The organism is Treponema saccharophilum DSM 2985 (assembly GCF_000255555.1).
Classification (GTDB): Bacteria; Spirochaetota; Spirochaetia; order Treponematales; family Treponemataceae; genus Treponema_D; species Treponema_D saccharophilum.
Map to the genome: position 1 here is coordinate 1 of NZ_AGRW01000038.1, position 56,590 is coordinate 56,590.

Genomic DNA, 56,590 nt, shown 5'->3' on the forward strand with positions numbered 1-56,590 from the left:
CATCGGGGAGCTGCGTCCGCACGCTCCGGGAAATAACGATAAACGCGGGTAAATTAATGCGTTCCGATTTTTCCCACCAAGGCGCACACCCCGCCACATCGTGGAGCTGCGACCGCCCGCTCCAAAAACAACGATAGACGCGAGTTATTTAATGCGTTCCGATTTTTCCCACCAAGGCGCACTCCCCGCACATCGGGGAGCTGCGTCCGCACGCTCCCAAAAATAATGATAAACGCGGGTAAATTAATGCGTGCGGCTAATGCGTGCGGCAATTGTGTCAAATACTCCTGCGAGGAATTCCGAATCGACTTCCTCGACTTTTCCCTCATCGACGGCGCGGGAAATGTCCGGGTCGATGGGAATTCGTGCGAGAAGCGGAATTCCGTAGTCGAGGGCGATTTTTTCGATTGTGCTTTTTCCGTAAAGGTGAATTTCCTTTCCGCAGTCGGGGCAACGGACAAAGCTCATGTTCTCGACGAGTCCGAGAATCGGAATCTTCATCAGTTCTGCCATCTTCACCGCTTTCTCCACGATTACGCTGACGAGCTGCTGCGGGCTTGAGACGATTACGATTCCGTCGATTGGAAGCGACTGGAAAACGGTAAGCGGGACATCGCCCGTTCCCGGCGGCATGTCGACGAACATGAAATCGACGTCCTTCCACGCGACGTTCGACCAGAACTGCTTCACCGTTCCCGCGATGACAGGGCCTCTCCACAAAACGGGATCGCTTCCGTCCTTCAGCAGCAGGTTCATGCTCATTATCTGTATTCCCGATTTCGTCTCGACGGGAAGCATAAGCCCGGTCTCGTCCCCCATAACGCGCTCTCCGGAAATGCCGAAGCTCGTCGGGATGCTCGGACCCGTGATGTCCGCGTCGAGAATTGCGGTGCGCTTTCCTTCCTTGTTCATCCGCGCGGCAAGAAGCGACGTTACGAGCGATTTTCCGACGCCGCCTTTTCCGCTGACGACCGCGATGACTTTCCTGACGCAGCTTCCTTCGTGAAGCGATTCCCGCAAATCTTTTTTTGCGCACGACGAACCGCATGTCGAGCAGTTGTGCGTGCATCCGCTGTTTTCATTTTCTGCCATTGTTGCACCTCGCCGCCATAATATCACGAATGCCTTTTCTTGTGCGCGCGCAGGGCGTTCCTGCCTGCCCTGGTGCCGATAATGATTTCATGGGAATTTTTGCAAGGAAAAAATATACCGCCGCTGTTGTCGGTCTTGGACGGATTGGTTTTTCGCTCGGAATGGACGCAAAAAGGGAGCAGCCCGCAAGCCATACGATGGCGCTCATGGCGAACAGGAGCATCGAGATAATTGCCGGCGCCGATTGCGATGTCCACCGCGCCGACGAGTGGAAATCGTTTATGGAGTCGAAGCGTCGCGCGCCGGCAGTTTTCTATTCTACGAAGGAGCTGTACGGTTCCGTGCATCCCGACATCGTCGTCGTCGCCGTGAACGAGGCTTCCCACCTCGGCGAGTGCCTTGATGCGATTCAGTCCCGGCCGTCGCTCGTCATCCTCGAAAAACCCGTCGCGCTCGACACTGCCGAGGCGATGAAAATCCGCGCTGCCGCGTCGGAATTCTCCGTTCCCGTGATGGTGAACCACGAGCGTCGATTCTCCGCCGATTATATCGCCGCCCGCGATTTCCTTCCGCGCATCGGCGAAATCCAGCGCGTCCGTGCCGAGCTTGATTCGGGGCTCCGCGTTTATGCGCCGCAGTTCGAGAAGGACGGCTCGTACTCGCTCATCCACGACGGGACGCATCTTGTCGATATCGTGCGCTTTCTTTTGGGCGTCGAGCTTTCGTCTCCGCGCGTCACGGGAATTTTCCGCGACAAAGACGGAATCGTCCGCAATTTCACCGCGCACTATGCGACTTCCCGAATTCCCGATATCGAGATTTCGATGAGCGGGAGAAGCAAATTCTTCTCGTTCGGAATCGACATTCTCGGGACGCTCGGGCGCATCTGCATCGGAAACGGATACGCGAAATTCTACGAGCGGCGTGAGTCCAGGCTGTACACGGGTTTCTACTCGCTTTCGAACGCAAAAATCCGCGTCCCGAAAAAGACGGGATATTTTTCCAATATGGTGCAGAACGCCGTCGATTTTCTTTCTGCCCGCGCGCCTCTTGTTTCCCCGCTCGACGAGGCGATTGCCGACCTGCGCGTTCTTGAGGAAATCAAGGCGCAGCTGAAATAAGCGTGTATGCCACTTTTTTCGGTATTGTTCGATATTTGGTCATTATCTGTCATTTTTTTGTAAGGATGTTCATTAACATATAAAAAAACGCTCTGTCTGAAAAAACGGTTGATTTAGATTTTGTCATGATGAACCAAGATTTCACGTATTGGCGTATGTGGATTCTGAATAATGAACTTCTGTGAAATCCGTTCGGAATGATGCTGAAGCCGGAAAGCCGGACAGAACCGTAAAAACTTATGTTTAGGAGTTGAATTATGACGCTCGCAAGACGTTCCGTGACGCTGTTGGGGATTCCTACCGCGATTATTTTTCTTCTGACGACGATTTTTATCGCGAGAAACACGCGGATAAATTATGAGAGGCAGATGCGGGAGATGATGCACGCGCAGACAAAGAATTGCGTCCTCGACATTGAGAATGCGCTCACTGCTCCGCTGAAAATGACGGAAGCCTTGGGGTTCATGTTCAGGAATGGTTTTTACGATGACGACGGGATGACGAACGACGCTTTTGAGAATCTTTCCTGCGCGTATCCTGATTTCTCCGGATTTTACGGATGCCGTGCAGACAAGACTATGTTCAAGAGCTCGCGTCTGACCCTTCCCGCTAATTATGACCCGACGAGCCGCGGCTGGTATTCGTCTGCGGTGGAACATAACGGCCGCATCGCGTATTCCGACGTGTACATCGACGCGTTCACGGACGAGCTTGTGCTGACGTTCTCTCAGGCGGTATACAAAAACGGCGCGCTCGACGGCGTAATCTCGTTCGATTATCCGCTCGACGGGATAAAGAAAATCCTCGGGAACCAGAACAACGGAAGCGGCACGATGTCGTTCATACTTTCGTCGAAGGGAAATTTCTTCGTTCACGATACATACAAGCCGACGGAGAACATCAGAAGCGTGAAGGACGGATTGTACCGCGATATCGGCGACAAAATACTTGCCGGAGAGGGCGTCGTCCGCGGTTCGATTGACGGGACAAAATACGTTTTCCAGGTCATGAAAATCCCGATGACGGGATGGGTGTACGTTTTCGGGATTTCCGACGACATTTTGTACCATGACCCGCGTTTTGCGAGGAACGTCCTCGCGCTGTCGCTGTTCATCATGTTCGTGATTATCATGCTCATCACGTTCGTCATGATGAAGCAGGTGACGCGTCCGCTTTCCCAGACGGCTGCGTCCCTTACGAAAATCGCGAGCGGGGATGCCGACCTGAGACAGCGCATAAAACTCACGCCGATTTCAAACGAGGTCAAGCAGATTGTGCGCGGCTTCAACGAATTCGTCGAGAAGCTTCACGGCATCATCTCCGTGATGAAGGATTCGAAGGAATCCCTCGCGCGCGCGGGGCTGAATCTGGGAGAAGGAACGCAGGAAACGTCCGCCGCGATAACGCAGATTCTCGGCAGCATCGAATCGTTCGGTGGGAAACTCGGCAGGCAGAGCAACTGCGTTGAGGAAACGGCGGGCGCCGTCAACCAGATAATGGGGAATATCGGCTCGCTTGAGTCTCTCGTCGGCACGCAGGGAAAATTCGTGCAGGAGGCGTCGGGCGCTGTTGAGGAGATGATTGGCAACATAAGCGAGGTCAACCGCTCCGTGGACAAGATGGCGTCATCGTTCGAGGTTCTTGCGCGCAATGCGGAGAACGGCGCGCGGACGCAGGGCGAGCTGCAGCAGCAAATCGGCGAAATTGACGCGCAGTCGAAGCTTCTTTCCGACGCGAATACTGTCATCGCGTCAATCGCGTCCCAGACGAACATGCTCGCGATGAATGCTGCAATCGAGGCGGCTCACGCGGGCGATGCGGGAAAAGGATTCGCCGTCGTCGCGGATGAAATCAGGAAGCTTTCCGAGACGTCATCAATGCAGTCGCGCACCATCGGCGACCAGCTCAAGAGAATCCAGAAGACGATAGAAATCGTCGTCGATGCGACAAAACGCGGTGTCGACGATTACGCGATGCTCGCATCTGAAATCCGCGAGACCGATTCCGTCGTCCAGCAGATTCGCGCGGCGATGGACGAGCAGCATTCCGGCTCGACGCAGATTACGGGCGCGCTCCATAACATGAACGACAGCACCGCGCGCGTCCAGATTGCGTCCCGCGAGATGGCTGAGGGCGGCCGCGCCATTATCGGCGAGATGAAGGCGCTTCAGGACGAGACTTCGAGCATGATGCAGGGAATGGAGGAAATGTCGCAGAGCGCGCGGAAAATCAGCGAGACGGGAAAAGCCCTTTCCGAAATATCCGCCCTCATGGACGACTCTATATCGGGAATCGGAGCGCAAGTAGATAAATTCCGGGTCTAGCGCCTGCGCTTGCGGGGATTTTGTCGTTCTCAGATTGGCTTGGTTGGAGCAAGCGTTCGCCGGCACGCGCGCCTGCGTGGATTTTGTCGTTCTTAGATTGGCTTGAGTTGTAGCAGGCGTTCACCGGCACGCGCGGGCGCGCGTGCCTACCGTGCCCGAGGGGGCGCTTGCGGGGATTTTTCCGTTCTCAGATTGGCTTGGTTGGAGCAAGCGTGCGCCGGTGCGCATTTGCGCACCTTCCTTGCCCGAGGGGCGCCTGCGGGGATTTTTCCGTTCTCAGATTGGATTTGTCGGAGCAAGCATTCTCCAGCACGCGCGGGTGCGCGTGCCTACCGTGATGGGGTTAGTGGGTGATTCCGTTCCACTTTATGAGTTCGGGGTGGTATTCGAAATGCATGGTGTCCCAGACGGTCCATTTTCCGCCCCAAATGAAGCCTTCGCTTTCGAATATGTCGCGGACTATTTTGGGGGGCATCCACCGTTCCGAAAGGGGCGTTTTCATCCAGTTGTCCCCGTACCACGCTTTTGCCCATTGCCAGTACGTCTGCTTTCCGTACAGCCGCTTGGGAAGAATGTCGATTGCGATTCCGTAGCTGTGGAACGATTTCCGCGTCGTGTTCGCAATCTGCCGCCAAAAATACGCGTCCGCAGACGTCAGCGTGTCGATGAACGATTTTACGTCTGCGTCTCCTTTTTTCGCGAGGATGCGCTCCTCGACGCGCTTCAGGTGGGGGGCAATCCGTTCGTGGATTTTCGTTTTTTTTCCGAGGAACGTCGTTTTTATGATATGGCGCTCGATTGTCTTCTGCGAATACGCATCGTAAAGGAAATCGAAGAAAAACATCGGGCTTCCCGCCGTGTTCATTTGGCTTTCCTTCGTCCCGTACACGCGGAGTTCGGCGACTTCCTCTTCCGTGTACGTCTCCGGGTCGCGGAGCTCCTTGTCGTAATTGTAGAGGAGCGACCACCAGATTTGCTTTTCCTTCATTTCCTCCTTGGGGAGCATCCGCCCGTCTGCCCAATAGAAGACCGCCGATTTCGATTTGTTGCTTTTTTCCGATTCACGAGCCGTCACGACAAGCTTCCAGTCGTGCATCTCCGTGTCGTACGATTTGTCGAAAATGACGTCGGGATAGCAGCTTTCGAAAAGCTTGAGGTCTGCCGGCGGAAAATAATGCGTGCGGATGGTTTGGAAAGAAACTGCCGCCTCCGCGCCCGTTATGAGAAGAAACGCGGAGACAACGACGAGAACCGTTTTTTTACTGAAAAGCGAGAGTCTCAAATTTCAGACCCCGCTTCCGTCGTATTCCGTGAATGCGTAGGCGTTGTGGTTGTGTATGCTCTCGAAATTCGTGCATTCGACGGAAAAATACGAGAACGGCTTTCCGCTTTTGAAATTTTTGAGCGAAAGATACACTTCGCGGACGACATCCTCGACAAAACGCGGGTTGTCGTAGGCGTGTTCCGTGACCCATTTCTCGTCGGGGCGTTTGAGCGCGCTGAAAAGCCCGCACGAAGCCGAATCCTCGACGGCCTTTATTACGTCCTCAATCCAGAACATCCCGGAATTCTTGAGCCGCACGTTGACGATTCCGCGCTGGTTGTGCGCACCGTATTCCGAAATCGCCTTCGAGCACGGGCAGACAGTCGTGACGGGAATCGATATCGAGACGAAAAAATCCGACGCGTTTTCGGAGACGACGCCCTCGTACTTGCATTCGTAGCGCATTATTCCTGGCGCTCCTGTCACCGGCGCGTTTTTCTCCACGAAGAACGGGAACGTCATCGTGCCGAACGATTTTTCCGCGTCGAGCGTTTTCCGAATTTCCCCGAGCATTTCAAGAAATTTGCTCATCCCGAGATTTTCGTGGTGCTTGTGGAAAATCTCGATAAAGCGGCTCATGTGCGTCCCTTTATAATTGTGCGGAAGGTTCACGAAGAGGTCGATTTTTGCCGTCGTCGATTGCGTTCCGTTTTTCTTGTCGAGAACCGTCACAGGATATTCGAGATCCTTGATTCCGACTTTCTGAAGCGGAACTTCGCGCGTGTCTGGTGTGTTCTGTATGTCTATCATTTTCTTTTCCGGGTTTTGCCGGCAATCCCCAAAAACACAATCCCCGCTGAATAGCCCCGCCCGGAACTCATTCCGAGCAGTTTCAAAAAATCGTTTCGAGCGTGCCTTGTAAATTGAGTTTTTGGAGATTCCCCTAAAAACCCCGCCGATTCTATATCAAATCCCGCCAATTCTCAACGGAGCAAAAACCAAGAAAAACTTTCGAACTGGAAACAGGTAATTCAAGAATCCACCAAGGCGCCCTCCCCGCATAGTCGTGGTGCTGCGTCCGCACGCTCCAAAAAATAACGATAAACGCGCGTCAATCAATGCGTGCGGCGAATCAAAGAAAAAACCGCGAGTCGAAAAACAACAATCCGAAATCCACCAAGGCGCACTCCCCGCCGCGCGGGGAGTTGCGTCCGCACGCTCCAAGAAACAACGATAAACGCGAGTCAATCAATGCGTGTGGCGTGTGCGGCAAAATCACGGAAAAAACCGCGAGTCGAAAAACAACAATCCTAAATCCACCAAGGCGCCCACCACGCATAGTCGTGGTGCTGCGCCCGCATGCTCCAAAACACAACGATAAACGCGCGTCGTCAATGCGTGCGGCGAATCAAAGAAAAAACCGCGAGTCGAAAAACAACAATTCGAAATCCACCAAGGCGCGCACCCTGACGTGCAGGGTGCTGCGTCCGCACGCTCCAAAACGCAACGATAAACGCGCGTAAACAATGCGTGCGGCGCGTGCATAAAAGCAACGGAAAAACCGCGAGTTGCCAAAACGAAAATCCGCGAATCCACCAAGGCGCACTCCCCGCCGCGCGGGGAGTTGCGACCGCACGCTCCAAAAAACAACGATAAACGCGCGTTGTCAATGCGTGCGGCGAATCAAAGAAAAAACCGCGAGTCGAAAAACAACAATCCGAAATCCACCAAGGCGCACTCCCCGCCGCGCGGGGAGTTGCGTCCGCACGCTCCAAAAAACAACGATAAACGCGCGTTAAACAATGCGTGCGGCAGATTCCAACGTATTGTACATCAGCATTGCGATTGTCATCGGGCCGACTCCGCCGGGAACCGGAGTTATGTAGCTTGCTGTCTCCTTTATGTCGTCAAAATCGGCGTCGCCTACGAGGCGGAACCCGCTTTTCTTTGTCGCGTCCGGAATCCTGTTCACTCCGACATCGATGACGACCGCGCCCGGCTTCACCATATCTTTCGTCAGCGTGTGCGGATGCCCGGACGCTACGATTACGATGTCGGCGTTGCGCGTGAACGAGCCGATATCCGGCGTTCCCGTGTGGCAAATCGTCACGGTGCAGTTCACGTCTTTTCGCGCGAGGAGAAGCGCGACGGGCTTTCCGACGATGTTGCTTCTTCCGATGACGACAGCGTGCTTTCCTGACGTTTCGATTCCCATATGCTTGAGCAGGACTATTATTCCGTGCGGCGTGCAGGGGAGGAATCCGTCGCGCCCGATGACCATATTCCCGACATTTACGGGATGGAAGCCGTCAACGTCTTTTTCGGGCGCGATTCTCATAATCACTTTGTCCTCGTCTATGTGCTTCGGAAGCGGAAGCTGCACGAGGATTCCGTGGACAGCCGGGTCTTTGTTGAGCGAGTCGATTATCGAAAGAAGCTCCTCCTCGCTTGTCGACTCGGGAAGGTCGACGCTTTTGTCGAGCATTCCCGCTTCCGCCAACGCCTTCCGTTTTCCGGTGACATAGGAAACCGACGCTGGATTCGCGCCTACGAGGATGACTGCGAGACACGGGTTGATTCCCCTCTCCTTCAACGCCCTCACTTTCTCTGCCACGCCGGACCGCACTTCCTGCGCGATTGCCTTTCCGTCGATAATTGTTGCGCTCATTCTGTAACCTCTGTTTTAATTGTATTTTTCACTATAAAAAGTTATATTTTGATTTCCTGTAATCAAGACTAGCTGATTTTTTACAAAAATACTATTCAATAATCCAATCAAACGAGGAATTCCCAAAATGGTTGACGGAAAAAAAATGAGGAAAATCATCGCGCTGTTCTGTGCTTTTGCCGTGTCGTGCGCATCTTTGTTCGCGCAGTCCGATGACGAAAGCGAGCCGCAGGGCGACGAGTATTTTGAGGAGCAGTTCTCTGAGATGAACGTTCCCGGAGACCAGTTCATAAAATTCGGTCTCATGGCGACTTTTCCCTGCAATTTCGGAGGTACGTTCCCGACGTTCCGCACGGGGCAGCTTTCGCTTGGCGGCGCGGGTGAAATCGGCTACCACAGGTTCGTGACGAACAACATCGCGTGGGGAATCGACATTTCGTTCGGGTACAACCCGACAATCGGCGAGAATATGTACACGTATGTTCCCGTTCTGTTCGACGTGATGTTCCAGCCGACGTTCAAGAAATTCGAATTCCCGATTGCGCTTGGGGTCGGCGGCGCGATGGAATCATACCTGAGCAAAACATATTTCCCGGCATTCGTCGCAAAAGGCGAGGCGGGCGTGTTCTATCGTGTTGCCCCGCAGTGGTCGTTCGGTCTGAACGGTCAGTGCATGTACATGCCGCAGTGGTACAGCGATTCAAAGTACAACGATTACGGCATTTTCGCGTCTTTCGAAATCGTCGCGCGCTATCATTTCTAAAAAGTCGTGTCCTGTTTTGTTGAGGTGTTTCTGATGAAAAAAAATCGCACAGCTTTCCGCATCGCCGCAGTTGTCGCCGGTGCGCTTGTCTCCCTTCTTGCTTCTTCATGCCATGACGTCATATTCGACGACATAAGAAAGGAAGTGAAGCTTGAGGACGCGCAGGTTTCCGGTTCCATAAATTCGATTGTCCGCTACCTCGTGAAAAACGTTCCCGTCGAGACGACAAATGACGACGGTACCGTTACCGAGTCTTTCGAGAATATCGACTATCTTTTCACGCAGACCGGAAGAATATGGAAGAAAGACGCGTCATATGAAAAGCCGCACGGATGGAGCGAGGTCAAAAAGCCTGAGTCCGACGCCGATTACAAATATGTGAACAAGCTCGCCGCCGATTCCGATTACCTTTACGCGCAGCTGACTCTTATAAACGAGGATACCGACGACGAGGAGCTTGAGTCTTCCGGATGCCAGCTTTTCTATTCTGCCGATGGCGGCGAGTCGTGGAATCCCGTGTCGGTTTCGCTCGACGGTACCGACACCGACACGTTCGCGAGCGGAAGTGCCGTCCTTTTCTGCACGAACGCCATTAAGAACGAGCACCGGAAAGCGTTCGTCAAAATCTCGTACACGTCGTCCTCGACTTCGAACACAAAGACGCGCCTTTTCGAGCTGAACGGCGGAACTGCCTCTGACGTGACCGAAACGTATGCGTCGACTGACCTTTCCTCGGGAACGGATGACGACGACGAAAAATCGACCGGCGCAAAGTCGTGCGCGTATTTCAACGGGAACTATTATTTCTCTTCGAGCCTGGCGATGGTGACCGACGAGAGCGCCGATGCTGATGCGACGTACATCTACTATTCTTCCGGCGACATAATCTACTATTCCGCCGACGGAACGATTTCCGACGGGAAATTCGCGGACTATGTCGATGTCGGATGCAGCACGATTTATTCGATGTCGCTTACGAAAGATTACCTGTATCTCGGAACAGCCGACGGAATCGAGCACGTCGCATTCGAGAAAGACGAAAACGATGAGCCGACGCGCGTTCCAACATCGTCGACGTCCGACTTCAGCACGAACGCGGCTTCGGCGCTGTCGTCTTATTACGAGGTTAACTGCGTCCTCGCTGTTGACCCGACAAGAAGCGAGAGCGCGAACGCGATATACGGAACGTCCGTTTTCTCCGGCTCGCCGAGCAGCACGGGCGCGTCGCAGAGCAATGTCGGCTTGTGGGCGTATTTCTCGTCACGCGGAAGCTGGAATCTGGAATAGCATCATTTTTTGAGGGAACGAACGCCGGCATTTTGTCGGCGTTTTTTTGTTTTGCGCTGTCCGCGATTCCCGTTGATATAGTCGATTGACGCGAAAAGTGCCATTCTGAACGGATGCCGAATCGCATTCGGCATGACAAAACAAAATAAACGGTTTTTCCGGATAGAGCCGAAAAAAATCATCATGCCGAACGGTTTTCGCACGAAAATTCGTTTCAGCATCGCTCTTATTTCAGTTTTCAGTTTCAGGAACATGATTTCGGAGGAAACTATGGATTTGTTCGACACTAAACCGCTGCGCGAGCCGCTCGCATCGAGAATGAGGCCGCGCAACCTCGACGAATACGTCGGGCAGGCGCACATAATCGGGAAGGGCAGGCTGCTCCGGCGCGCGATTCAGGCGGACCAGCTTACGAGCGTGATTTTCTACGGGCCGCCCGGAACAGGAAAGACGACGCTCGCGCGCGTGATTGCGAACCACACGAAATCGAATTTCGTGACGCTGAACGCCGTTCTTACCGGAGTTGCAGATATCCGCGAGGCGATAAAGAATGCCGACGACTGGAAAAAGCATTACGACAAGCGGACAATCCTTTTTGTCGACGAGGTCCACCGGTGGAACAAAAGCCAGCAGGATGCGCTTCTTCCCTGGGTCGAGAACGGAACGTTCATCCTTATCGGGGCCACGACGGAAAATCCCTTTTTCGAGGTGAACCGCGCGCTTGTGAGCCGTTCCCGCGTCTTCCAGCTCAAGCCGCTTTCCGACGACGATTTGATGAAAGCTGCCCGGCAGGCGATAAGAGATTCGGCTCGCGGATACGGAAGATGGCGCGTCGAATTCGAGGACGGCGCGCTCGAGCATTTGGTGCGGACTGCAAACGGGGATGCGCGCTCGCTCCTGAATGCGCTTGAGCTTGCGGTTGAGACGACCCCTGAAAAATGGCCGCCCGCCGACGGCTCGATAATTTACATATCGAAGGAAACGGCCGAGGAATCGATTCAGAAAAAAGTCGTCCTCTACGACAAGGACGGCGACTACCATTACGACATAATAAGCGCGTTCATAAAGTCGCTCCGCGGGCGGGATCCCGACGCCGCGATGTATTGGCTTGCGCGGATGGTTCGGGCGGGGGAGGACGCGTCGTTCATTTTCAGGAGGATGCTCATCAGCGCGTGCGAGGACACGGGGCTTGCCGACCCGAACGCGATAACGGTCGTGCAGAGCTGCGCCTCGGCGTTCGACCGCGTGGGGATGCCGGAAGGTCGGTATTTCCTCGCCCATGCCGCGCTGTATCTTGCCACCGCGCCGAAATCGAATTCGAGCATGGCGTTTTTTGATGCGCTTTCGTCGGTCGAGAAGGAGGACGCGGACGTTCCGAACCATCTCCGCGACTCAAGCCGTGATGCGGAGCAATTCGGGCACGGCGACGGGTACCTTTATCCGCATGCCTACCGCGACCATTGGGTTGCCCAGCAGTATCTTCCGTCCGCGCTTGTCGGCCGCGTGTTCTACACGCCGACGGAACAAGGATACGAGGCAAAAATCCGGGAAGATGTGCTCCGCCGCCGCGAGATTCAGATTTCCGCGATTCTAGAGAAGACGGTGCGGAAACCGGATTCCGGCGCTTCTTGCGGAATGCACCCGCTTCCGAAATTCGCCGCCGACTTCGCAAATCCGTTCGGGGAATGGTGGACTGGAAGCGTGTTCGGGATAAATTCCGTTCAGAAAGAGGAGAACCTGACCTATTCGCCCGAGGACGAAAAAAAAGAGGACGCGCTTTCCCGCGCCGACAAATCGTGGAGATGCCGTATCGAATCGAACCGCGCGGAAGTTCTCTCGCAGCTCCGCGACGCGATGATTTCGATTGCCGAGCTGAAACGCCATTCGCGCTCGCTCGTCATGGGGGCGGACGACGGCCTTCTCATTTGGGAAGTGGCGCGGAAAACGCCGGAAGGAATCACGTGCGGAACGTGCCGCAGCGATGACGGAATGAAAATCCTCGAGCAGTATTCCCGCACGCTCGACGATTTGGACAGACCAGTCCTCGTTCTGGGAACCGATTTGCCGTCCGCGCTTCTCCATTTCCGCGGCAAAGAAATCGAATTCGACCGGATTTTCGTCAGAGAGCCGTTCCGGACGGCCGATTCTATTTCCGATTTCGCCGGTTCGCTCCGAGCCGCCTCCGACGGTTCCGGCTTTCATGGGCGGATTGTCGTCTCCCAGCGCGTGCCGAAAAACGGGCAGCGGCTTTCCGCCCTCGTCTCAAAAATCGCCCCGCCGTCCTCCGACATTCTTTCCCTTTCCGAGTCGATGCGGAAAGCCGAGGACGAATTGTTCGCGGATTCCGCGCTCGGCGGGATGTTCTCGTGGGATGGAAGCGACGTGTCGCGCGTTTTGAAAGAGCGCGGATTTTCCGTCGTCCTCGCGTCGAAGCGGATTGAGGAGAAGCGGCGCGTGAGCGACGGCGAAATCGATGCGTGGTTCGATTCCGCGCGCTCGCAATACGGAAAGGCGGTCGTCCCGGCTCTCGGCGGCGGCGCGGAAAGGGTGCGGAACCATCTCAAATCGTTCTGCCGCTCGTCCCTTGTCTCGTGGCAGAGCGAGATTCTTTTCCTTTCAATCGATGTCGTTCGTTGAAAGCGGGAACGCCTTTTGCTATAATCATTCAATTTTATCCAAATCAAAACGGTCTTTGACCAGACACAATTTCTACAAAATGGAGAGAAACATGGCGTTTTATTTTTCAGAACCGTCACACACTTTCGGTGAGTATCTTTTGGTTCCCGGCTATTCGAGCGAGAACTGCATCCCCAGCAACGTTTCGCTCAGGACGCCGCTCGTGCGCTTCAACAAGAAGGGAGGCGAGGAACCTGCGATTTCGATGAACATCCCGATGGTTTCGGCGGTCATGCAGGCGGTTTCTGATGACAAGCTCGCCATCGCCCTCGCAAAGGAAGGCGGAATCTCATTCATTTACGGAAGCCAGTCGATTGAGGACCAGGCGGCCATGGTCGCCCGCGTGAAAAGCTACAAGGCCGGATACGTTACCTCCGATTCCAACGTCCGCCCCGACCAGACGCTTGAGGAAGTCATCGCGCTTTCTGAGAAGACCGGCCACTCGACATGCGCAGTCACCGAGGACGGAAGCGCGCACGGAAAACTCGTCGGAATCATAACATCGAAGGATTTCCGGATTTCGCACTGCAAATCGGGCGCGAAAGTCAGCGAGTACATGACGCCGCTTTCCGACATGGCTGTCGGGCATGAGGGAATAACGCTCAGCGAGGCGAACGAAATCATCTGGGACAAAAAGGTCAACCAGCTTCCCGTAATAGACAAGGACGGAAAACTCGTCTCCCTTATTTTCAGAAAGGATTATTCGACGCACGAGACGTATCCCAACGAGCTTCTCGACTCGAACCACCGCTATATCGTCGGTGCCGGAATCAACACCCGCGACTACATGGAGCGCGTTCCTGCCCTTATCGAGGCTGGCGCGGATGTCTTCGTCCTCGACTCGAGCGAAGGATATTCGTACTGGCAGGCGAAGGCGCTCAAGGATATCCACGAGAAATTCGGAAAGGATGTGAAAGTCGGTGCCGGAAACGTTGTCGATGCCGAGGGATTCCGCTTCCTCGCCGAGGCTGGGGCTGATTTCGTCAAAATCGGAATCGGTGGCGGCTCAATCTGCATCACTCGCGAGCAGAAGGGAATCGGGCGCGGACAGGCGACGGCGACAATCGAAGTTGCAAAAGCCCGCGACGAATATTTCAAGGAGACGGGAATCTACGTTCCTGTCTGCTCCGACGGCGGCATCGTCCACGACTATCACGTGACGCTTGCGCTCGCCATGGGCGCTGATTTCGTGATGCTCGGCCGCTATTTCGCGCGCTTTGAGGAATCTCCCTCGAACAAGCTCGTCGTCAACGGTCAGTACGTCAAGGAATATTGGGGAGAAGGCTCGAACCGCGCGCGCAACTGGCAGAGATACGACCTCGGCGGAAAGAAGGGAATGGCATTCGAGGAAGGCGTCGATTCCTACGTTCCGTATGCGGGACATTTGCATGACGGCGTTGGGATGACGCTCAAAAAGGTCGCGCACACGATGTGCAACTGCGGCGCCCTCACGATTCCCGAACTTCAGGAAAAAGCGAAGCTCACGCTCGTCTCAAGCGTCTCCATCACCGAAGGCGGCGCCCACGACGTAATCGTAAAGAACACCTCGCTCCAGAGCTGATGAAAAATCGCAGCGGATGCTTATAACGGCTGACTGCTGAGAAAAAAAGGACTTGTTCACTCGGGCAAGTCCTTTTTTTACGAGTGCTTTCGACTGCGCTCGACTACCTTATTTCGATGCTGAACCGCAAGATGCCTGAAACTCGACATTCGGGCTATTTAAACTGGAAATAGAAAAGTGTTCCCTACCAGTATAAAAAAATCGCTCCTTTGCTCTTTCCCATTCCACAACTACAGAATAAACAACACCAAAGTATAAAAGTTTTTCAGATTGTCTGTCTGACGGTCCGGTTTTATGTGAGCTTTTCCGATTTCAGTGACTATAAATGCAATTATCCGGAATATGTTGTTTCAATTGACGATTTCGATTTTTCACAAATTCGAGGAAAGAAAAAGAGGAGCCGTGAAAAAACACGCCTCCCCATCTTATATCCGGGATGAAAAGCGGAAAAACACTTTTCCGTGCGGTCTATCTCTCTTTCGAGAAGAAAAATCCCAGAAGCGCGAGAATCCATCCGACGAAAATCAGGATGAGCCCGAATCCCGGAGTTGCACCAGTCGCTTTTGCCGCGAATTTTGCGATTCCCTTTACCGCCTGGCTCTGGTTCAGGAAGCTGAACGCCATATAAAGCCCGCCCAAAACAGAAACGACGAGCGCGACAAGCTTGAGCATTTTCCCGTTCCTGATTTTTATGAACGCCAATGCGATTCCCGCCGCCGCCCCGATGAACGCGAGCAGCGCGCTTATCCGTGTCACGCCGCTTCCGTCCGTTATCATGCCGAATGCCGTGGGGCCGTTGCCGATTTTTGTCGAGACGAGCGGAAGAAAACACCCGACGACAACGAGCGCCATGCCGACCGCGTAAAGGCAGCCCTTCACGTCGAATCCCTTTTTTGCCATTTTGTTCTCCTTATCTGAAAAATCGCATTGCGATTTCGTTTCTGATAATGATATATGTTTTTCGCCTGTCCGTCAGTGGCGCACTGACAGCAAAAAATCAGAAATCGTATCTTCGGAGCGCGCAGTTTTCCATGCGGAACGAGATGAATTCCTCCGTCGTCAAATCCGCGTTGAAGTACGATTCCACGCTGCGCGCGATGCCGTTGTGCCCAACGAGAAGCCGCGTTTTTCCCGAACCGTCGCGCGTGATTTTGTCGAGGAAGTTGTAGATTCTCTGCGTCACGCGCAGCATCGACTCTCCGTTCCCGTAGCTGTTGCAGATTTGCTTCTGCGCCGCGCGGAATTCCTCCGCCGTGTTGAGCGTTCCCTCGTATTTTCCGCAGTTGCGCTCGACAAGCGACTTTTCCTCGATTGCGGGAATCTGAAGCATTTTCGAGACGATGAACGCCGTCTCCTTTGCGCGGCTGAGCGGCGAAAAGAGAATCTCGTCGATTTTCGTCCTGTCCTCAAGAAGTTTCCGCCCGAGGTTTTCAGCGTCCCGCCTTCCCTGTTCCGAAAGCGATATGTCCGTCAGCCCGCATATTTTGTGCTCGACGTTCCAGAACGTCTCCCCGTGGCGCGTGAAATAAAGTGTTCCCATTTTTGCCCCCTTTTCGATTAGACTTGCCCGGAAGCTCCTTTTTCGGACGGATTTATCCTCTTCCGCACTGTCCTATTATAGTATGGCCTATTCCAAAAACCAACAAATCGCCAAGGCGCATTTCTTTTGTCGGTTAATTTTTGACGCGTCCGTTTTTTGCCCTATAATCATCTTGAATCGACAAGGAGGCTGTATGGCTAAAATCGAATTTGAAATCGACGATGAGATTGCCGGAAAACTCGGCGAATTCACTTCTTCCACGGGGATTCCTGTGGAGACGCTTTGCTCGCTGTTCGTTAGGAAGGTCGCTTCCGAGCAGCGCATTCCGTTCGAGGTTTCCGTAAAAAGAAAGTCTTTTTTGGGAGAAAGTTTCCGGAATACCGACCCCGCGGTTCTTTCCCGCGTCCTCCAGTCGTCGGGCGACAGCGTTTGCGCGTCCGTCCTTTCTTCGCTTGATTCCGGGAAGGCCGCGATACTCATGGAATCGTTCCCCGTGGAGCGGCAGGCGAACATCTTTTCGATTATGTCGATGGGCGGCGGTTTTTCAAAAAGCGTCATGGAAGCGATTGAGAAGAGCGTCCTGAGCGAAGTCGTTGACGAGCAGAACAAGGAAAGCTCGTCCCTGTTCGACATCGAAACTTCCGCGCGTATTTTTTCGGCGATGAACTATAACTCGTGCGAAAAAGTCCTTCCGCTTATTCAAAAATTGTCGCCCGAAACATTCAGCGAACTGGACAAGCGCATTTTCAGATTCGAGGATATCGTGCTGCTCGACGACCGCTCTATTCAGAAAATGCTCCGCGAGTTGGATTCGGTTGAGCTTGCAAAAGCGTTGAAAGGTGCCGACAGCGAGGTGTGCGACAAAATCTACAGGAACATGTCGAAGCGCGCCGCCACCATGCTCGAAGAGGAAATCGAGTACCTGGGGCACATCGGCATAGGAAAAATCAACGAGGCGAAGCAGAAAATAGTCTCCGTGATACGCCGGCTTGAAGAGTCCGGAGAGGTTGTCATAGTCCGTCCTGGCGAGTACGAAGATTTTATCTAAAAGTCACCACTCTGCTTTTCAAAAATGATTTTTTATGGAGGAAAAAAATGAAATTCACAGAAGAAGAGATGGAAATCGCGCGTGCGATAGTCAAGGAGTTTTTCTCGTTGAGCGAAACAGCCCGCCGCGAAGGGCTTCTCGCCCTTGATTGGGTTTTGGGTGAAGGCATCGTTTCGTCTAGCATCGGCGGAAAATACGGAGAGTTCGCGCAAATCCTTCTGAAGAATGTCGTCGACGGCATTGATTTGAGCGCTGTTCAGCAGATTGGAAAGACTCTCGCCGCTTCTTCGGAACTTTCCGATGGCGACAACGCGCTTTTCGAGATGATAATCTGCGGTGTCGAAAGCATACAAGTCGGCGACAACCCCCGCATTCTCGCGCAAAAACTCGCCGCTTTCACCGGCATCGAAAACTACAACAGCTTCCTCACCGATTTGGGCGCGAATGACTACTGATTTTTCTGAGCCGCCTGGGGATTCAGCCTTGGGCGGCTGTTTTTTTCGTGCATGGGGCGCTGTCATAGCGGAGACGATATTTTTTGCGAAATCAGCCGGTCAATGTCGGTGAATGCGTTTTCTATCGCCTCGGAGTGGTACATTTCGTACATGCCGATTATGAAATCGGTTAGGCCAAACTCATCCAGCGTCTTCAGGATTTTGTCGGCGGTTGTGTTTTTGTGGGCGGCATATTGCTCCAACAGAAAAGTGAAGAACTCCATTTCTTTAGGCATTTTTTTCAGTCTCTCCTCAGGTATAGGGAATTCTGTGGGCTTCCGGTCACCTGCTCCGCTTCCCACATGTCAAAAATACCCAGCGGACTGAATTCCCACATCTCAAGAGCGGGATTGCATAGCATCCTGTATGTCTCTGAGTACAAGAACTTTCGGAGCGAGTCGAGAAAACTGTATCCGTATTTGTTGCTGATTTCGAGAGCGATGCTCTTGTCGTAAAAATCGAGGATATATGGAAGTTCCTTTTTCATCTTGCCTCCAGAAATTTCAATGCCGTCAACGATTTTTCGGTTTTGAATGCATATTGGTCATGCAGTTTTTGTGGAAGCAGCCGGCGAATTGTCTCTTCGATATCGTAAATGCCGCTGAAAAAAAGGCTGATTACCGGCATCGTCCTGTCGTTCGCGACTGGACCTGAAACAATATCATAATTGTCATTGTCGATTTTTTCGTTTTTTCTATTGGCAGTCACATATTCGAGCCATTCTCTCTCTGCTTTTTCGAACCTTAGGATTGAAAGTTCTCCTGCAATCGACTCGTCGAACAAGAATACGGAAACAGTCTCTTTTCCGCATCCCCTTCGCTGCGTCGTAAGTTGCGCCCATCGGGACGCCTGCTCGAAACTTGATGTGAGGTAGAATCCCGTACCGAAATCCAGTCGCCTGTCAGTCTGGAGAATTTGGGGATTTCGAACAACTGCATTGCTTCCATGATACAACTGCATGTCTTCATATTAGCATGTTTCTGGGAATCGTGCATTTTGCGCAATCGAAAAGGATTTATTTCAAGAATTCCAGGCCCTTTTTCTTGACAAAAACAATAAATGCAATAAAAAACGTTTATTCGTCTTCAAAATAATCCTTGAACTCCGGCAAATACAATTCTCTGATTTTCTGAATTGCATCAATAAGCAAAATTTTGTTTGTGTCTTCAAAGTTTCCCGGGTTTTTCAAAATCCTTTTTGCGAACAAATCAGCCGCAAAGAGACTAATGAGTTTTTGTATTCTACATTTAGATTTGTCGCGTGTCTTGAATGTTTTTTGCGTTAGATAATTTGCTCCAGCACAGTGAGGACAAATTGGATAAATATAGCAACTGTCAAAACATTCGTCGTCTATAAAGTCGTCAACTTTTGAAAAGTCGTGATTGCAGATTTCAGAGAGTGTTTTTTCATCAAATGTCATTGGCGTGCAGAATGTGCAAGGGAGTTTTCTTCCATCAACATCAAAGAAAACTGCCCCATTCCCGATGCCGCACCAACGTTGCTTTTTTCTGCTGTCAAAATTTCCGCAAATTTCAATATGGCGATTGAGCATCTGGTTGACTTCCAAGTCGTCATGCTCAACATAGTAGTCAACGAGAGTTTTGAGTTCAGGGATAAGTTTTTGAATCCATTTTTCATCACTCCAGTCAAAATTCCCTTCAAAAAGATTTACGCCGCCGATTTTTTCAAAGCCTAATTCATGGCAGTAGATGATGTTTTCGGCTAAATGGTCCAATGAAAATTCTGAAAGAGTCATTTTGACCCCCTGCCAAGGCCAATTTTTCAGAAAAAAGTTCAAATCAATCTTGTCAAAGGAGTTGCTGCGATTGTAATCCTGCGTTTCCTTTTTGCCATCGAGGCTAAGCCCAAGAACGCAACAACCTCTTCTCTTTGTGAACCATTCTTTCATTTCATCGTTCAGAAGGGTTCCATTTGTCGTGGCAAAGAAAATGACATTTTCATTCGGATAAGTTTTCTTTACGTATTCAAAAATCTGCTTGATTAGATTGAACTCGACAAGCGGCTCTCCGCCGATAAAATCCAGCTCGACGCCTTCGTTCTTGTCTGGAATGTTATTGAAAATCCAGTCGATGCACTTTTTTGCTGTCTCAAATGACATTCTGTTGTGAGAATCATGCTTCTGATAGCAGTAAACGCAATTGAGATTGCAATAGTGAGTGAGACAGAGTGTCGGCGCAAAGCGTTGCTTGCTGTTTTTTGTATTTTTCATATGCCCATTCAATCCTAATTTTTAGATAACGCTCAATTTATCCATATTTTCAGCCGCAGTTAGCATTGCAGAAGTAGTTACACGTATATGCACATTCATGATGACAAGAAGACAAACAGTCATCCATACATTGAAAGTCGCAGTTACTGGAACAACCACCTTTGCAGCTTGCTTGGCATCCGCCTTTGCAACTGTTTCCGCATTCGCCCATGCAATAGTAAGAACAGCTGCCAGTGCAACTTCTGCTGCACTGGGAAGTACAGGTGGTGCAGGAAGCTTCATATGGAATTATGATTTTCGGGTCTACGATTGAGAATTTCGGTTTAAGCTGCATGAGCGATACCATTTCTGATTTTCGAAGTATCAGCATTGTTTTTCTCCTTCGTTAAAATAACAATAAGACAAATCATGCTTGCCGATGCAAAACGCTGCTTATTGTTTGCGGTGTTTTTTAATGACAACTCATGCTACAGCCGCCATTGCACATGTAATCGCAATTATGAGAACATCTGTCTGTACAAAATCCCTCACAATCATCCGTACACCAAGCTTCGCAAGTTCTTGAGCAACTGCCTCTGCAGCTTGTGCCACAGTCGCCCATGCAATAGTAAGAGCAGCTGCCAGTGCAACTTCTGCTACACTGGGAGGTGCAGGTAGTGCAGGAAGCTTCATACGGAACTATGACTTTTGGGTCTACGATTGTAAAATTTGGTTTCAGCTGCATGAGCGACGTCATTTCTTGTTTTCGAAGTATCAGCATTGTTTTTTCCTCTAGAAAATTTCAATAAGACAGGCTTTTAGAGTAGACAGAACGGCTTCTCGCTTAAAATCTTTTCAACAAGCTTATCGATCGCCTCGTGATACCAATTAACGAGTTCGTTGCTTGCTCTTTTGTTTATCTTGACTAGAGGTATTTCAATTATTTCTTCAATAGAGAAAAGTTCTTCTAGCTTATCATCAAGATAGTTACGCTTTTTATCGCCTTTATTGCGGGCTGCAAGTATAAGCGTCAGATTGCTCGAATTTTTATGATGCTCGCAAAATTCGATGAGCATATTAATGATTCTGCATAAATCTGATGCAGTACAAAGAATGACATAATTCTCATCGTTTTTCATACGAACAATAAAATCATCATTATTTAAATCTTTTGGAGGATAGCAAATTCGATATTTATTGGCGATTAATATTTTTTTAATGTTCCTACATGTAGGTGATTTGCCTGCCCCTTCATTTCCTGCTATGTATAGGATGTTCACATGTGGCTTAGTGTTCATAATGCCCTCCTTTCTCGTTCTATGCAAAAAAATACAACAGAAGTGTGTAATTTCATATAAATACTATTTGTAATTACCTTATAAATCAAGTTGAAATTTCACACAAATTATAAAATTCAGAATCTATGGAAGAATCTGAGCAGACATTCAGTCAGCGGCTGACGGAAGAGATTGAATATAATGGAATGAAAAAGTCAGAATTCGCACGGAAAGTAGGGCTGAGTCTTGGAACGCTTAATATGTATCTGTACCGCGATACAATCCCCGCTGCAGATGTCGCTGTAAAGATGGCGGCTGCTCTCAATACAACAACTGAATATCTTGTAACTGGAAAAATGCCGAAAAAACGTTCTGATTGGCAGAAGGCTGAAATCTTAAGTATCGTCGATAATCTTGGTCAGAACCAGCTAAAATGTTTTCTAGAAATAGCACGTTCGTATCAGTGCGCTATCGGTAATTGAGCAAAACTCCCTCTCCTCCCGCTACAGCTGACCTCTTTGTTCCATGAGAAATGAGAAATTGTCCTAAATCAACCTTGTTTCTGAAGTTCAAGCACTTCATCAAGTGGAAGGCCGGAAATCTGAGCCGCCTGCTCGCTGGAAAGTCACAATGCAAGCGCGTTCCGAGCGGAAGCTAGGGCCGACTGCTGGATTCCTTGCTTTTTGACATCCATGTCGTGGAGGTTCCATGTCATGTACTCGTTGAAGAATGTCTGCTCGAATTTTTTTTGCCTGTACCATATTCGCTATCATCCTTGTAAAGTCGGAATCTGCCTTGCTGATTCTCACGAAAGAAAGTTTTTTATCTCCGGATTGTCCTCTTTGTCATAGGCGTCGGCGTTGAATACGATGTGGTGCGTCTTGCCGTTCAATCTACATCGGCTTTTTCTGGTCAATAGTTTTGAATTAACGCTTTATGCTTTCGCTTATATCGCAATTTATCATCACAAAATAGAAAAATCCAAAAATTGTGTGGTTGCATTTCCTTCTCGTACAATTCCCCCGATTCGTGGTAGAATCGAGCCATGCTGAAAGGTAGAAATCTTATTAAACCGAATGATTTGACGGTCTCAGAAATCGACGAGATTTGCGCACTGGCGGAGCAAATCATTGTTGATCCGAATTCTTTCAATGAAGTGTGTCGCGGGAAAATTCTTGCGACACTTTTTTTTGAGCCGAGCACAAGAACGAGGCTTTCTTTTGAGGCGGCTATGCTCCATCTCGGCGGCAGCGTGGAGGGATTTTCCGACGCGGCCAATTCTTCGACCGCGAAGGGCGAGAGCCTTGCCGACACGATTCGCACGGTCTCAAGCTATGTGGACGTAATCGCCATGAGGAACCCGAAGGAGGGCGCGGCTCTTCTCGCTTCCCGCTATTCTTCATGCCCGATAATCAACGCGGGGGACGGCGGGCATTTCCACCCCACGCAGACGCTCACCGACATGCTCACGATACGCGCGCTTCAGGGCGGGTTCGAGGGGCACACAATCGGCTTCTGCGGCGACCTCAAGTTCGGGCGCACGGTGCATTCGCTTGCGGAGGCGATGAGCCGCTACAAGAACAACAAATTCGTCTTCATCTCGCCGAACGAGCTTGCCGTTCCCGAATACATAACGCAGTATCTCGACGAGTCAGGAATCGAGTACACGACGGCGGAACGGCTTGAGAGCGTCATCGGCGACCTCGACATCCTCTACATGACGCGCGTGCAGAAGGAGCGGTTCTTCAACGAGCAGGACTACATCAGGCTCAAGGACAGCTACATCCTCGACAAAGCCAAGATGTCGCTCGCGCGCCAGAACATGATTGTCCTGCATCCGCTTCCGCGCGTGAACGAAATCGCTCCGGAAGTCGACGACGACCCGCGCGCCGCCTACTTCAAGCAGGTGAAATACGGAATGTACGTGCGCATGGCTTTGATTGCGAAACTGACGGGGGTTCTGTGATGCTGAATATCGACACGATAAAGAACGGTCTTGTAATCGACCACATAAGGGCGGGGCTCGGGTTCCGCATTTTCCAGCAGCTTGGGCTTGACCGGGCGAATTTCAGCTGCGCGCTCATAAAGAATGTCCCTTCCAAAAAATCGGGGAAGAAGGACATGATAAAAATCGACAACATAATCAGCATCGATTATTCGATTCTCGGTTTTATCGACCCGAACATCTCCATAAACGTGATTCAGGACGAGAAAATCGTGCGGAAAATAAAGATGGAGCTTCCCGAGAAAATCGAGAACGTCATCCATTGCAAGAACCCGCGCTGCATCACGATTACGGAGCGGTACGTCACGCCAGTTTTCAAGCTGTCGAACAGGGATAAGGGGCAGTACAAGTGCGAGTATTGCGACGCCCTCTACAATGCCGGGGCGATTGACTGAAGCTCCTTTTTGCCGGCGGTTTCCGGGCGGATTTAACGTTTTTGTGAAAAATCCGCTCGGATTTTCAGATTGCCAGCAGGCGTTCTTTTTGTTACCATTTTTAGTATGAATCAACGGCACTGTGCCGAAAACAATCTTTTTTTAGGAGAAAAAAATGGCAAAAGTTGTTACTTTTGGTGAATTGATGCTCCGCATCCAGCCGGCCGACTACTACCGCTTTGTTCAGGTCGATTCCATGACCACTACATTCGGCGGCGGCGAGGCTAACGTTTCGGTTTCTCTTGCAAACTACGGCAACGAATCTTACTTCGTCACAAAGCTCCCGACACATGAAATCGGCCAGGCGGCTGTCAACTCGCTCCGCAAGTACGGCGTCCATACCGAGTACATTGTCCGCGGCGGTCCCCGCGTCGGTATCTACTACAACGAGAAGGGGGCTTCTCAGCGCGGCTCAAAGTGCATTTACGACCGCGCAGGTTCCTCAATCCAGCTCGCGAAGCCTGAGGAATTCAACTGGAAGGAAATCCTCAAGGACGCGAAATGGTTCCACATCACGGGAATCACTCCGGCTCTCGGCCCGAACATGGTGACGGCTTGTATCGAGGCGTGCAAAACTGCCCGCGAGATGGGAATCACGACTTCATGCGACCTCAACTACCGCGGAAAACTCTGGACAAAGGACGAGGCTCGCGCCGCTATGACCGAAATCTGCAAATACGTCGATGTCTGCATCTCCAACGAGGATGACGCGAACGACGTTTTCGGAATCAAGTCAGAGGGAACCGATACGACGAAGGGTGAGCTCAACAACGACGGTTACGTTTCTGTCGCTCGCCAGCTCAAGCAGAAATTCGGCTTCAAGAAAGTCGCAATCACGCTCCGCTCTTCAATCAACGCGAACCGCAACGACTGGCAGGCGCTCCTCTACGTCGATGACAACGATTACGCGTTCTCGAAGAAATACGAGATGTGGATTGTTGACCGCGTCGGCGGCGGCGATTCATTCGGCGGCGGACTTATCCACTCGCAGCTCAAGGGAATGAACACTCAGGATTCAATCAACTGGGCAGTTGCGGCTTCTTGCTTGAAGCACTCAATCATCGGCGACTACAACATGGTTTCCGAGGATGAGGTCAACAAGCTCGCCGGCGGCGACGGTTCAGGACGCATCCAGAGATAGTTTTCATTTTTGATAAAAGGCATCGTTCGGTTTTTCTGTTCGATGCCTTTTTTTGTAAATTTTATGTGCGGAAATAGCATTGATGTGGCAAACATGTTATTATCCTTTTCGGCTCGGAAATAATTTTCCGGGTCAAGCGCATCATTGCCTTGCAGAAGCGGGGGTTCCCGTCGTGTTTTTTCCCCTGGAGCGTTTTCCGTTTGGTTCGCGTTCCTTGAAGTCATGAAGTTATTTGACAATACGTTCGGATGGAGTTTTTCCCATTGTTCCTTTGTGGGCGCGGGATGAATCATTTTTCAATAAACAATTAAGATGAGTTTAGGTATGAAAGCAAATTTGTACATTGATGGTAATTTTGTTTTTCACGTTTACAAATACGTGATGTTTGGATGCCGAAAGCATATCAACTGGAAGAAATTTATTGATTATATAAAAATATATATAAGCGATAAGGAGAACGGCACTGAAGTTCTTGTTGATTCCAAATGTTGCTTCGGAACGACGCATTATATCGACAAGAACAGGCACGATTTTTATACGGACATAGGGCAGGCTGGCATAATGAAGATGGAGAACGCCCTTGTCGGGATGAAGGAGGACGGCGTTGACGTCCGCCTTGCTGTCGAGGCCGTCACCGATTATTTCGAGAAGGAATACGATTATTTCGTGATTTTTGCGGGCGACGGGGATTATGTTCCTCTTGTCGACAAGATGAATTCGAAGAACGTCAAGACGCTCCTTTTTTATATGGACATTCCCGAGGAAAAAACCCGCACGAGCCATGCCCTTTTGGAATCGGTAAAATACAAAGTGAATTTCCGCTCCCTTCTTGAGGCGCGCGCGGAGCCTGATATAGAAAGCATTTTTGAGGATGTTGAGCCGGGGAAGATTCCGGATTTGTACGGCGGAATGCGTTTTGAGGGAATCCCTCGCTTTACCGACATGCCTCCGTTCGACATTCCGCAGTTCGACATGCCGCCGCATTATCAGGAGCGCAGGCCGTTCACGCAGCGCCGGATTCTCAAGGGAAGGCTCCGCCTTTCGCTCAAGGACCCGGTTAACGAGATGACGGTGAGTTTTGCCGATCCGCAGCACCCGGGACTGAAATTCCTTCCCGTGTTCAGGAGCGACAACCCGTTCCTGTTCTCGAAATGCTCGGCGGGCGACGAGATTTCCTATGATGTCGCGAACAACCCGCGTGAACCGGGACGGCTCATGGCGATAATCAAGGACATAATGAAATAAAGAAGCGCTTTTTCTGTAAAATCGGTTGGTTTGTTTTTTGTCATGCAGCCGCCGGAAAGTCAGACAGAGCTTGGCGCAAACGTGTTCGCGTTTTTCGTGACGAAAAAACGGTCATCAGGGAAATCTTGATGACCGTTTTGCTTTTTTGGGAACCGAAGATTTTCAGGTCACGTTTTCTGGATGAAAGCCGTCAGCATTTCGATTGTCTGGTCGATTCCGAGCGTGCTTGAATTCACGAGCAGGTCGTAGATTTTCCTGTCGCCCCAGGTGTCCTCGGTAAACGTGTTGTAATGGTTTGCGCGGCATTTGTCCACCTGCTGCACAGCCTTCCGCGCGGCTTTCTCGTCCATGCTCTGGCGTTCCATTATCCGCTTCACTTTGTCGTCAAAATCGGCGTAAATGAAAATGTTCAGCAAGTCCTTCGAGTCCACGGTGTCGCTCGTCCTGAGAATGTAGTCCGCGCACCGCCCGACGATTACGCTCGGCTTGTCCGTGAGCGAGAGAATCGTTTTCCGTTCCGCGTTGAAAACCTGGTCTGCGAGGGGAAGCGACTGCGTCCCGATTTGCTGCGTCGTCGCGCCCGCCGTCGTTCCGGCGTAGCTCGTCCCGAGAAGAAGGTTGTAGAGCCAGCCCGACGAGATGTTCTGTTCCGTTTTTTCGATGAATTCGGGGGAAAGCCCGCTGTCCTCCGCCGCCATGTCGATTATTTCCCTGTCGTAGAAATTGTATCCGAGGTTTTCCGCAATCTTTTTTCCGATTATCCTTCCGCCTGAACCGTATTCCCGGCTTATCGTTATTATCTTTTTCATTTTTTTCCTCCGCTTTTTTCCATTCGCCGCTTGCGGCTGGATTTTTGTTTTCCGGCAGAGGCGGTTCCGCCGTTTTGCCGAAGATTTTAAAATCGATTTATCAAACCTGTTCGGAAACTTCACTTTCAGAACAATTCCATTATACCATAGAAATTTGGCGCGGGATTTTTAGAATAAAAGGAAATTTACGCCGAGTTTTGCGGAAAAAACGCGCATCGATTCCCCTGAGTCCTGCCACAAATCGATGTAGCCGTCCTGCCGGCACCCGTATGCGTAATCGGCTTCCGTCCGCCCGTGCGAAATCCACAAGCTCGACAGCAGCGACGCGTCGAACGAAACGGAAAACGACTGTGTCGCGCGGAAATCCGCCCCGAGCGAGAAAAGCGCGTGCGAGAAATACGACGTCTGCTTCTGCCGGTAGTGTTTTCCGTATATCGTTCCCGTGGAGGAATCCTTGGCGTAGTGCGTGTCGAGCGTGCTGAAAAAGGCGAGCGGCGAGAGCGATGCCGAATACCGAAGCGATATCCGTTCCGAAATGTCCGCCGAAAACGCGATTCCCGCAAAAAAAATCTCCGCGTCCCGCCGAAAATCGATTCCCGCGAGCCGCCTCGTGACGTACCGTCCTTTTTCGTCGCTCCAATATGTGTTGGGGTAGTGGTTCTCCTCGTCGGCGTCGTACCACCAGCCGCCGCTCATGTTGTACCAGCCTTCCGTCGTCTTGCCGTCGCGGGAAAATTCGTCGCGCATGAAGATGAACGACGCTTTCGGAATAATCCGCACGGAAGGGGAAAGCTCAAAAGCGAGCGAAAGTTCCGCGCGCGCGTCGATGTTCGTCTCGTTCGTGATTGTTCCGACGGAATAGCGCGTCTTTATCGATTTGTCGCTGTCGTTCATCCAGTCGGAATCCTGCATCTCGCCGCGCCCGTCCATTCCCGCCGACAGCGCGAACGACGTCTTGAGCGAAATCATCCCGTACGAAAGCCCGATTTCCGCGCCGAACATCGAGACGTTCCTGTCCCATTCGAGCAGGCTGTTGAGCGTCTCGCTTTTGTTCGATTCGTACAGGTATTCCCCGAGAACGCCCGACGACAATTCCGCGGTCGGCGTGACGGAAAGATGGAGGCCGCCGAGCCCTTTTCCGTCAAGAAAAAACTGCGCCGCCGCCGGAACAATCGAGAATGCTGCAAGGATTGCAAAAAGTGCTGCTTTTTTCGTCTGCATTTTTCTTGTGGATTCTATCTGAACACTGTTTTAGATGAAACAGCATGATTGTGGGACAGCTTGATTTTGCACGAGAGGGCGATGTCCAGAAAATGCGATGAGGCTCCCCCTTCAGAGGTCGAATCGAGTTTGTATTCTGACGAAGAAACGCTTTTGTTGTAAGAGTCTCCGCGAAGGACGCGCATGAAGAAGAATTCCGCGCCGAGCAGGACGGAGAACCTGCCGGAGAGTATGTATTCTGCGGAAAGCCTCCAGTCGAACGCGCCGAAGCATCCCGGTGTTTTGTCCCCGAACATCAAGCTTCTTTGGTGGTGCGTGTCGATTGATTCCGCGTAAAGGTACGGCGAGAAGCTGAATCCCGCGCGCGCGATGAATTTTTTCGACAGTTTCGCGGCAAAATCGAAGCCGAGCCACGCGATGTAGCTTTTCCGCTTGTAGGAAATCACGCTCATGCCGGAAAAATCGATTGTAGTACTGTTCTCGCTGTCGTTGTACGGGGCCTGGTATGTGCCGATGTAATTTCCGTACCATGCCGTCCCGTTTTTCGCGTCGAACGCAATCGCGCTGAACGTGAATCCCGCGAACGGTTTTATCGAAAGCGAGGCGAAATCGTTTTCGAAAAGCCAAAAAGTGCAGCCGATTTTCGCGCCGGCGGAATATTCGCTGGAAAGAAAATTGTCGCTTTCAGAATAATTCGTCTTGTACTGGTAGTCCTCCGCGTTGGCTAGCGCTGCGTTCATCCAGTCGGAGTCTGCCATCAGCCCTTTTTTCGAAAAAAGCATTCCCGAGACCGAAAACTCTGAGAAGAATTTTCCCCATTCGAAGCCGGTCCTTATTCCGCCGTAGAATTCGTTATTGATTTTCCAGTTCAGCTCGCTGAACTTGTCGCTGTCGTAGGCGCATTTTTTGAGGAACACGTACTCGTCGACCTGCCCGTTCCTGATTCCGAGAATCGGTTCCGCAAAAAAAACGAAATCCCCGCTTTTTGCCGGAAAAGCGGGGAGAATGAAAAGCAAAAGCGGAATAAAAAAACGGAAAAAACTGCGTGCCTGGTTCATTTTTCATAGATTCTAGCACGCAAAATCCGCAAAAAAACAAGGAAAGTCTTATTTTTCGCTTTCTTGTTCGTCCTCGGAAAGCGGGTCGACGCCGAACACGTTCAAAAGCTGCTTTCTCGTCGCTTCCATGTCTTTTGGGTATGGCGCCGTGAATTCCATCCGTTTTCCCGTTATCGGATGCGTTATCGAAAGTTTGTAGGCGTGCAGCGCGAGTCGTGAAAGAAGCGGGCGCTCCTTCGTCTCGTCGCCGTTCCATCGCTTTTTGATTTCGCTGAGGATGACGGGATGCTGGTTTCCGGAATAGAGCGGATCGCAGACAATCGCGAAGCCGAGCGAGTTGAGATGGACGCGAATCTGGTGCGTCCGTCCTGTTTTCGGTTTCGCCTCAATCCACGTGTACGGACCTGCTTTCCCGAGGTTCCTGAAGAACGTGACCGCGCTTTTTCCCTGTTTTGATAGGACTGTTCTGTGCTTTGCGTCACCGTCGGCAAGAAGGCGGGCCTCAACCGTCTGCGTCTGCCATGTCGGATACCCGTGGACGAGACAGTGGTACGTCTTCTCGACTTCCCTGTTCTCGAACTGCATCGAAAGCGCGCGATGGCTTTCCGCGTCACGCGCATAAATCACGCATCCTGAAGTGTCCTTGTCGATTCTGTGAACCGCGAAAAGCTTTCCGAATTCCTTTTCCGCCTCGCTGTCCAACCGGGGCGCATCCACATCGTACCTGTCCGCCGCAATAAGCAGCCCCGAGCGTTTGTTGAGCACGACAATATTCTCGTCGCTGTAAATGACCGTATAGTCTGGATTAATCTTCATACGCAAAGTATACAAAGAAAACCCCACTTCAAAAAGTACACCCCAAAGCCCCCGCTTCGCACTCCGCTCGCTCCGAAAAGACAACAATAAACGCGCGTTTACCAATGCGAGCGGCAAAAAAAACGAAAGCAGAAAAACAACGCGCCTCCGTTCCAAAAAGGGCGCAACGCTGTTGCGCATCCGCTCGCTACGAAAGACAACAATAAACGCGCGTTTAACCAATGCGAGCGGCAAAAAAACCGAAAGCAGAAAAACAACGCGCCCCGTTCCAAAAAGGGCGCAACGCTGTTGCGCACCCCGCTTGCTCCGGAAGACAACGACAAACGCGCGTTTACCAATGCGAGCGTCCAAAAAACGAAAGCAGAAAAACAACGCGCCCCCATTCCCAAAAGGGCGCAACGCTGTTGCGCACCCGCTCGCTACGAAGGACAAAGACAAACGCGCGTTTACCAATGCGAGCGGCAAAAAAAACGAAAGCAGAAAAACAACGCGCCCCCATTCCAAAAAGGGCGCAACGCTGTTGCGCATCCGCTCGCTACGAAAGACAACAATAAACGCGCGTTACCAATGTGAGCGTCCAAAAAGCGAATGTAGAAAAACAACGCGCCCCCGTTCCCAAAAGGGCGCAACGCTGTTGCGCATCCGCTCGCTACGAAAAGACAACAATAAACGCGCGTTAACAATGCGAGCGGCTTTATGACAAAATTGAAAAAAATGTCATAATGGATTACTATTCAAGAACAAACAGAATGCTTTTTTAGGAGAAATATATGGCTACAATCAAACCGATGGTTCGCGCGAACATCTGCATCAACTCGCATCCTATTGGCTGCGCAAAGGAAACGCTCAGGCAGATTGAGTATGTGAAATCGAAGAAAGGCGGAAGGAACATTACCCGCGCGCCGAAGAACGTCCTCGTGCTCGGATGCTCGACCGGATACGGGCTTGCGTCCAGGATTGCGGCTGCTTTTGAGTACGGCGCGGACACTGTCGGCGTTTCTTTCGAGAAAGAGGCTACGGAGAAGAAGGGCGGAACGCCCGGATGGTACAACAACAAGCAGTTCGACAAATCCGCCGCCGCTGCGGGTCTCAAGTCCGTTACGCTCAACATGGATGCGTTCAGCGACGAATGCCGCGCTGAGGTCGTGAAAATCGCCAAGGAAAACGGGATGAAATTCGACCTCGTCGTCTATTCTCTTGCCTCCCCCGTCCGCACCGACCCCGACACGAAAGTCACCTACCGTTCGGTCATAAAGGCAATCGGCAAGGAATACAAGGGAGCCGCGCTCGACATGATGACTGGCGCGCTCAGCGAGATGGTCGCCCCGATTGCGGAGGGAAGCGATATTCTCAACACGATAAAGGTCATGGGCGGCGAGGATTGGGAGCGCTGGATTGACCAGCTTTCCGAGGCTGACGTTCTTGCGGATGGATGCATGACCGTCGCCTATTCCTACATCGGGCCGGCGCTCAGCCACGCGATTTACCGCGACGGAACAATCGGAACGGCAAAGAAGGATTTGGAGGCTCACGCGCGCACAATCAGCAGGAAGCTTGCGGAAAAATACAAAGGCGCAGGATATGTTTCCGAGAACAAAGGTCTTATCACGCGCTCTTCTTCGGTCATCCCGATTATCGCGCTCTACCTCGGCTGCCTTTTCAAGGTTCAGAAGGCGGAGGGCAGGCACGAGGGCTGCATCGAGCAGATGGAGCGCCTTTTTGCCGAGCGCCTTTACACCGCCGACGGAGTTGTCCCGACTGACGACGAGGGAAGAATCCGCATCGACGACTGGGAGCTCCTTCCCGAAACGCAGGCGAAAATCGACGAGATTATGCCGAAAATCACCGCCGACAACGTGAAGACGCTCATCGATTTTGAGGGCGTCCGCCACGACTTCCTGAACATAAACGGATTCGACGTCGATGGCGTCGATTACGAGAAGGATGTCGCCGACATGTCGTCGATCGAGTTCTGATAATTCCCGGTTTTGCCGAAAAAAACGCCCCGCACGCCGAGCGGTTTTCCGTCCTGCGTGCGGGGCATTTTTTTCGTTTCCGAGCTATTGCGCGATTCCGCGGAAATCGTCGAGTTTGCGGAATCCCTTCCGCTTCATGTACGATTCGATTCCGGAGATGATTTCAATCATGGCGCGCGGGTTCGCGAACGTTGCCGTTCCGACCTGGACGGCGCTCGCACCCGCCATGATGAATTCGACCGCATCGCGCCACGTCGCGATTCCGCCGATTCCTACGACGGGAATGCGCTCCGCTTCGGGGAGTTTGTTCATCGCGGCGACGACATCGAAAACCATCCTGAGCGCAAGCGGGCGGATTGCCGGTCCGCAGAGTCCGGCTTTCACGTTGTCGAAAACTGGTCTTCCCGTCTCAACGTCAATCGACATCGCCTGGAACGTGTTGACGAGGCTTATCGCATCGGCGCCCGCCTCGCGCACCGCCATCGCGATTCCGACCAAATCGGGCGCGTTCGGCGAGAGCTTCACCATAAGAGGCTTTTTTGTCGCCTCGCGCACCGCTTTCGTCACCGTCGACGCCGCAACGCAGTCCATTCCGAACGCCATTCCGCCTGCCTTTACGTTCGGGCAGGAAATGTTCAGCTCAATCATCGGGATGTCCGTCTTGTCGAGAAGGCGCGCGCCCTCGACGTATCCGTCGATTGACGAGCCGGACAGGTTCGCTATCGGCGTCGTCTTGAATTTTTTCATCACGGGAAGCTCATGCTCGATGAAATGCGCGATTCCCGGGTTCTCAAGCCCGATTGAATTGATGAGCCCGGACGGTGTTTCGACGAGGCGGACGCCGGTGTTTCCGGCTTTCGGCTCGAGCGTCAGGCCTTTTGAGCAGATGCCGCCGAGAAGATTTACGTCGAAAACGGACGAATATTCCGAGCCGTAGCCGAACGTTCCGCTCGCCGCGATGACGGGATTCTTGAAGCGGACGCCATTTATCTCAACGGAAAGGTCGGGCTTTTCCGATTCGGGAAGCCGGTAGTCGCGTATCGGCTTTATTTTGGGCGGAGTAAAATCGAGAATCGCCCCGTTGAATACCGGACCGTCCTTGCAGCACCGCTTGTTCCCTTCCGTCGTCCTGATTGTGCAGCCGAGGCACGCCCCGACGCCGCACGCCATCCTGTTCTCCATCGAAAGCCACGACTTCACGCCCGCCTCGGCGCATATTTTCTGGATGTAGGCGAGCATCGGCATCGGGCCGCACGCGTAGACTTCCGAATACGCGCTGATTTTCTGCGCGTCGAGCGCTTCCGTAATCATTCCGCGGATTCCGACCGAGCCGTCGTCCGTCGTTATGACGAGCTTGTCCGCCTTCACGTTTTCAAGCCCGTATGAGCCTGATTTGAACGCCGCGAAGAAATCGTATGATTTTTCCGGAAGGTTCTGCGCGAATCCCGCGACCGGCGCGACTCCGATTCCGCCTCCGACAATCGCGATTTTCTTTTTTCCGTCCGGATTCGGGAACGTGTTTCCGAGCGGACCGAGGATTTCGATTTCGTCCCCGCAGGAAACGTCCGAAAGTTCCGCCGTTCCCTGTCCCTTCACGAGAATCAGGAATTCGACCCGCACGGTTCCGTCGGCGTTTTCTGCTGACGAGTAGACCGAAATCGGACGCGCGAGCAGCACGCCGGATTTCTTCGCCTTGATAAGGTAGAACTGCCCGGCTTTCGGCGCTTTTCCTTCCGCCGTCACGGCAAGATGCACGACGCTTTTTTCCGGGAACGCGCCCTCGACGTATTTGATGAGCGAGACGCTTCCCGTCGCGAATGACGGGAACGGGATTCCTTCGCAGCTGACTGTTTCTGACATCGCCATTCTCCTTACAGCCCCAGCTCTTTTTTCGCGTTGAGGAGGTCAGCCTTCGATGCGAGCGCGGCTTTTGCCGCAGAGTCGGCGATTTCCTTCAGGCAGAGGTTTCCGCTTTCCACTTTGTCGGCAAGGTCGGGGTCTTTTTTCCACGCGCAGAGAATTCCGCGGCTTGAATTCACTGTTCCGCCCGCCTTTCCGAGAAGCGTCGCCGCAATCCGAGCCGCTCCTCCTTGCGCGCCGTACCCCGGAATGAGGAAGAACTGCTCCGGGTACGCCTCGCGCAGAAGCTTCGCGTCGCTTTCCTCCGTGCATCCGACGACAGCGCCGACCGGCGAGCATCCCTGGTTCGGGTAAAATTCCGCAAATTCCTTCGCGATTCTCGAAAGCTCCGCGCCCGTTTTGTCCAAAACGCGCCCGCCTTCCTTGAGTTCCTGCTGCTCGATGTCCACCATTCCGGGGTTTGACGTTCTCAGAAGGACGAAAATTCCCTTTCCGGCTTTGCTTCCGTCCGTCGGCTTGCAGTATTCGGTGAACGGCTTGAGCGTGTCGAATCCCATGTACGGGTTTATCGTGATGATGTCCGTCTCGAATTCCCCGGCGAAATGCGCCCGCGCGTATGCTTTTGCGGTATCGGCGATGTCGCCGCGCTTTATGTCGGAAATCGCGATAAGCCCAGCCTGCTTCACGGCCTTAATCGTCTCGATGTACGCCTTGAGCCCCTCGATTCCCATCGCCTCGTAGTACGCAATCTGAATCTTGAAGCAGCACGCCGATTTGTCCGCCGCGACCCGCCTGATGATTTCCTTGTTGTAGTCGAGAACTGCCTCCGCGGGATTTCCGCCAAGCACTTTGAGAAGCGGAGCCGGAATGTATGACGGGTCGGTGTCGAGTCCCACGCAAAGCGGTCCGTTCGCCGCCGCGAGTTCCTGAAGAATTTCCATCGAATGTTTCATTTTTTTCTCCTTTGGTTTTGTTGGCTATATGAGAGTGCGCTCCGAGAACGCGATTCTTGAAGAATTTTTCTAGCGGAAATTTCCGCCGCGTATTTTTGCGCAGATTTTGTCCGCGACTTTCTCGCCGTCCATCGCCGACGAGCCGATTCCGCCTGAATATCCCGAGCCTTCCCCGGCAGGGTAGAGGTTCCTGATTCCGACGCATTCGAGCGATTCCTTGTCGCGGAGAATCCGCACGGGCGTGCTCGTCCTCGTCTCCGAAGCGATGATGATGGCGTTGTCCGTCACGAACCCGCGCATCGATTTGTCGAATTCGCGGAACGCCTTTTTGAGCCGGCCGCCTATTTCCTCGGGAAGCCATTCGTCAAGGCGGCTCGTCACGACGCCAGGCTTGTAGCTCGTCTCCGGAAGCGAATCGGATTCCCGCCCCGAAAGAAAATCGGTGAGGCGCTGCGCCGGAGCCTTTTGCCCGTCCGCGTGCCTGAACGTCTCTTCCTCAAGCCATGTCCGCCAGTAAAGCCCCGCAAGCGCGCGGCATCCGTCTTTTTCCGCCATCTTCGCGAACTCCTCGGGAATGTCCTCCGGCCTGCGCTCCACGACAATCGCGGCGTTGCTCCATTCGCTGTTTCTTCCCGACGACGACATTCCGTTTATGACGATTTGGTTCTCCGTCGTCGCGCACGGAACGACGTATCCGCCCGGGCACATGCAGAAGCTGTACACGCCGCGCCCGTCAATCTGCGACGTCAGCCGGTATTCGGCCGCGCTCGGCATCGCCTTCCCGTGGAACTGTATCGAGTCGATGAGCGTGCGGGGATGCTCGACGCGGACGCCGACCGCGAACGTTTTCTGCTCGAGCGACTGCGGCGAGACTTTCGCCATCATCTTGTAGACGTCCGTCGCCGAATGCCCCGTCGCGAGAATCACCGCGCATCCAGAAATTTCCGCCTCCGCGCCCGTTTTTAGGTTTTTCGTCCTGATTCCCGTCGCCGCGCCGTTCTCCACCGTTATCGACGTGCAGAGCGTGTCGAAATGGAATTCTCCGCCGAGGGAGATGATTTTTTTCCGCATCGCGCTGATGATTCCCGGAAGCTTGTCCGTCCCGATATGCGGGTGCGCGTCCGTCAAGATTTTCTCGTCCGCGCCGAATTCGACGAAAATCCGGTAGATTTTTCCGATGTCGCCGCGTTTGTTCGACCGCGTGTAGAGTTTTCCGTCGGAGAACGTTCCGGCACCGCCCTCGCCGAAGCAGTAATTCGACTCCGCGTTGAGCTTTCCGGCCGCGCGCAGCTCCTCGATGTGGCGTGTGCGCTCCTCTGTGTCGGCGCCGCGCTCGATTATCACGGGTTTTATCCCTTCCTCAAGAAGCCTGAACGCCGCATACAGACCCGCCGGCCCCGAGCCGACGATGACGACCTGGCTCTTCCCGTCGGCAGCGCGCCATTCCGGAACGTTCTCGCCGTCTCCATTCGGTTTTTCGCCGATGTAGATTTTGTAGCGCAGGATGAGCCGTACGGTTCCGTGCCTTGCGTCTATCGATTTTTTTATGAACACGGCAATTGCGTCGTCCGCGCCGATATTCCCCGAATGATTTTCGAAGTACATTTCCCGCACGCCGCGTTTCGTCAAACCCTTGTCGCGCAGCATCCGGAGTATTTTCTCTTTCAGAACGCCGAAATTCCTCTCGTCGTCCGGATTAACAGTGATGGAAAGTTCCGTTGTCATGTGTGAGAGTATAAATTTTCCGCGCCAAAAAAAACAGTTCCCCCACCGCCCGCTCCTTGAAAAATTCCCGCCCGAACCAGCACGCGCACGCTCGACAAAGTAAAAGGCTCTGTCCGGATTTTCGGTGGACACATGATTTTTAGTGTCATGCTGAACGGATTTCGAAGAAATCTTGACCCGGAATCTTTTTTAAAGGTTGTCACACGGATTCGAGATTCCTAACGGAATCTCTTTTGAATGAAAACGCGGGTTAAACAATGCGTGCCCAAAAAAATATAATTTCCCGTAACGGAATCAAAACCCGCGGACAGAACAAACCACGCGCCATATTCCGCCAAGGCGCACTCCCGCTTCGCCGGAATCTGCCTGCGCACGCTCCGAGCAATAAAGACAAACGCGCGTTAAACAATGCGTGCCCAAAAAAATAGAACTTCACCGTGAATATATCCAAACCCGCGGATTGAAAAACCTCACGCGTAATCCCACCAAGGCGCACTCCCTGCATTCGCAGGAAGCTGCGTGCGCACGCTCCATGCAATAAAGATAAACGCGCGTAAAACAATGCGTGCCCCCCAAAATAGAACTTCCCCGTGACGCCATCCAAAACCGCGGATTGAAAAACCACACGCGTAATCCCATCAAGGCGCACTCCCGCTTCGCGGGAGCTGCGTGCGCACGCTCCATGCAATAAAGATAAACGCGCGTAAAACAATGCGTGCGCCCTATACCTTGAACATGTCTATCTGCTTTCCGATTTGGCTTATCGAGTTTTGCATCGTGCCGGAAATTTCGGTCAGTGTGGAGCCGTTTTTGTCGATTTGCCTGACGCTTCCGCCCATCGTCTCCATGCTCCGGCGGATGAGCGTCGTCGCGTCCTGCAGCCGGTGGATTTCCGCGAGAATCGACTGGTTTCCCTCCGACATCTCCTTCGACGACGTTTTGACATCGCGCGAGCTTTCGTTCACGACGAGGAGGGCGTTCGTCACGAGCTTGCTTCCGCGCGCGCTTTCCTCCATCGCGGCCTTGATGTGCCGCACCAGCTCGTCTGTTTTCTGGATGTTCTCGCTTACCGAGCTGAACGCCTCCTTTGCCTCGCCGCTCGACTGGACTACGCGCTCTATCGACTGCTGGATTTTTTTCAGCTCCGCGCCGATTGATTTCGACTGATGCGCCGATGTTTCCGAAAGCGTCCTGATTTCGTCGGCGACAACCGAGAAACCCGCGCCCGCGAATCCCGCGTGTGCCGCCTCGATTGCCGCGTTCATCGCGAGAAGGTTCGTCTCCGAGGCGATTTTCGAGATTGTCTTGTTCGCGGTGAAAAGCATCTGGCTCTGCTCGTCGATTTTCGCAATCTGCTCGTTCACCGCGTTCTGTTTTTCGATTCCGTTTTTGGTGAACCGCTCGAGGTTTTCGAACGCCTCCGCCATTTTTTCCATGCTGCTTGAGACGGTGTCGATGTTCTGGAGCATTTGCCCGATTGCGCTGCTCGCTTCCCCGACGGCGCCGACCTGCGACTCGATGAGCCTGTTCAGGTTCTCGATGTTCTTCGCAATCTGCGTGACCGCGCTCGCCGTTCCGTCAACGCTTTCGCCCTGCGACTCGATTTGCGTCACGACGGTGTCGATGTTCTGCGAAATTTCCGAGATTGAGCCGGACGTCTCGTCCGTCGTCTGCTGGAGGCTTTTGTCAATCGTGCGCAGGATATCCTTCGATTCCTTGATTTCGCTGATTATCGTGCGGAGGTTCTCCACGAAAAGGTTGAATCCCTCGACGACGGCGCCGACCTCGTCCTTCGATTTTATCTTGAGCTTTTTCGTCAAATCGGCGTCCCCAGTCGCGATTTCGGAAATCGAGTCCTTGAGTACCGTGAGCGGCTTGAGGAGAATGTTCAGGTCGATGTTGATGAGGATGATGAGGAGAAGCGCGATGACGGCGCTGCATCCGGCGATGTTTAAACCGTTCTTCCGCGCCGATTCGAGCACCTCGTCTTCAGGAATCGCGAGTACGAGCGACCATTTCGTCCCATCAATCGGGCAGTAGAAAATGTAGCTCGTCGTTCCGCCGCTCGTTATCAGCCCCGTGCCGCTTTTTCCCTGCACCATCTGGGAAATGTGCTGCTTTATCCCGGACAGCCCGAGCGATTTTTCGTCTGTCGTCATCGGGTTCGCCATGATTTTTGACGGGTCGGGGTGCGCGATAATCTCGCCGTTCGCGCCGATTATGAACGGGAACCCGTTGTCGCCGAGCTTTATCTTCTGAATTTCCTTCTGGATTATTTTGAGCGGAATCGCGCCTGCGAACACGCCGAACATCGTGCCGTTCTTGTCGACCGCGGGAACCGCCGTGTAGAAGAACCAGTCGCCCGTCGCTGCCTGGACGGGGCTTGAAAGAAATTCGCCGAGACCCTTGTTGCTTATCGCCGAGAAGAATTCCATTCCCATGACGTTGAATTCCTGCCCGTTCGTCGTGACGAAATTCCCGCCCATGTCCGCGATTCCGACAAAATCGAAATCCTCGCCGATAAGCCGGTGGTTGTCCTCCATGAATTCCCGCGTGTCGTCGATGTTTCCCTCAAGAAAGACGGAATTTTTCGTGAAGACACGCAAATCCTTGAAGTAGCTCGACAGCCAGTACGTCATCGACGACGAATTTCCCTCCGCGGTCGCAATCGTAAGCTCTGTGTATGATTTGATGCTGTCGCGTTTTATCGATTTGGAGAGAATCAGCACGAGCGCCGTGAAGAATATCACGAGCAGCCCGAACACGGCGCACAGAAGCTTGAACGACATCCTGTTCGTTAGGCTCTCGCGCTTTTTCCGCTGCCCCGTCTTTCCATTTTCTTTTTTGAGCGATTTTTCCGGCGCCCCGATTTTTTTCAAGCGCAATGCCATAAATGACCTCCTTCGTCATGCTGTATTCTCTCCTTGTTGTCCTGGCATCTCCACGAATCGCAGCATTGGATTTTGCCGTACAAAAAATATTATGTATGAAAATGCTGATTTTAGCAAAATATCGCTATAAAACAGTCTTGCCTGCGTCGTGTTGTCGAGAAAAAAACGCGGAATTGTTATAATCGGCGTCGCGTGCCGCTCTTTTCGGGCCGCGCAGAAAACTACAGTGGAGATTCATGTTATGGAAATGAAATCGCTTACGAAACTTTTGACGGAGAACGAGTATCCCGGTCGCGGGATTGTCGTTGGGAAGACTGAGGACGGAAAGAACGCCGTCGTCGCCTACTGGACGATGGGGCGCAGTGCAGGAAGCCGGAACCGCGTTTTCGTCACGGAAACGGAGAACGGTTCCGAGGTCGTCCGGACAAAAGCGTTCGACGAGAAGCTCGTCGCCGGCGATCCCTCGCTGATTATCTACGCGGCAGTCCGCCAGTTCGGGAACAGGACAATCGTCACGAACGGCGACCAGACGGACACGATTTTCGACGGCCTCCGCAACGGAATGACGTTCGAGCAGAGCCTCAGAAGCCGCAAATACGAGCACGACGCCCCGAACTACACGCCGAGAATCTCCTCCCTCCTCACTGTTGACGGCGGGAAGTTCGATTACGCGCTCTCCATCCTCAAAAGCGACGGCGGAAACCCGGACAACACAATCCGCATCACGTTCTCGTACGACAACCCGCAGAACGGGAAAGGCCATTTCATCCACACGTATCAGGGTGACGGAAACCCGCTTCCGTCGTTCGAGGGCGAGCCTGAGCCTGTCGAAATAAAGGGTACGATTGACGAATTCGCCGGGAACATCTGGAATTCGCTCAACGGCGACAACAAGGTCTCGCTTTTCGTCCGCTTCATCGACATAAAGAGCGGCGAGTACAAGGAAATCATCTTCAACAAGAACAGGTAAGCCCGAGGAACATCATTCCGGCGCGCGGCTCGTGAAATGCGGTCGCGCGCCGGATTTTTTTTGCGGATTTGCCCGCGCGGGAAATTTTTGTATCATGGCGGGATGAGAAAATGCGGTTGCGGGCGTTTTTCCGCCCTGTTCTTGTTTTTGGCGCTCCTTTGCGGATGCGCTTCGGCTCCGTCGGATGACCTTCTTTATTACAAATCGGTTTCCGCGGAATGGTACGCGCCGGATAGGGAGCTTCCTTCATCGGAGCCGCGCGACAACGTGAACGGCGACGACCCTGACGACGTATACGTCAAATCCCTTTCGCAGACGTTCCTCAAAGGATACCGTTTCGTCCTCAAGAACGGAAAAATATGGTGCGCGAAGGAAGGAAAGGACGGATGGGAGCTATTCTTGGGGACTGGGCTTCCGTTTGCGAGGAAGAAGGGCGCGTTCGATTCCCCGTCTTCGATAAGCGAGATTTTCGCGGACGGAGACTGCCTTTTCGCGTTCGACGACCGCGGGCGCATGTATTACGTCTACACGCAGAAGCTTCCCGACGAGAAAATATGGGACTGGCGGAATGTTTTCGGCTGGCCCGACAAGCGCGTCCTCCGTCAGAACGGGCTCGTCAGGAACAAGCGCGGCTGGGCGATGGGCGTCCGCCGCAAGGACATCCTCTGGTACGAGGACAGGTTCGCCAACCAGCACCATTACGGGACGATGGGGCTGGCGACGCTCTATTTTCTTTCCGAGGACGGGCAGACGATTTTCTTCACCGATTCGGGGATGCCCGTAGATTTCAGCAACAGGATTCAGGGGCCGGAGCACGGCTCGTTCGTGGCTCGCAGCATCGGCTGCTCCGGCTCAACGATTTTTCTGATTGCCGACGACGGGACGATGTACACGCGCCTCATCGATTTCGACACGATGGGATGCGACCCGATGTTCTTCAAGTACACGTACCGGAAGCTTCCCCAAAAATGGACGGGAAAGGACTATCTTTCGAACTATTCCCCGTGGGCTCTTCCCGCCGAGGACTGGAAGAGGGAGCCTGCAATCCCGCTGTTCGGCAAGGCGCGCCTCTCCCGCTTCATCTCGATACACCAGAACGGGCAGGGGAATTTCGCGCGTGAGCTCCGTGTCGCGGGAATCGACCCGTACGGAAACGAAGGATACTACTTCAAGCAGATTTCCTCCGACGAGTGGCAGTTCCGCCGCGCGCCTCTCTCGATTCGCGAGGGCGATTTCCTTTCCGGGAAAACGGAGCGCGGAATGCCGACGGAATTCGATTTTTCCGGTATTTTCTTCGACGGCGGAAAAACGGACGAGACCGTCTCCTGCTCGGTAAGCGGGTTCGACATCGCCTCGGAAGGAGAGAGCACTCTCACGTTCACGATGGAGCGCGACGGATGGAAGGAAACGGCGTCGTTCACGGTTTACACGGTCGAGATGTGGACGTACATGGTGCGCTACAACCCCGGTTTTGACGGAACGCCCAAGCAGTTTTTCTGCACCGTCGTCTCGCCGCCCGAGACGCTCGAAACGGAGCACGAGGAATTCGGGAATTTCCTCAAGGGGCTTTTCGGCTCGATAGACAGAAAAGTGTTCGCGCTGTCGTGCGAGGCTTCGTCGGAATACGCCTACATCGCGGGAAAAAGAGCCGACGGCAGCGAATGGTACGCCGTCATGGGCGCGGGCGGGAACGTAATCCATCCGAGCGAATTCGCCGTGCAGTCCATCGCGGGATTCTACCGTGACGAAGGAATCCTCCTCGACCCCGCGAAGGAATTCTCCGCGGCAGACATCCCTGAAATCGAGCGGAAAATCGACTCGAACAAAAAATTCATCTCGTACATGAAGGGCGAGCTTGAGTCATACGAAATCCGCAAGGAAAGCACGAACCGGTTCTACCGGACGTACAGCGTCGTCGATTTCATCACGACGATAACGCTTCTGAACAAAATCGACTTCCCGAAAATCAAGACGATGACGAGCTTCGGCGACAGGCTCGTGGGGACGAACGCGGAGAATTTCCGAAACATGTACGAATACCGCTCGGCGAACTACCCGAGCCTCATAGAGCTGACCGAGCGCAGGGTTGAAAACTACGAGGCTGTTCTGAATGCCCTGCGTGGCGGTGCGAAATCGGCAAAATGCGGCGCGTTCCTGATGGACTCGTTCCCGCAGTATTTTTCCGCCGCGGGAATCCCGTCGTTCCTGGACGGAATTTCGCCTTCCGTTTCCCAGACCGCCGTGCTGAAAATACTCGGGGACGAGCCGTTCCTTTCGGCGTTCATGCTGGAATCATGTTCGGGCGGGAATGAGCGCGCCGTCGTTTCCGTGTCAGGCTCCTCATACGCAATCAGGAGCGCGCTTTCCGCATCGACTTCGCTCGGCGTTCCTCTTTCGGACTATCTTTCGGAGCATCCGATTGAGCTCGACGCGCATTTCCTTGCCGTGGAGGGCGGCGGATTCCTTCGGAAAACGTTCGGCGTAAAGTCGCTCCAGCAGAAAAAGGGGAAATTTGTTTGGGACGGAACGGCGCTCCGCATAACGGCGGAGAATTCCGTTTTTCCGGACAACGTTATTTTCGAGTCGGCACGTTGTCCCGATTCCGCAAAAAAGGTACGCTCTCAAAAATGAACGAATCAAAACAAGAAAAGAAAAGAATCATCTGCACGACGGTCCTTGTCGAAACGTCCCCGCAGGCAATGCCGCTCGGGGCTGCGTGCATAGCGTCCGCGCTCAAGGCAGAGCCGTCCCTTGCGGATTTTTCCGTCGAGCTTATCGATTTTTCGCGCGAGGATGGCGAATTCGTCTCCGCGCTCGATTCCGGCGGGGAAAAGGGTGCGGCGGCGATGATTGCTGAAAAGCTTGCCGCGCGCGCTCCTTCTGCCGTCTGCTTTTCTGTCTACGTCTGGAACCATTCGATTCTCGATTGCGTCGCGTCCGAGCTCAAGCGCCTCGTCCCGTCCGTCTTCTGCATCGCGGGCGGCCCCGAGGTTACCGCTTCCCCGCGCGCTTTCCGCTCGTTCGATTTTACTGTCGCGGGACCCGGCGAGGTTGCCGTCCCCGAACTGTGCGCGGCGCTTTTTTCCGGGGCGTCTTCCGTCCCGCTCCCGTGCGACGTCGCGATTCCCGGCGTCCTGTTCCGTGGCGGGGAGAATCCTTCCTCCGATGCGCCCGTTGTCCGCGCGACTCCGTGCCGTCCTGAAGCGACACCGTCGCCGTATCTCGACGGAACGCTCGACCCTGCCCGGTACGGGGGCGCGTTGTGGGAGCTTGCGCGCGGGTGCCCGTTCAAATGCTCGTACTGTTATGAGAGCAAGGGCGAGAAGAAAATATCGTACTTCCCGATGGAGCGCCTTGAGAAGGAAATCGAGCTTTTCGCGAGAAAGAAAATCGCGCAGGTTTTTGTCCTCGACCCGACTTACAACGCGAGCAAGGAGCGCGCCCTGCGTATGCTCCGCATAATAGAGAAGAAGGCGCCGGGAATGTTCTTCTATTTCGAGGCGCGCGCCGAATTCATCGACCGTGAGCTTGCCAGGGCGTTCGCGCGCATTCCGTGCTGCATCCAGTTCGGGCTTCAGAGCGCGAATCCTGCCGTCCTAAAAAACGTGCATCGGACGCTCGACAAAAAGCTCTTCGCGCGAAACATTTCGTTTTTGAACGACGAGGGCGTGACGTTCGGGTTCGACCTGATTTACGGGCTTCCGGGCGACACAATCGGCGGGTTCCTCAATTCGATTGATTTCGCGCTGTCGCTTTACCCGAACAACCTCGAGCTGTTCTGCCTTTCCGTCCTTCCCGGGACGAACCTGTTCGACGACGCGCCCGGATTCGGGATGGAATGGGACAAAAATCCGCCTTACCACGTGACGCGGACGCCGACGTTTTCCGAATCCGACATCGCGGCAGCTTCGAGGATTTCTCGCGCGACGAATATTTTCTACACGCAGGGGCGCGCCGTTCCGTGGTTCAATTCCGTCCTACGCGCGCTCCGCGAAAAGCCTAGCGCTTTCCTTTCCGCCTTCGCCGATTTTCTCGACGCGCGCGAGTCCGGAAATGGCGGCGATGTGCAGTATTCGTCCGAAGAAATCGAATCGATGCAGAAGGAATTCGTCCTCGCGCGTCTCCGCTCCTCTCGTCTTGAACGGCTGTGCCCCGTCGCCTCCGACCTCATCTCGATGCACGGCGCGCTCGGGCGCTGCACTGCCGACGGAACGGAATCGACGTTCGCGACGAATTACCATCCCGACGACGTGATGAGCGAATACGGAACCGACCTTGCTTTTTTTGCGAAGAACGCGGGAAGGCAGCGCTGCCGCGTGCGCGTGTTTTCCTCCCAGAACGGCGCCGACTGGAAGACGGTGTGATTTCCGTTTTTTATCGTTTTTGTGAAAAGTATCGTTATTTTTGGATTTTATTGAAAAATAACGATACATTTTTGAAATCTTCCGATGAAACGGCTTGATTTTGTTTTCGCAAAACCGTATACTTTCAATATAATCTAAACAAAAGACGAAAAAAGTCCTCAAAAAATACATCAAGTACTAATCATTACCAAGTTTTCTTAAAAATCGAATCAGAAAAATAAAAAGTCCTCATTTTTTTTCACAGGAAGGAATCCTTATGAGGAACTTTGCACGCGCGTTCGCGCTTCTCGCGTCATCATCGCTTCTGCTCGCGTCCTGCTCCGAAATCGACGGGCAGGACGACGGCTTTTCGGTTGTTTCCGCGACGGAAACCTCGTCTGTTTCGTTCAATTCGGCGCATCCTGTTTTTCAGGTTTCTCCGACGACGCGCACAGTCGTCATCGACGGTGTCGAGCAGGGCGCCCGCGTCTTTGTCGCGCGCGTGAACCCGACGTCGTATGCCGTCTCCGCCGACACCGCCCGCTTCGTCGAGTCGTCTTCCGGAATCGCGCGTAAATCTGCGCGCTCCGTTTCCGGCGTTTCTTTCGGCGAGGAGATTTTCGACGACGGAATATACAGCGTCACCGTGGACGCGGAATTCGAGCCGTCGCGCGCCGCTGCCGCGTCTGTTTCCGGGAAGATTTCCGTTTCGGAAGGCGTCTCGCGCGGAATCGTCGTCGACCACGCGATTTCGAACGGCTCCGTCTCCGATTTCTACGCCGAGAATTTCGTCATCTCCGCGGTCGGGGAAAACTGCATCGTCTGGATGAAAAGCACAAGCGGGGCAGTTTACCGCGCGCGCGCAATCGCGGAGAAATTCGATGCGATGTGCGGTTTCATACGGGAATCGTTCGGCGATGAATGCGATGGAATCTTCATGAGCGCGGGCAGCTGCGTTCCTGCCGGCGGGATAAGCGCGACGGGAACGTTCGTCAACATCGTCGTATACGATATCGGCGGGGATTACGTCTCCACCGGCTCCGGCTCGATTGCGGGGTATTTCAGCTCGAAGGATTTTTATGCCGAGGGCATCGCGAAAAACACGAACGCGGGAAAATACATCTACATCGACGAGTATTTCGTGATGAGTCGGTTCGAGCTTGCCGTCTCGACGCTCGCGCACGAATTCCAGCACATGATTCACTTTTACCAGAAAACGGTTTTGCGCGGCGTGAAAAGCGAGTTGTGGTTCAACGAGATGCTTTCGATGCTCTGCGAGGACCTAATACAGGACAAGATGGGAATTTCCGATTCGAACAGCCCGAAAAACAGGCTGCCGCGCTTCATCCGCGATTATTCCGACTGCGGGCTCGAATTCCGCTCCGAATTGACGCTCCTTTCCTATTCCGCCTCGTATGCGTTCGGCGCGTGGCTTGCCCGCGAATTCGGCGGCATCGCGGTTATCGGCGAGATGGCAAAAAACGCCATGACGGGAATGAAATCCGTTACGGCGGCAGTGGGCACTGTTCTCGGGCGGGACGTGAGCGCGGAATGGATTCTCTGCCAGTATGCGCAGGCGTGCGTCTTCAACGGCGAGATGGAGTACGATTATCCGACGTTCAACCAGCACGAGGGCGCTCTTTCCGCAATCGATTTGTGGAAAGTCGGAAGCCGCCCCACCGGCCCGCTGTTCCTCGGCGCGTCCGACCGCCACGAAATCCGCCCGTTCGGAATGACGATTTCCGAAGTCGGCGTCGCGGAAGGCGGTTCCGTCCTCCTGTCGCTCAACAGCGAAGGTTCCTCGGCGCAGGAAGTGTTCGTTTTCGTGAAATAAAATGCGCGTGCGCGGTAACGTTTTCGGGCCGCCGCTGTTCTATTGTTGTTGTTCGGCGCGTGGATGGTTGAAGCTCCTCCTTATAAGCCTTGTGCGCCGTCCTTTTTTATACTCCTTTGGTGGTCGGAATCCGCCGGAACGTCGTTTTGCGGATTCCCCGATTTAAAAAAGCGGAGAAAATGTAAAAAAAGGCTGCCCGGATTACCCCGGGCAGTTTTTTTTGTATCCGCCATCCCCCCTTGGAAGGCGCGCCCCGCGTGCCGCGAACGCTTGCTACAACCAAGCCGAACTCAGAACGCGAAAGTGGTTTGCAACCCCTTTAGGGAAGGCACGCCCCCGCGTGCCGGCGCACGCTTGCTACAACCAAGCCGAACTCAGAACCCGACAGAGGTTTGCAAGCGCGCTTGCTCCCGCCAAGCCGAACTTGGAACGCAAAAAAGGTTTGCAAGCGCGCTAGCCTTCGATTATTTTTCCGTCGGCGATTTTTATGACGTGGTTTGCCATCTCGACGATTTTCTTGTCGTGCGTGGAGAAAACGAACGTCGTCCCGAGTTCCTCGTTCAGCTTTTTCATGAGCGCGAGAATCTGCTCGCCGTTCTTGCTGTCGAGGTTTGCCGTCGGCTCGTCCGCGAGGATGAGTGGGGCTTTCGTGACGAGAGCGCGCGCGATTGCGACTCGTTGCCGCTGTCCGCCGGAAAGTTCGCTCGGCTTGTGCTTCGCGCGGTCGGAAAGCCCGACTTTTTCGAGCAGGAAATCAATCCAGTCCTTCTCCTCGCTTTTCGGGAACGAATTCTTTCCGAGCGTGAGCGGGAATTCGACGTTCTCGCGGACGTTCAGAACGGGAATCAGGTTGAACGACTGGAAAATGAACGCGAGCTGCGTGCGCCTGAGCTCCGTGAGCTTCCTGTCGAGCGCGAGCGGGACTTTTCCCGCCGTGAGGTCGGTGCCGCTGTAGACGTCGATTCCGTTCAGGATTAGGCTTCCCGCGCACGGAAGGTCGGTCAGCCCGATTATGTTCAGCAGTGTCGATTTTCCGGAGCCAGACGGACCTGATATCGCGGCGAATTCTCCTTTTTCTATGGATATGCTCGCGTCGTCAACTGCCCGCACCTGAACTTTGTCCATCGTGTACGTCTTGCTTATTCCTTTCAGTTCGACGAGATTCATTTTTTCCTCCTACATGCTTATTCCGAGCGCCGCGGTGAACTGCCCGTATTTTTTCGTCACGTTGTACGACATGCCGAGCGCGACCGCGGGAAACGCGATTTTTGACAGGTACAGCCGTATTCCGGCGTTCGGCCCGTGGCAGAATTCGTCCATAGAAAAATCCGTGTCCGTGCCGAGCGAGAAATCCTTCGTGAGGACTGCCTCGTAATTCGCGTAGAGCGACGAAAGCCCGAACGAATACTTTTTCAGCGCGAATTCGATTCCGATGCTCGCTCCTATAATCTTGTCGGTCAGGAATTTGTCGGGAAGAATCGTGCAGCCGACAGCGCTTCCGCCTTTGTATTCCGAGATGTGCGCCGATTTGTGCCGCTGCGGAAGCACGAAATCGCCCGCGATTTTCCCGACGGCGCGCAATCGTTCCGAGATGAACGGCTTCTGGAATCCGAGCTGCATGTTCGCGTCCGCGACGATTCCTGAAAGTTCCGATTCGTCGTCCAATCCGAAATACTTCGACGCGGAAAATTCCGCCGAGATTTTCGTCGCCGAGCTGAACCAGCCGTTCCAGTCCGACATCAGGAAATTCCACGACGCGGAAAGCGAGCCGATTTTCGCGGAATCGACCGACGCCGCTGGTTTTCCGTCGCGCTCGTCCGCGCTTATCGTGCTGAATCCCGCCGAAACCGAGAGCATATTTTTCTCCGTAATCTTTTCCGCGACAGATAATTTCGCGCTGCCGGAAAGGTTCCTGTATTCGAGCGCTTTTTTGTTGTCGAGCCCCACGACTTTCGGCTCGTTCTTCGACACCGATGCGAAGGCGCTCAGCCCCGGCGTCCCGTCGTTCCGCGGAGGGCGGGCAACCGACGCGATTCCCGCGATTGACGATGACGAATAGAATCCGCCGACCATGAACATGTCCTTCACGCCGAACGCGTTCGTGTCCATGACGATTGCGCCCGCGCTGAACCCGCCCGACGAGACCATCGCGAACGGAAGGGGGATGAACGTCATCTTCTCCGTCACCTCGACGACGATTCCGGCGCTCTGCCCGTCAATGTCCCTGAACGATACGGAAAACGTCTCGAACAGCCCCTCGGACTGCAAATCGTTCTCGATGTCGTGCAGGTTTGTCTCCGAAACGGTTTTCCCGAGGTGCTTTTCGTATTCTTTCTTTAAAAAAGATTCCCTCGTCCGCGTAAGCCCCGTGAACGAAATCTCCGTGACGACGAGGTTTCCGTCTATGGAATCCCGCGCGCTTTCCGTCCCGTTTTCTTCCGGAGAAATGCGTGCGGGCGCAAGGAGCGCGATTGCGGCGAATGCAAGCGCGCCGCGGATGGATTGAATTTTCCTTCTCAATTGATTTTCCTGTGATTTCATGAAGCCCCGGATTCGTTTTCCCAAAATCGATGCTCGATGTTTTGCGGGACTTTCGGCAATGATAAAAAATAAACGGCGTTCGGACAACACTCGCCGCGGGCGTGTTGTCTTTTTCGCGCTGTTTTGCTATCGTCGGAACCATATGGCTATGAGCAGGAATGTCGTGAAAATCGCGAAAATCGCGGAATGGGTCGGGGTAGGGATAATCCTTTTTGGTGTGGCGCTGTTTTCCGTTATTTACGTGAGGAAAATTCGCGTTTCCGTCGCGCATTATTCCGCGCTGCTGTGGATTTTGGGGTTCGGGCTTCTGTGCTACGTCCCGCAGGGATTCGTCAGGTTCTTCCAGAAGAGAAGCGAGGCGGAGGAGCTGTCCGCATCGTCGCCCGCCGAGTCCGAGCTTGCCTCGAAAGCCGCGGTCACGCTCAAAAGAACGCTCGCGCTGAAAATAATCGTCGCCGCCGTCCTGATAATTTACGGCGCCCTGAAATTCCTCGGGCTTCGCTGAGCCTTATTCGTCCGCGTCGTCGTCCTCATCCTCCTCGATTTTGTCGAAAAGCCGTGCAAGAAAATCGAGCATGATGAATTTGAAGTCGGTATGGATGACGAGCGAGCAGAAAAGATAAACCGAGAAAATAATAAACGCGAAGACATACAATCCATGATTCATGATTTTCGATTCTACCGAAAACCCGCGCAGAAAAACAACACAAGCCCGACGTTCCATTTTACCCCGACGATTTCCAGTCATCCCGCGCAATTCCACAACGGCGCACCCCCGCGAAGCATGTGCTGCGTACGCACGCTCCATTTAGTAAGGGAAAACGCTCCAGAACGACGTGCGCCTTTTTTACCTCGACGATTTCCCGGCTTAACCGCGCAATTCCACCAAGGCGCACACCCGTGAAGCGGGTGCTGCGAGCGCACGCTCCATTTAGTAAGGGAAAACGCCCCAGAACGACGTGCGAATTTTTTACCCCGACGATTTCCAGTCATCCCGCGCAATTCCACCAAGGCGCACACCCTCGAAGCATGTGCTGCGAGCGCACGCTCCATTTAGTAAGGGAAAACGCTTCGTAACTTCGCGTGCGCCAGTTCCTAAATATGACAAAATTCAATAAAATGTCAAAATAAAATGCCGTGTCCGGTTATGCGGGGCGATGCGCGAAAGAAATCGGTTGGACATTCGGGGAAATCCGCTTCGCCGGTGGGCAGGGCAAAACAGAGAGCGGCTGTTCGGAAAACATGTTTCGGGCAGCTCCGTTTGTGCTGTTCCGTTTCGGAAATGCGATTCCGGGCGGATTCTTCTTTTTCATGTGGCTGCCCGTTTTTTCGGGCGGCGTATTTTCGGGGGAGTTTATGAACAATCTTGTGGCGTTGTGTGCTGTTGGGGCGGAAAAGATTTTGGGGAACGAGATAAAGACGCTCGGGTGCAGGCTCGACCCGTCGCGGCCGAATCTTCCGGGGCGCGTTTTTTTTACGGGCGACGACGACGCGCTTTTCAGGGCGAATCTGTGCCTCAGGACGGCCGACCGCGTTTACCTTCGGATGGCGTTTTTCCGCGCGGAGGATTTCGACCAGCTTTTTGACGGGGTGTATGCCGTTCCGTGGCAGGATTTTTTCAGGAAGGACACGCGCGTCGTCGTGGACAAGGTGCGCACGTTCAAGTCGAAGCTGAATTCGGAACACGCCGTTCAGGGAATCTGCCTCAAGGCGATTTACAAGAAGCTCGGTGACGTTTGGCGGATGTCGACGCTTCCGGAAAGCGGCGAGCGGTGCGATGTCAGGGTGTACATCGACGAGAACGATGTTTCCGTCCTCCTCGACTTGAGCGGGCTTCCGCTTCACAAGCGCGGGTACAGGACTGACGGGGGAATGGCGCCGCTGCGCGAGACGACTGCCGCCGCCCTGCTCCAGATGATGATGTGGCGGAGGCGCACGCCGCTTCACGACCCGTTTTCCGGCTCGGGGACGATTGCGATTGAGGCGGCGCTGTACGCTTTCAATGTCGCGCCCGGATTCGGAAGGCGGTTCGCGCTTGAGAACATGCCGATTTTCAATCCGTCGCGCGCGCGGGAGATTCGGATTGAGGAGGCGTCGAAAATCCGCACTGACGTCGAGGTGCGCATCACGGGAACGGACGTCGACCCGGGTGCCGTCCAGCGCGCCACGTCGAACGCGGAGCACGCCCTCGTCATGGCGGGACGCGCGCTTCAGATGGTCGGGAGCGACGCTCATCTTCCGCGCCCCGATTTTGCGGTCTCGTCGTTCAGCGATATCCGCGCGCCCTACGATGACGGAATCATCATCTGCAATCCTCCGTACGGCGAGCGTCTCGGCGACGAGGCGCAGGCTGCCGAGCTTTATCGCTCGATGTCGTCGATATTCGACGATTTCCCGGGCTGGAAGGTCGGCGTCATAACGGCGCACTCTCGGTTTCAGGAATGCATCGGGCGGTATGCGTCCGCGCTCAAATCAATAAAATCAGGAAACCTCGACACGACGTTCTACATCTACGACGGGACGGAAAAGCCGCGTCCTGCCGACGGAAACAGGCGTCCCCGCGCGCGCGCGTCGTCTTCCGGAACGAGGGGCGGAAAATTCCGCAAGGATGAATTCTAAATGGCGATAATCGTTGAGCACGACAAGCGTAAGCGCGACATATTGGAAAAATCGCTTGAGCTTTTCTGCAGGGAAGGATTCGACGACGTGACGTTCCAGAAAATCGCCGACGCGTGCGGCGTCACCAGGACGACGCTCTACATTTATTTCCGGAACAAGCAGGAAATTTTCGTCTGGAGCATCCGCCACCTGACGGAGCAGATTGAGCGCAGGCTCGTCGAGATAATCGACGACAAGACGATTTCCGCGGACGAATGCCTCAGGCAGGTTGTCTGCTGGATTGTCACCGAATGCGGAAACTACCACCGGCTTTTCAAGGTCCTTCTTCCGTACCTGATTTCAATCGAGAAGGAGGGAATCGATTCCGGCTCCCGCGTGCGCCGGCGCGTCATCAGGATAAAGCACATCCTCAATTCGATTCTCATCCGCGGGACGAAGGAGGGCGTGTTCAAGCCGATTCCCATCAAGGTGATGAACGGGATGTTCTACGGTTTCATCGAGATGACGATGTTCCGCATCGCGATAATGGGCGAATTCGACGCGAAGGAAATCTGCGACATGGTTTCCGTTGCCGTGGACGGGATTACGCTCAAAAAATGACGGCGGATTTTCCGTTTGCCGTTTTATTAAGGCTTTTTACAAGAAAAATATGATATGCTTGTGGAAATCCAACACAACAGGAGAATTGCAATGGCTGAAGAGAAAGTTCAGAAGAAGACGCCGGCTGAAATAGAGCCGCTCGTGAAGGAAGCCCTTGAGATGTTCCGCCCCCAGCTTCAGGCGGACGGCGGCGATATGGAATACATTTCCATCGACGAGGATTTGAACGTCCATCTACGCCTCACCGGTGCGTGCGGAAGCTGCCCGATGGCGACGATGACGCTCAAGATGGGCGTCGAGCGCTATCTGAAGGACGCGTGCCCCGACGTGCGCGAGGTCATCCAGGAGATGTAGCGGGAATGCCGCAATAAAATGCGGCCGCCCTTTTTTGCAGTGTGCCCCAAACGGTGAAGCCGCTTTTGGGGCGCATTTTTTTTACGGCATTTCCTCGACGTCGAGGTAGAAATATTCGAATCCGTATTTGTTCGTCACGGAATACGTTCCCGTTATCTCGATTTCCTCCATGTCCTTGGGGAAGTCTATCGGGTATTTCTTGTTCCCTCGCGGGATGAAGTCAAGACCGATTTGGCAGCACGCCGTGGCGTCGTAAATCATCACCGAGTAGAATTTCGCGCCGTCGCGCTCGCCTTCCGTCATGAAGAACGAGCCTTTTATGCGCATCGTCTTCCCGATGTACTTTTCCTGGTCAAAGCAGATGTTGTAGAGCATCGCGTATGCCATCGTTTTTCCCATTTTCGTGAAATCGATGTCGATTTTCTTTGCCGCGGGGAATGCGGAGCTGAAAACGGACAGGAAAAAGATTCCCGCAACGATACATTTCCTCAAATTGTGCCTCCTGAAAAATCGTTTCCTACTTTCCCAGAATCTTACCGATTGCGAAGCAGATTGCGAAGGATGCGATGTCGACGGCGACGATTGTCGAGCCGACCGGCGTCGAGGCGAGAATCGAGATGAGAATTCCCGCGAGCGTGCAGAAAACGGAAATCGCGCACGAAAGCACCGTGACTTTTTTGAAGCTTGATGCGAGCCTCATCGCGGAAATCGACGGGAAAATCACGAGCGCGGAGATGAGCAGCGAGCCGACGAGTTTCATCGCAAGGACGATTACCGTCGCGATAAGCACCGCCACGATGAGGTTCATCATGCCGACTTTCGTCCCGCACGATTTGGAGAAATCCTCGTCGAACGTAATCGCGAAAATCTTGTTGTAGAAGAGTATGAACAGCGCGACGACGATTGCCGAGATGATAGCCGAGAAGATGACCTCCTCGTTCGTCAGAGTGAGTATCGCCGCCGAGCCGAACAGCGTCCCGCACGCGTCTCCCGCAACGTTCGACGAAGACGGGAAGACGTTCAGCACCAGATAGCCGAGCGACAGCGCGCCGACCGAAATCATCGCGATCGCGGCGTCTCCTTTTATGCGCCTGTTCCTTCCCATGCACAGAAGCGCGATTGCGCAGAGAATCGTCACGGGAAGAGTCAGAATCGACTTGTCCGCCAAATCCATCGCCGTCGCCACCGACATAGCGCCGAACGCGACGTGCGACAGCCCGTCACCGATAAGCGAGAACCGCTTCAGCACGAGCGTGACCCCGAGCAGCGACGAGCAGAGCGTGATGAGGACGCCTGCGATGAGCGCGCGCTGGGTGACATCGAAATTCAAATAGAAAACAAGCTGCTCCCACACTTCCGTCATCGTTCCATAACCTCCGTTTCCGCCGTTTTTCCTATTTTGAGGATTTTTCCGGCGTATTTTTTTGCCGCGTCTATGTCGTGCGTAATCATCATTATCGCGACGCCGCTTCTGTTGAGCGCTGAAATGCAGCCGTAAAGCTCCTCCGATGCCTTTGGGTCGAGCGCGGAAACCGGCTCGTCGAGAAGCAGAATTCCCTCGGCGGCGCACAACGCCCGCGCGATGAGGACTCGCTGCTGCTGCCCGCCCGAAAGCTCGCGGAAGCATCTCTTCGCGAGGTGCCCTATTCCGAGCCGCTCAATCTGCTCCTGCGCCTCATTCTTCTCCGCCCTTGTGTAGAACGGACGGAGTCCCATCTTTCCCTGAAATCCCGTCAGCACTATTTCCGTGACGCTCGCGGGAAAATCCTTCTGCACGTCGGTACGCTGCGGAAGATAGCCGATTTTTCCCTTCACCGATTCGTCGAATTCAATCTCGCCCGAGATTGCCGGAATGAGCGACAGGACTGTCTTCATGAACGTCGTCTTTCCGCTTCCGTTCTCGCCGACTATGCAAACGTAGTCGCCCTTGTCGACGGATATGTTTATTCCATCCGCGACGCTTTTCCCTCCGTACCCGACGGAAAGGTTTTTGCACGTTAAAATCATTTTCCTTCCTTAAAAATCGCGTTTTGTTATTGCATCGCCGTTCGGGGAGAATGCGGGACGCATCGTTTTTTTTGTGCGGAACGGCTTTGCGGACTGTTTGTGAATGGCGGTGATTCTACCGCTTTTTGCCGAAAATGAGAATCATTTCCATATTGATGCGCGCGGCGGACGGGAAAAAAACGGGGAGTTTTATTGAAAAACCGATTTATCTGCATTTTTGCGGCAAACTCGATTCGGGGCGCTTTTTTCGATGTCGAAACGATGGGGCAATCGTGATACAATCGAACCCGTTCGTGCATCACACGCAACTATTTTTTCAGGAGAATCCATATGAATTTTATTTTCTTAGGACCACCGGGAGCCGGAAAAGGAACGCTTGCCAAGGAAGTTGCCAAGGCGTATTCGATTCCGCACATTTCTACGGGCGACATTTTCCGCGAGAACATCAAGAACGGGACGGAGCTCGGCAAGAAGGCGAAGTCGATTATCGACGCCGGCGGACTTGTCAGCGACGAGATAACGATTGGGCTCGTGAAGGACAGGCTTTCGAAGGACGACGTGAAATCGGGCTACATCCTCGACGGATTCCCGCGCACGATTCCCCAGGCTGAGGCGCTTGCCACGTTCGCGACAATCGACGCCGCCGTGAATTTCGACATCGAGGACGAGGCTGTCGTCGAGCGTCTCGGCGGGCGCGTCTGCTGCAAGGAATGCGGGCAGATGTTCCACGTAAAATTCAACCCGCCGAAAGAGCCGGGAAAATGCGACAAATGCGGCGGAGAGCTTTACACGCGCGACGACGACAAGGCTGAGTCGATAAAGCACCGCCTTGAGGTATACCGCCAGTCAACCGCGCCTCTCATCGACTTCTACAAGGCGAAGGGAAACCTCGTCGATGTCGACGCGAAGCCCGCGCCGGAAACAGTCCTCGCGGAATTCAAGAAGAAATTCCCCAACTGATTTTCGCGCTGAAGAGTCCCGCCCCGCTCCCGAAGCCTGGCGGGATTTTTTGTGCCCGGTTTATTTTTCATCTCTTCCATATTAAGATATCGCGCCCGCACTTTTTGAAACGGCAAGGAAATCGCAATGTCACTCAATTACAAGGAAATAGACCTCGTTCTTTCGGAGTTGGAGCTCGGCGGCTCCTTCGTGCAGGATGTCGTTCAGCCGAATTTCGACTCGCTCGCGCTTTATACGTTCAAGCCGGGGAGGGCGAAAACCGTTTTCGTGTCGCTTGCCGCGCTCGCGTGCCGGATATGCGAGACGAGGCGGAAAATAACGAAGAACGAAAAGCCGTTGCGTTTCAACGAGCTTCTGAAAGCGAAAATCAAGGGCGCGCGCATAATCTCGGCGGAGCAAATCGGGAAGGAGCGAATCATAAAAATCGTCCTCGAAAAGGCTGGGGCTGTTTTCGTCATGCCCAAGGCGCAGGAGAAATTCGCGCATAAATCGAAGAACCGCGCGGAGGAGGATTCCGGCGACGAAGTGTTCGTCATGTACATCCGCCTCTGGTCGAACGCCGCGAACATATTCCTCTGCACGGAGGACGGCACGATAATCGACTGCTTTTTCAGGCGTCCCGCGAAAGGCGAGGTTGCCGGGGGAACGTTCGTCGTGCCCGAGCCGCGCGGGAACGGAAAGGAATTCGAGGCGAGGGATTTTTCCGACACGGCGGAAAAGCTCCGCGCACGGATGGAGGAGAAGGGATACTCGCGGGACATTTCCTACAACGAGCTTGTCGATTCGTTCTATTCCGAAGGCGCCGCGCAGGCTTCCCTTGCATCCCTTCTTGAGCAGGCGGAAAAATGGTACGAGTCGCACCGAAGCAGGATTTCCTCCTCGCTCGAAATGCTCCGCGAGAAGC

The 56,590-nt window shown here is 53.5% G+C and carries 51 protein-coding genes (1 of these 51 cut by a window edge); 24 read left to right on the forward strand and 27 right to left on the reverse strand.

Annotated elements, in window-relative coordinates; translation table 11 throughout:
- Window positions 1-243: 243 nt before the first annotated feature.
- Window positions 244-1,092, reverse strand: coding sequence for an Mrp/NBP35 family ATP-binding protein (locus TRESADRAFT_RS03510; protein ID WP_002702941.1), 849 nt, complete (start codon window positions 1,090-1,092; stop codon window positions 244-246).
- Between the two features lie 29 nt (window positions 1,093-1,121).
- On the opposite strand from TRESADRAFT_RS03510, the gene TRESADRAFT_RS03515 reads away from it, so the two are divergent.
- Together TRESADRAFT_RS03515 and TRESADRAFT_RS14925 are read left to right on the forward strand one after the other, a co-directional pair.
- Window positions 1,122-2,213, forward strand: a complete 1,092-nt coding sequence (locus TRESADRAFT_RS03515) for a Gfo/Idh/MocA family protein (RefSeq protein WP_002702946.1) — start codon at window positions 1,122-1,124, stop codon at window positions 2,211-2,213.
- A gap of 257 nt (window positions 2,214-2,470) precedes the next feature.
- Entirely contained in the window at window positions 2,471-4,537 is a 2,067-nt protein-coding gene (locus tag TRESADRAFT_RS14925; RefSeq protein ID WP_002702947.1) for a methyl-accepting chemotaxis protein, read from the forward strand.
- 343 nt (window positions 4,538-4,880) lie between these two features.
- Here TRESADRAFT_RS14925 and TRESADRAFT_RS03525 read toward each other — a convergent pair whose 3' ends face one another.
- From TRESADRAFT_RS03525 to folD, 3 genes are all read right to left on the reverse strand, one after another.
- On the reverse strand, window positions 4,881-5,819 hold the full coding sequence (locus TRESADRAFT_RS03525) for a M15 family metallopeptidase (protein ID WP_002702949.1): 939 nt from the start codon (window positions 5,817-5,819) through the stop codon (window positions 4,881-4,883).
- 3 nt (window positions 5,820-5,822) lie between these two features.
- Window positions 5,823-6,611, reverse strand: a complete 789-nt coding sequence (folE2, locus tag TRESADRAFT_RS03530; RefSeq protein WP_002702951.1) for a GTP cyclohydrolase FolE2 — start codon at window positions 6,609-6,611, stop codon at window positions 5,823-5,825.
- 985 nt (window positions 6,612-7,596) lie between these two features.
- On the reverse strand, window positions 7,597-8,469 hold the full coding sequence (gene folD, locus TRESADRAFT_RS03535) for a bifunctional methylenetetrahydrofolate dehydrogenase/methenyltetrahydrofolate cyclohydrolase FolD (protein ID WP_002702952.1): 873 nt from the start codon (window positions 8,467-8,469) through the stop codon (window positions 7,597-7,599).
- A 127-nt stretch (window positions 8,470-8,596) separates the two neighbouring features.
- Here folD and TRESADRAFT_RS03540 point away from each other — a divergent pair, with 127 nt between their 5' ends.
- From TRESADRAFT_RS03540 to TRESADRAFT_RS03560, 4 genes are all read left to right on the forward strand, one after another.
- Entirely contained in the window at window positions 8,597-9,232 is a 636-nt protein-coding gene (locus TRESADRAFT_RS03540) for a TP0733 family outer membrane beta-barrel protein (RefSeq protein WP_002702954.1), read from the forward strand.
- 33 nt (window positions 9,233-9,265) lie between these two features.
- Complete coding sequence (locus TRESADRAFT_RS03545; RefSeq protein ID WP_002702956.1) at window positions 9,266-10,519, forward strand: hypothetical protein; 1,254 nt, start codon at window positions 9,266-9,268, stop codon at window positions 10,517-10,519.
- Window positions 10,520-10,789: 270 nt separating this feature from the next.
- Entirely contained in the window at window positions 10,790-13,156 is a 2,367-nt protein-coding gene (locus TRESADRAFT_RS03555; RefSeq protein WP_002702958.1) for an AAA family ATPase, read from the forward strand.
- A gap of 91 nt (window positions 13,157-13,247) precedes the next feature.
- Window positions 13,248-14,756: an IMP dehydrogenase gene (locus TRESADRAFT_RS03560; protein WP_002702960.1), complete on the forward strand. Its 1,509-nt coding sequence runs from the start codon at window positions 13,248-13,250 to the stop codon at window positions 14,754-14,756.
- A gap of 468 nt (window positions 14,757-15,224) precedes the next feature.
- On the opposite strand, the gene TRESADRAFT_RS03565 is transcribed toward TRESADRAFT_RS03560, so the two are convergent.
- Both TRESADRAFT_RS03565 and TRESADRAFT_RS03570 read right to left on the reverse strand, forming a co-directional pair.
- On the reverse strand, window positions 15,225-15,656 hold the full coding sequence (locus tag TRESADRAFT_RS03565; protein ID WP_002702961.1) for a hypothetical protein: 432 nt from the start codon (window positions 15,654-15,656) through the stop codon (window positions 15,225-15,227).
- Window positions 15,657-15,753: 97 nt separating this feature from the next.
- Complete coding sequence (locus TRESADRAFT_RS03570; RefSeq protein ID WP_002702963.1) at window positions 15,754-16,296, reverse strand: histidine phosphatase family protein; 543 nt, start codon at window positions 16,294-16,296, stop codon at window positions 15,754-15,756.
- Between the two features lie 193 nt (window positions 16,297-16,489).
- On the opposite strand from TRESADRAFT_RS03570, the gene TRESADRAFT_RS03575 reads away from it, so the two are divergent.
- Complete coding sequence (locus TRESADRAFT_RS03575; protein WP_002702965.1) at window positions 16,490-17,344, forward strand: FliG C-terminal domain-containing protein; 855 nt, start codon at window positions 16,490-16,492, stop codon at window positions 17,342-17,344.
- A gap of 47 nt (window positions 17,345-17,391) precedes the next feature.
- Window positions 17,392-17,799, forward strand: a complete 408-nt coding sequence (locus TRESADRAFT_RS03580; RefSeq protein WP_002702967.1) for a MotA/TolQ/ExbB proton channel family protein — start codon at window positions 17,392-17,394, stop codon at window positions 17,797-17,799.
- 62 nt (window positions 17,800-17,861) lie between these two features.
- On the opposite strand, the gene TRESADRAFT_RS03585 is transcribed toward TRESADRAFT_RS03580, so the two are convergent.
- The 7 genes from TRESADRAFT_RS03585 to TRESADRAFT_RS03615 form a co-directional block, all read right to left on the reverse strand.
- Complete coding sequence (locus TRESADRAFT_RS03585) at window positions 17,862-18,074, reverse strand: DUF3791 domain-containing protein (protein WP_002702969.1); 213 nt, start codon at window positions 18,072-18,074, stop codon at window positions 17,862-17,864.
- Between the two features lie 5 nt (window positions 18,075-18,079).
- Window positions 18,080-18,325 carry a hypothetical protein gene (locus tag TRESADRAFT_RS03590; RefSeq protein ID WP_002702971.1) on the reverse strand — a complete coding sequence of 82 codons (246 nt, stop codon included), beginning with the start codon at window positions 18,323-18,325 and terminating at the stop codon, window positions 18,080-18,082.
- The gene (locus TRESADRAFT_RS03595) at window positions 18,322-18,798 is read right to left on the reverse strand and encodes a DUF3990 domain-containing protein (protein ID WP_002702973.1); all 477 of its coding nucleotides are present in this window, start codon (window positions 18,796-18,798) and stop codon (window positions 18,322-18,324) included. Before TRESADRAFT_RS03595 ends, TRESADRAFT_RS03590 begins: the two co-directional genes overlap by 4 nt.
- 115 nt (window positions 18,799-18,913) lie before the next feature.
- Window positions 18,914-20,068 carry a radical SAM protein gene (locus TRESADRAFT_RS03600; RefSeq protein ID WP_002702975.1) on the reverse strand — a complete coding sequence of 385 codons (1,155 nt, stop codon included), beginning with the start codon at window positions 20,066-20,068 and terminating at the stop codon, window positions 18,914-18,916.
- Window positions 20,069-20,089: 21 nt separating this feature from the next.
- Complete coding sequence (locus TRESADRAFT_RS03605) at window positions 20,090-20,350, reverse strand: hypothetical protein (RefSeq protein WP_040842233.1); 261 nt, start codon at window positions 20,348-20,350, stop codon at window positions 20,090-20,092.
- 180 nt (window positions 20,351-20,530) lie between these two features.
- Window positions 20,531-20,740, reverse strand: a complete 210-nt coding sequence (locus TRESADRAFT_RS03610) for a hypothetical protein (protein WP_040842234.1) — start codon at window positions 20,738-20,740, stop codon at window positions 20,531-20,533.
- Window positions 20,741-20,865: 125 nt separating this feature from the next.
- On the reverse strand, window positions 20,866-21,345 hold the full coding sequence (locus TRESADRAFT_RS03615; RefSeq protein WP_002702977.1) for a hypothetical protein: 480 nt from the start codon (window positions 21,343-21,345) through the stop codon (window positions 20,866-20,868).
- A 125-nt stretch (window positions 21,346-21,470) separates the two neighbouring features.
- Between TRESADRAFT_RS03615 and TRESADRAFT_RS03620 the strand changes: the two genes are divergently transcribed.
- The 5 genes from TRESADRAFT_RS03620 to TRESADRAFT_RS03640 all read left to right on the forward strand — a co-directional run bounded on the left by TRESADRAFT_RS03620 (window position 21,471) and on the right by TRESADRAFT_RS03640 (window position 26,149).
- The gene (locus TRESADRAFT_RS03620; RefSeq protein ID WP_002702979.1) at window positions 21,471-21,806 is read left to right on the forward strand and encodes a helix-turn-helix domain-containing protein; all 336 of its coding nucleotides are present in this window, start codon (window positions 21,471-21,473) and stop codon (window positions 21,804-21,806) included.
- 563 nt (window positions 21,807-22,369) lie between these two features.
- Window positions 22,370-23,290 carry an aspartate carbamoyltransferase gene (gene pyrB / locus TRESADRAFT_RS03625; protein ID WP_040842235.1) on the forward strand — a complete coding sequence of 307 codons (921 nt, stop codon included), beginning with the start codon at window positions 22,370-22,372 and terminating at the stop codon, window positions 23,288-23,290.
- Complete coding sequence (locus tag TRESADRAFT_RS03630; protein WP_002702984.1) at window positions 23,290-23,724, forward strand: aspartate carbamoyltransferase regulatory subunit; 435 nt, start codon at window positions 23,290-23,292, stop codon at window positions 23,722-23,724. Before pyrB ends, TRESADRAFT_RS03630 begins: the two co-directional genes overlap by 1 nt.
- A 154-nt stretch (window positions 23,725-23,878) precedes the next feature.
- Complete coding sequence (locus TRESADRAFT_RS03635) at window positions 23,879-24,904, forward strand: sugar kinase (protein WP_002702986.1); 1,026 nt, start codon at window positions 23,879-23,881, stop codon at window positions 24,902-24,904.
- 324 nt (window positions 24,905-25,228) lie between these two features.
- Complete coding sequence (locus TRESADRAFT_RS03640) at window positions 25,229-26,149, forward strand: NYN domain-containing protein (RefSeq protein WP_002702988.1); 921 nt, start codon at window positions 25,229-25,231, stop codon at window positions 26,147-26,149.
- Between the two features lie 167 nt (window positions 26,150-26,316).
- On the opposite strand, the gene TRESADRAFT_RS03645 is transcribed toward TRESADRAFT_RS03640, so the two are convergent.
- The 4 genes from TRESADRAFT_RS03645 to TRESADRAFT_RS03660 all read right to left on the reverse strand — a co-directional run bounded on the left by TRESADRAFT_RS03645 (window position 26,317) and on the right by TRESADRAFT_RS03660 (window position 30,053).
- Window positions 26,317-26,958, reverse strand: a complete 642-nt coding sequence (locus TRESADRAFT_RS03645; protein WP_002702989.1) for a cytidylate kinase-like family protein — start codon at window positions 26,956-26,958, stop codon at window positions 26,317-26,319.
- A gap of 168 nt (window positions 26,959-27,126) precedes the next feature.
- Window positions 27,127-28,179, reverse strand: a complete 1,053-nt coding sequence (locus TRESADRAFT_RS03650; RefSeq protein ID WP_002702990.1) for an omptin family outer membrane protease — start codon at window positions 28,177-28,179, stop codon at window positions 27,127-27,129.
- Window positions 28,180-28,193: 14 nt separating this feature from the next.
- The gene (locus tag TRESADRAFT_RS03655) at window positions 28,194-29,237 is read right to left on the reverse strand and encodes an omptin family outer membrane protease (RefSeq protein WP_002702991.1); all 1,044 of its coding nucleotides are present in this window, start codon (window positions 29,235-29,237) and stop codon (window positions 28,194-28,196) included.
- A 48-nt stretch (window positions 29,238-29,285) separates the two neighbouring features.
- On the reverse strand, window positions 29,286-30,053 hold the full coding sequence (locus tag TRESADRAFT_RS03660) for an RluA family pseudouridine synthase (RefSeq protein ID WP_002702992.1): 768 nt from the start codon (window positions 30,051-30,053) through the stop codon (window positions 29,286-29,288).
- A gap of 770 nt (window positions 30,054-30,823) precedes the next feature.
- On the opposite strand from TRESADRAFT_RS03660, the gene fabV reads away from it, so the two are divergent.
- Window positions 30,824-32,029, forward strand: coding sequence for an enoyl-ACP reductase FabV (gene fabV, locus TRESADRAFT_RS03670; protein ID WP_002702993.1), 1,206 nt, complete (start codon window positions 30,824-30,826; stop codon window positions 32,027-32,029).
- Window positions 32,030-32,113: 84 nt separating this feature from the next.
- Here the strand turns inward: fabV and TRESADRAFT_RS15590 are convergent, their stop codons facing one another.
- The 4 genes from TRESADRAFT_RS15590 to TRESADRAFT_RS03690 all read right to left on the reverse strand — a co-directional run bounded on the left by TRESADRAFT_RS15590 (window position 32,114) and on the right by TRESADRAFT_RS03690 (window position 39,458).
- Window positions 32,114-33,889: a dihydroorotate dehydrogenase gene (locus TRESADRAFT_RS15590; RefSeq protein ID WP_002702998.1), complete on the reverse strand. Its 1,776-nt coding sequence runs from the start codon at window positions 33,887-33,889 to the stop codon at window positions 32,114-32,116.
- Window positions 33,890-33,900: 11 nt separating this feature from the next.
- Entirely contained in the window at window positions 33,901-34,842 is a 942-nt protein-coding gene (gene pyrF / locus TRESADRAFT_RS03680) for an orotidine-5'-phosphate decarboxylase (protein WP_002703001.1), read from the reverse strand.
- A gap of 69 nt (window positions 34,843-34,911) precedes the next feature.
- Complete coding sequence (locus TRESADRAFT_RS03685; RefSeq protein ID WP_002703003.1) at window positions 34,912-36,567, reverse strand: NAD(P)/FAD-dependent oxidoreductase; 1,656 nt, start codon at window positions 36,565-36,567, stop codon at window positions 34,912-34,914.
- Window positions 36,568-37,289: 722 nt separating this feature from the next.
- Window positions 37,290-39,458, reverse strand: coding sequence for a methyl-accepting chemotaxis protein (locus TRESADRAFT_RS03690; RefSeq protein ID WP_002703005.1), 2,169 nt, complete (start codon window positions 39,456-39,458; stop codon window positions 37,290-37,292).
- Window positions 39,459-39,699: 241 nt separating this feature from the next.
- On the opposite strand from TRESADRAFT_RS03690, the gene TRESADRAFT_RS03695 reads away from it, so the two are divergent.
- The 4 genes from TRESADRAFT_RS03695 (at window position 39,700) to TRESADRAFT_RS03710 (ending at window position 46,605) form a co-directional block, all read left to right on the forward strand.
- Entirely contained in the window at window positions 39,700-40,428 is a 729-nt protein-coding gene (locus TRESADRAFT_RS03695; protein WP_002703008.1) for an IMP cyclohydrolase, read from the forward strand.
- A gap of 102 nt (window positions 40,429-40,530) precedes the next feature.
- Window positions 40,531-43,059, forward strand: a complete 2,529-nt coding sequence (locus TRESADRAFT_RS03700) for a hypothetical protein (RefSeq protein ID WP_002703010.1) — start codon at window positions 40,531-40,533, stop codon at window positions 43,057-43,059.
- Window positions 43,056-44,792 carry a B12-binding domain-containing radical SAM protein gene (locus TRESADRAFT_RS03705; RefSeq protein ID WP_002703012.1) on the forward strand — a complete coding sequence of 579 codons (1,737 nt, stop codon included), beginning with the start codon at window positions 43,056-43,058 and terminating at the stop codon, window positions 44,790-44,792. Before TRESADRAFT_RS03700 ends, TRESADRAFT_RS03705 begins: the two co-directional genes overlap by 4 nt.
- Before the next feature lie 256 nt (window positions 44,793-45,048).
- A complete protein-coding gene (locus TRESADRAFT_RS03710) occupies window positions 45,049-46,605 on the forward strand; it encodes a M30 family zinc metallopeptidase (protein ID WP_002703014.1) in 1,557 nt (518 codons plus the stop codon).
- A 453-nt stretch (window positions 46,606-47,058) separates the two neighbouring features.
- On the opposite strand, the gene TRESADRAFT_RS03715 is transcribed toward TRESADRAFT_RS03710, so the two are convergent.
- Both TRESADRAFT_RS03715 and TRESADRAFT_RS03720 read right to left on the reverse strand, forming a co-directional pair.
- A complete protein-coding gene (locus TRESADRAFT_RS03715) occupies window positions 47,059-47,772 on the reverse strand; it encodes an ABC transporter ATP-binding protein (RefSeq protein ID WP_002703016.1) in 714 nt (237 codons plus the stop codon).
- 9 nt (window positions 47,773-47,781) lie between these two features.
- A complete protein-coding gene (locus tag TRESADRAFT_RS03720; RefSeq protein WP_002703018.1) occupies window positions 47,782-49,125 on the reverse strand; it encodes a BamA/TamA family outer membrane protein in 1,344 nt (447 codons plus the stop codon).
- A 163-nt stretch (window positions 49,126-49,288) separates the two neighbouring features.
- Between TRESADRAFT_RS03720 and TRESADRAFT_RS03725 the strand changes: the two genes are divergently transcribed.
- Window positions 49,289-49,651, forward strand: coding sequence for a hypothetical protein (locus TRESADRAFT_RS03725; RefSeq protein ID WP_002703020.1), 363 nt, complete (start codon window positions 49,289-49,291; stop codon window positions 49,649-49,651).
- Between the two features lie 3 nt (window positions 49,652-49,654).
- Here TRESADRAFT_RS03725 and TRESADRAFT_RS16190 read toward each other — a convergent pair whose 3' ends face one another.
- Complete coding sequence (locus TRESADRAFT_RS16190; protein WP_002703022.1) at window positions 49,655-49,813, reverse strand: hypothetical protein; 159 nt, start codon at window positions 49,811-49,813, stop codon at window positions 49,655-49,657.
- 689 nt (window positions 49,814-50,502) lie between these two features.
- On the opposite strand from TRESADRAFT_RS16190, the gene TRESADRAFT_RS03730 reads away from it, so the two are divergent.
- The 3 genes from TRESADRAFT_RS03730 to TRESADRAFT_RS03740 all read left to right on the forward strand — a co-directional run bounded on the left by TRESADRAFT_RS03730 (window position 50,503) and on the right by TRESADRAFT_RS03740 (window position 52,719).
- Window positions 50,503-51,765, forward strand: coding sequence for a THUMP domain-containing class I SAM-dependent RNA methyltransferase (locus TRESADRAFT_RS03730; RefSeq protein WP_002703024.1), 1,263 nt, complete (start codon window positions 50,503-50,505; stop codon window positions 51,763-51,765).
- Entirely contained in the window at window positions 51,766-52,365 is a 600-nt protein-coding gene (locus tag TRESADRAFT_RS03735; protein ID WP_002703026.1) for a TetR/AcrR family transcriptional regulator, read from the forward strand. It abuts the gene before it with no gap.
- A 90-nt stretch (window positions 52,366-52,455) separates the two neighbouring features.
- Window positions 52,456-52,719: a NifU family protein gene (locus tag TRESADRAFT_RS03740; protein ID WP_002703027.1), complete on the forward strand. Its 264-nt coding sequence runs from the start codon at window positions 52,456-52,458 to the stop codon at window positions 52,717-52,719.
- 81 nt (window positions 52,720-52,800) lie between these two features.
- Here the strand turns inward: TRESADRAFT_RS03740 and TRESADRAFT_RS03745 are convergent, their stop codons facing one another.
- The 3 genes from TRESADRAFT_RS03745 to TRESADRAFT_RS03755 are packed head-to-tail and all read right to left on the reverse strand — an operon-like array spanning window position 52,801 to window position 54,726.
- Window positions 52,801-53,211 (reverse strand): hypothetical protein, encoded by a 411-nt coding sequence (locus TRESADRAFT_RS03745; protein ID WP_002703028.1) that lies wholly within the window; start codon window positions 53,209-53,211, stop codon window positions 52,801-52,803.
- A 25-nt stretch (window positions 53,212-53,236) separates the two neighbouring features.
- Entirely contained in the window at window positions 53,237-54,082 is an 846-nt protein-coding gene (locus TRESADRAFT_RS03750; RefSeq protein WP_002703029.1) for a metal ABC transporter permease, read from the reverse strand.
- Window positions 54,079-54,726, reverse strand: coding sequence for a metal ABC transporter ATP-binding protein (locus TRESADRAFT_RS03755; protein ID WP_002703030.1), 648 nt, complete (start codon window positions 54,724-54,726; stop codon window positions 54,079-54,081). The genes TRESADRAFT_RS03750 and TRESADRAFT_RS03755 overlap by 4 nt, the downstream gene beginning before the upstream one ends.
- Window positions 54,727-55,056: 330 nt before the next feature.
- Between TRESADRAFT_RS03755 and TRESADRAFT_RS03760 the strand changes: the two genes are divergently transcribed.
- Window positions 55,057-55,686: an adenylate kinase gene (locus TRESADRAFT_RS03760; protein WP_002703034.1), complete on the forward strand. Its 630-nt coding sequence runs from the start codon at window positions 55,057-55,059 to the stop codon at window positions 55,684-55,686.
- 126 nt (window positions 55,687-55,812) lie between these two features.
- A protein-coding gene (locus tag TRESADRAFT_RS03765) for an NFACT RNA binding domain-containing protein (protein ID WP_002703036.1) crosses the window boundary here: on the forward strand, window positions 55,813-56,590 show its 5' portion. 758 nt of this gene lie beyond the right edge of the window; 778 of the gene's 1,536 nt are visible here — the first part of the coding sequence; its start codon is at window positions 55,813-55,815; the stop codon falls past the right edge of the window.

Excerpts from the sequence above, each read along its gene's own strand:
- TRESADRAFT_RS03715 (WP_002703016.1), bottom strand. The coding sequence starts at position 47,772 with ATGAATCTCGTCGAACTGAAAGGAATAAGCAAGACGTACACGATGGAC.
- folE2 (WP_002702951.1), bottom strand. The coding sequence starts at position 6,611 with ATGATAGACATACAGAACACACCAGACACGCGCGAAGTTCCGCTTCAG.
- folD (WP_002702952.1), bottom strand. The coding sequence starts at position 8,469 with ATGAGCGCAACAATTATCGACGGAAAGGCAATCGCGCAGGAAGTGCGG.
- TRESADRAFT_RS03630 (WP_002702984.1), top strand. The coding sequence starts at position 23,290 with ATGCTGAATATCGACACGATAAAGAACGGTCTTGTAATCGACCACATA.
- TRESADRAFT_RS03690 (WP_002703005.1), bottom strand. The coding sequence starts at position 39,458 with ATGGCATTGCGCTTGAAAAAAATCGGGGCGCCGGAAAAATCGCTCAAA.
- TRESADRAFT_RS03585 (WP_002702969.1), bottom strand. The coding sequence starts at position 18,074 with ATGCCTAAAGAAATGGAGTTCTTCACTTTTCTGTTGGAGCAATATGCC.
- TRESADRAFT_RS03620 (WP_002702979.1), top strand. The coding sequence starts at position 21,471 with ATGGAAGAATCTGAGCAGACATTCAGTCAGCGGCTGACGGAAGAGATT.
- TRESADRAFT_RS03575 (WP_002702965.1), top strand. The coding sequence starts at position 16,490 with ATGGCTAAAATCGAATTTGAAATCGACGATGAGATTGCCGGAAAACTC.
- TRESADRAFT_RS03755 (WP_002703030.1), bottom strand. The coding sequence starts at position 54,726 with ATGATTTTAACGTGCAAAAACCTTTCCGTCGGGTACGGAGGGAAAAGC.
- fabV (WP_002702993.1), top strand. The coding sequence starts at position 30,824 with ATGGCTACAATCAAACCGATGGTTCGCGCGAACATCTGCATCAACTCG.
- TRESADRAFT_RS03645 (WP_002702989.1), bottom strand. The coding sequence starts at position 26,958 with ATGAAAAAGATAATAACGATAAGCCGGGAATACGGTTCAGGCGGAAGG.
- TRESADRAFT_RS03710 (WP_002703014.1), top strand. The coding sequence starts at position 45,049 with ATGAGGAACTTTGCACGCGCGTTCGCGCTTCTCGCGTCATCATCGCTT.
- pyrF (WP_002703001.1), bottom strand. The coding sequence starts at position 34,842 with ATGAAACATTCGATGGAAATTCTTCAGGAACTCGCGGCGGCGAACGGA.
- TRESADRAFT_RS03640 (WP_002702988.1), top strand. The coding sequence starts at position 25,229 with ATGAAAGCAAATTTGTACATTGATGGTAATTTTGTTTTTCACGTTTAC.
- TRESADRAFT_RS03655 (WP_002702991.1), bottom strand. The coding sequence starts at position 29,237 with ATGAACCAGGCACGCAGTTTTTTCCGTTTTTTTATTCCGCTTTTGCTT.
- TRESADRAFT_RS03725 (WP_002703020.1), top strand. The coding sequence starts at position 49,289 with ATGGCTATGAGCAGGAATGTCGTGAAAATCGCGAAAATCGCGGAATGG.
- TRESADRAFT_RS03635 (WP_002702986.1), top strand. The coding sequence starts at position 23,879 with ATGGCAAAAGTTGTTACTTTTGGTGAATTGATGCTCCGCATCCAGCCG.
- TRESADRAFT_RS03540 (WP_002702954.1), top strand. The coding sequence starts at position 8,597 with ATGGTTGACGGAAAAAAAATGAGGAAAATCATCGCGCTGTTCTGTGCT.
- TRESADRAFT_RS03580 (WP_002702967.1), top strand. The coding sequence starts at position 17,392 with ATGAAATTCACAGAAGAAGAGATGGAAATCGCGCGTGCGATAGTCAAG.
- TRESADRAFT_RS03695 (WP_002703008.1), top strand. The coding sequence starts at position 39,700 with ATGGAAATGAAATCGCTTACGAAACTTTTGACGGAGAACGAGTATCCC.
- pyrB (WP_040842235.1), top strand. The coding sequence starts at position 22,370 with ATGCTGAAAGGTAGAAATCTTATTAAACCGAATGATTTGACGGTCTCA.
- TRESADRAFT_RS03615 (WP_002702977.1), bottom strand. The coding sequence starts at position 21,345 with ATGAACACTAAGCCACATGTGAACATCCTATACATAGCAGGAAATGAA.
- TRESADRAFT_RS03600 (WP_002702975.1), bottom strand. The coding sequence starts at position 20,068 with ATGAAAAATACAAAAAACAGCAAGCAACGCTTTGCGCCGACACTCTGT.
- TRESADRAFT_RS03760 (WP_002703034.1), top strand. The coding sequence starts at position 55,057 with ATGAATTTTATTTTCTTAGGACCACCGGGAGCCGGAAAAGGAACGCTT.
- TRESADRAFT_RS15590 (WP_002702998.1), bottom strand. The coding sequence starts at position 33,889 with ATGTCAGAAACAGTCAGCTGCGAAGGAATCCCGTTCCCGTCATTCGCG.
- TRESADRAFT_RS03750 (WP_002703029.1), bottom strand. The coding sequence starts at position 54,082 with ATGACGGAAGTGTGGGAGCAGCTTGTTTTCTATTTGAATTTCGATGTC.
- TRESADRAFT_RS03730 (WP_002703024.1), top strand. The coding sequence starts at position 50,503 with ATGAACAATCTTGTGGCGTTGTGTGCTGTTGGGGCGGAAAAGATTTTG.
- TRESADRAFT_RS03560 (WP_002702960.1), top strand. The coding sequence starts at position 13,248 with ATGGCGTTTTATTTTTCAGAACCGTCACACACTTTCGGTGAGTATCTT.
- TRESADRAFT_RS03660 (WP_002702992.1), bottom strand. The coding sequence starts at position 30,053 with ATGAAGATTAATCCAGACTATACGGTCATTTACAGCGACGAGAATATT.
- TRESADRAFT_RS03700 (WP_002703010.1), top strand. The coding sequence starts at position 40,531 with ATGAGAAAATGCGGTTGCGGGCGTTTTTCCGCCCTGTTCTTGTTTTTG.
- TRESADRAFT_RS03515 (WP_002702946.1), top strand. The coding sequence starts at position 1,122 with ATGCCTTTTCTTGTGCGCGCGCAGGGCGTTCCTGCCTGCCCTGGTGCC.
- TRESADRAFT_RS03685 (WP_002703003.1), bottom strand. The coding sequence starts at position 36,567 with ATGACAACGGAACTTTCCATCACTGTTAATCCGGACGACGAGAGGAAT.
- TRESADRAFT_RS14925 (WP_002702947.1), top strand. The coding sequence starts at position 2,471 with ATGACGCTCGCAAGACGTTCCGTGACGCTGTTGGGGATTCCTACCGCG.
- TRESADRAFT_RS03610 (WP_040842234.1), bottom strand. The coding sequence starts at position 20,740 with ATGAAGCTTCCTGCACTACCTGCACCTCCCAGTGTAGCAGAAGTTGCA.
- TRESADRAFT_RS16190 (WP_002703022.1), bottom strand. The coding sequence starts at position 49,813 with ATGAATCATGGATTGTATGTCTTCGCGTTTATTATTTTCTCGGTTTAT.
- TRESADRAFT_RS03570 (WP_002702963.1), bottom strand. The coding sequence starts at position 16,296 with ATGGGAACACTTTATTTCACGCGCCACGGGGAGACGTTCTGGAACGTC.
- TRESADRAFT_RS03545 (WP_002702956.1), top strand. The coding sequence starts at position 9,266 with ATGAAAAAAAATCGCACAGCTTTCCGCATCGCCGCAGTTGTCGCCGGT.
- TRESADRAFT_RS03740 (WP_002703027.1), top strand. The coding sequence starts at position 52,456 with ATGGCTGAAGAGAAAGTTCAGAAGAAGACGCCGGCTGAAATAGAGCCG.
- TRESADRAFT_RS03590 (WP_002702971.1), bottom strand. The coding sequence starts at position 18,325 with ATGAAAAAGGAACTTCCATATATCCTCGATTTTTACGACAAGAGCATC.
- TRESADRAFT_RS03555 (WP_002702958.1), top strand. The coding sequence starts at position 10,790 with ATGGATTTGTTCGACACTAAACCGCTGCGCGAGCCGCTCGCATCGAGA.
- TRESADRAFT_RS03650 (WP_002702990.1), bottom strand. The coding sequence starts at position 28,179 with ATGCAGACGAAAAAAGCAGCACTTTTTGCAATCCTTGCAGCATTCTCG.
- TRESADRAFT_RS03510 (WP_002702941.1), bottom strand. The coding sequence starts at position 1,092 with ATGGCAGAAAATGAAAACAGCGGATGCACGCACAACTGCTCGACATGC.
- TRESADRAFT_RS03735 (WP_002703026.1), top strand. The coding sequence starts at position 51,766 with ATGGCGATAATCGTTGAGCACGACAAGCGTAAGCGCGACATATTGGAA.
- TRESADRAFT_RS03705 (WP_002703012.1), top strand. The coding sequence starts at position 43,056 with ATGAACGAATCAAAACAAGAAAAGAAAAGAATCATCTGCACGACGGTC.
- TRESADRAFT_RS03595 (WP_002702973.1), bottom strand. The coding sequence starts at position 18,798 with ATGCAGTTGTATCATGGAAGCAATGCAGTTGTTCGAAATCCCCAAATT.
- TRESADRAFT_RS03605 (WP_040842233.1), bottom strand. The coding sequence starts at position 20,350 with ATGAAGCTTCCTGCACCACCTGTACTTCCCAGTGCAGCAGAAGTTGCA.
- TRESADRAFT_RS03565 (WP_002702961.1), bottom strand. The coding sequence starts at position 15,656 with ATGGCAAAAAAGGGATTCGACGTGAAGGGCTGCCTTTACGCGGTCGGC.